Source organism: Sphingobacterium psychroaquaticum, from assembly GCF_900177625.1.
In the GTDB taxonomy this organism is placed as follows: domain Bacteria; phylum Bacteroidota; class Bacteroidia; order Sphingobacteriales; family Sphingobacteriaceae; genus Sphingobacterium; species Sphingobacterium psychroaquaticum.
The window spans coordinates 178072-235742 of record NZ_FXAU01000007.1 but is presented as its reverse complement, the minus strand read 5'-3'; the positions used below and the strand labels follow the sequence as shown (position 1 = coordinate 235742).

The window sequence follows — 57671 nt, the reverse complement described above, 5'->3', positions numbered from 1 at the left end:
AGTCAAATCAGCCACCCGTTTGTAATTTGTTGGCTTAATTTGATCCCATGGTAAAGCAGATGGTTCCGAACTCTCTCCAAATTTCTCCGCCGTATATTGCGTTGGGAAAGACACATCCGGGGATACCCCCTTATGTTGTGTACTACTTCCTGTAACACGGTAGAATTTACCCATCGTGATATTGATTTGTCCATATTCCGGAGCACCGTTCGGGGTATCTGGATCTTTATCTTCTCCTTTTGCTTTTAACAAAAGTTTATTCGTCGCACTAATAAAGCGCGACATTTCGATAGCCGACTGCACGGTACCCTTACCGTAAGACTGTGAACCCAAAACGATACCTCGACCATAATCCTGAATCGCGCCCGCGAAGATTTCAGAAGCCGAAGCCGAAAATCTGTTTATCATAACGCCAAACGGACCGTCCCATGCCACACCAGGTTCTTCATCGCTATCAACCTGTACTCGGTTACGCGTATCACGTACCTGCACAACAGGTCCTTTATCAATAAATAATCCAGTAAGCTCGATCGCCTCTTGCAAAGACCCTCCGCCATTTTGACGTAAGTCGAGTACCACCGCATCCACTTTCTCTTGCTTCAACGTATCTAAAATCAGACGCACATCTCGTGTCGTACTTTTGTAGTTAGGATCACGCGCGCGCAAGGCAGCAAAATCAATATAAAACTTAGGAAGTTTGATTAAACCAATTTTGTAGGTTTTCCCATCTTCTCCTTTGATCATTTTAATTTCTTTCAATGCAGACTCCTCTTCAACCACAATCTTTTCGCGGTTCAACGAAACAATTTTCGGTTGCGCAGTAAGCTCCTGCCCGGCCGGAATAATCTTTAATCGAACCACGGTTCCTTTTGGACCTTTGATTTTTGCCACAGCAGCATCCAAGCGCCATCCGATGATATCATCAAACTCGCCATCTCCTTGCGCTACTGCAATAATTCTGTCGTCCACATTTAAGCTCTTGTCCTTAAAGGCGGGACCTCCAGCGATAACTTCTTTTATCGTTACCATCTCGTTCTCCATCTGCAAACGCGCGCCGATACCTTCAAATGTATTCGACATTCCCTCATTAAATGCTTGCGCAAAGGAAGGGTTATAATATGTCGTATGTGGGTCTACCGCATCCGTTAACGCTGTCATAATCAACTGAAAAGCATCATTAGAATTTGTTTTCTTAGCTTGAGAAATCAAGTTTTTATATCGCTTACGTAACGTCTCTTTATGCTTCTCCATGTCCACCGAATCTTTATCAGTCGTTGTTAAACGAAGATTCAAAAGGTCATACTTCACGCGTTTACGCCACTGATCTTTCAGTTCCTTATCCGTTTTAAAATAAGGTAGCTTCTCCCGATATGCGACATAATTCTCATTAACCGTAAAATCATGCTTCACATCCACTTGTGTTAACGCATACTCCATACACTGCAAATAGCGATCGGAATATACATTGAACATAAAGAATGGCGCAGACAGATCACCTTTACGGAAATCTTGGCTCACGGTATTTTTATATTTTTGGAACTGGTCAACATCTGATTGCAGGAGATAGTTCCGCCCCTGATCCATCGATTTCAACAAATTATCAAAGACAATAGCCGAAAGTGAGTCCGTCATTGGAACCTTCTTATAGCTATGATTCTCCAGTAGGTTGGCAACTTCACTCGCAATCACTTCGTGTTGCGCCGATGGTTTAAGCCCCAAATTCTCCTCATCTAAACTGACCCGTGGTTTTGACCCACACGCAATAATCGAAATCAAAGCAAGGCCAAAGACAAAATTCTTAAACATATATGTTAATTTATTAAAATGCATTTATTATCCTTTTCTAAAAGCGCGTTCTTCTCCCACTTTGGAGACCCCAATATTTTCTACAAGTGGTTGATGGCGTTAAAAATACTGAAAAATGGAACATGAAAGTTATGTTGATAAAAATATTTGTAGGAAAAGATGCTTTTCGATTGAAATGTTACGTTGAGATAACTTTAGGAATTCGTCCGCCGCACTCTTCTTTTTGAATTTCTTTCGAAGAATTAGATATTTTTCATTGATCTGCACATCAACTATTTGAGCGAATTCACTATCTTTAGGCGATGATTAGATTTAACCCCTGGTTAATAGTTTTTCACCTACTATTAGCTCCCTCCTTACTTTTTGCACAGCAAGAAGACAGCGTCTCTCACAAAGGATTAGCCATTGAGCTTCAAGGTGGTTTTGCCGGCTCTAAGGCCGTTCCCTTTTGGATGCGTTCCAATCAATATGGATCTGTACCGGCCGAAGGTGGGTCTGGAAGTATGATCCTTCGCGGCTTTAGAAATTACAAACATCCTGGTGAGTGGCAAGGAAGGCGGGCAAATGGAAATTCAAACTGGGATTGGGGCTACGGGTTAGAGGGACGCGTAAACCTCGGCAAGGAAACTCAAGCGCAGGTCATTGATGCGCATGTACGGGTACGGTTTGCTATGTTTGAAGCCAAGCTTGGTCGTAGCAAGGATGTAATGGGATTGAATGGTGACACCTTGCTGACCTCCGGAAATTTTGCCGTTTCCGGGAATGCACTTGGGGTACCTAAGTTCGAAATTAGCATTCCAGAGTATTACCGTATACCGTGGTTCGGGGGCCTTTTCTCTATTAAAGGAAATTTCGCAAATGGATATATGGGCAAGCATCCGGTTGACCCTTCTCTTTTCAAGAAACGTCCGACAGATAATCAACTACACACCCTTTTACATCAAAAATCATTATACGGTAGAATAGGCAAGTCCACCTGGAAACTCGCACTATATGGAGGGCTCAATCATCAAGCTCAATGGGGAAGCGAAGAAAAAGTATACGGAAGTTTGTATGACCTAAATTTCTTACAAACGCTAACGTATGTCACTATTGGAAAGGCTTATGGTGGGCGAGGTTCGGGTATTCCTCGTTCTAAAATTGGGAATCATCAAGGATCTATTGACCTTGGGGCTTCATACAATTTAGGTAGCATTAGCTTGATGGCTTACAGACAAAATTTTTACGATGTAGGAGCCTTAGCTAACCTCGCAAACATCAAAGACGGCTTAAACGGCATCACGTTAACAAACAATAATTACCGAAAAACACAAAAAAATGTAGACTGGCACAAGTTCCTTGTTGAGTTCTTCTACTCGAAAGATCAAGCGGGTTATCCATGGTCTAAACCAACAAAATCTGGCGATGAAGATTATTATAATAATTACTACTATACGGAAGGTTGGTCCTATAAACAGGTCGGCTTGGGTAATCCACTGATTGTTCCCTCACATGCTGCTCGGGCAGGTCAGATTAGTTATCCCCGAGATTATTTCATTAGTAACCGGGTTGTTGCCGGACATATCGGGGCCTCATTTTTAGTGTACAATACGACCATAATTAGTAAGATAACATACGCCAAGCATTATGGCACTTTTAGCACGAGTGAATGGGGAGGATCATTGGGAGAAATTCATCGACCTCCTACCTCAGGTATTTTTACACCCGTAAATCAGATGTCATTCCTTTTACAAGGAGAGAAATTTCTCTATAAAAACACGAAGGTCGGGACAAAAATAGCTATTGATCACGGTAAACTTCTTGATAACGGAGCTGGCGCCTTAGTGTATATCCGCCGACAATTTTAAGAAGGGGATAATAGTTGATGCTGACCCATAATCAATTCAGCATCAACTATTTTATTTGTAATAATTCTTATACCAAGAAACAAACTCTCCTACACCTTTTCTAATATCTGTCGTTGATTGATAACCCAATCCACTTAATTTATCAACATTAGCCCACGTGCGAGGAACGTCGCCAGGCTGCATCGGCAACATCACTTTTTCTGCCTCTCTTTCTAGTGCTATTTCTAAGGTTTCAACAAATTCTAAAAGATTTACAGGCGAGCCATTTCCTATATTTAAAATCTGGTAGTAATCATTTTCCTTTTTTGGATTCTCTAAAGCGATCACGATACCCGCAACGATATCGTCAATATAGGTAAAATCGCGACTCATGTCTCCTTGATTAAAAACCTTAATAGGATCGCCCTCCAAAATCGCTCGGCTAAACAACATAGGCGCCATATCTGGTCTTCCCCAAGGCCCGTATACTGTAAAAAAACGTAAACCGGTCGTAGAAAACCTATATAAATGGCTGTAAGTATGTGCCATTAATTCATTTGCTTTCTTTGTCGCTGCATATAAACTAACTGGATTATCTACTCTATCCGACTCAGAAAAAGGAACAACCTCGTTCTCACCGTAGACGGAAGAACTCGATGCATATACTAAATTATCAACCTTATGATGACGACAACATTCCAGAATATTTACAAAACCCACAATGTTACTGTCAATATATGCCATTGGATTTTCCAAGCTATAACGAACCCCTGCTTGTGCAGCCAAATTAATAACCGCGTCAAACTGATGTTTTTCAAACAGTAAAGGTAGGTTCTCTCGGTCCTCTAGATTCATTCGGATAAATGAAAAATTAGGGTATTGCAACGATACGGAGGTTTGTTCCCATTGTTCACTCTTCATTCTTTCAATTCCTAATTCCTCTAAGCGGTCATATTTCAAACCTACTTCATAGTAATCATTGATATTATCCAAACCTACGACATTGATTCCTTGATCAATTAATCGTTTACAAAGGTGAAAACCAATAAAGCCCGCTGCACCAGTAACCAAAATTTTCCGTGTACTCATCATACTTGTTCTGAAATAATTAACTTCCTTCGTTTTATCTATTCACCAATTGCGTAATATGTAAAACCCAATGTTTGCAATGTAGCACCATGTAACAGTTTTCTACCATCAAAAACAAATGCTGGTCTTTTCATATTTTGCTTAATTAAGGACCAGTCATAGGTCTTGAACTCATCCCATTCTGTCAAAACCGCCACTGCGTGCACGCCACTTAATGCCTGGTAAGGGTCCGAAACCACAGTCAACAATGCTCGATTTTGCGCTGGTGGTCGTGAGCCCAAGCCATCCAGGTCTTTATAAATCTGTTCAGCGGTTACTTGTGGATCGTAAACAATAATATTTGCTTGTTCATCTAACAAATGATCAGCAACGTAAATAGCCGCCGATTCGCGTGTATCATTTGTATCTTTTTTAAATGCCCATCCTAAAAATGCGATCTGCTTGCCATTAACAGTATTATACATCGTATTTATAATTTTCTCCGCAAATCTAGTTTTCTGATGGTCGTTCAAAAGTACCACTTGTTCCCAATAATCAGCCACTTTATGCAGGTGATAAGAACGCGCTATATATACTAAATTCAAAATATCTTTTTGAAAACAAGAACCACCGAATCCAACGGATGCTTTCAAAAATTTAGACCCAATACGAGAGTCCTGACCAATGGCATGAGCAACCTCATCCACATTCGCCCCCGTCACTTCACATAATTCAGAAATCGCATTTATCGAAGATACACGCTGTGCTAAGAAAGCATTAGCTACAAGCTTAGACAATTCTGATGACCAAAGATTTGTTGTCAAGATCCGCTCTCTTGGTACCCAAGAAGCATATACTTGAACTAAGGCATTAATTGCTTCTGTATTTTCGCCTCCAATCAACACGCGATCTGGGGCGTGCAAATCTGCGATAGCGGTCCCCTCTGCTAAGAACTCGGGGTTAGACAGAATATGGAAATTCACGCCATTACCCGTATTATCCAGAATGCTCTTCAGTGTCTCTGCAGTACGAACAGGTAGCGTAGACTTCTCTACAACAATCTTGTCTGTCGTAGAAATCGCAGCAATCTGCCTTGCACAAAGTTCAATAAACTTTAAATCAGCGGCCTGTCCTTTTCCTTTTCCATACGTTTTCGTGGGTGTATTGACAGATATAAAAATCATATCAGCTTCCACAATAGCTCTTTCTACATCTGTAGAAAAGAAAAGGTTTCTTCCTCTTGCCTCCTCCACAACAGCTCCTAAACCGGGCTCATAAATAGGAAGTTTAGAAACATCCTGATTATTCCAAGCCGCTATACGCTCCGCATTGAGATCTACGACAGTTACCTGCAAATCGGGATTCTTTTGTGCAATAACTGACATCGTTGGCCCGCCAACGTAACCCGCTCCTATGCAGGCTATTTTTTTAACTTCCATTGGAATTTTCTTTTTGTGTGTTAATCCTGTTTCACATTTCTTCCCCCACATGCAACATTGTTAATTAATGTGCAGTACTTGTGGATCATATCTTCATATTTAAAATTTCGCTCAAATAGTTCTAAACTCATTTCACTTCGACGGAGGTACTCAGGTTCGAACCTAAAAGGCAAGTTGTTAACAACAGATAATAAGTCCTCCCAATTATTAGCCACAAAAGCATTTTCATCGGGTTTTCCTATCTCTAAATTACCCCCAACATCATTTATAATCAAAGGCTTACCATCTCGAACACCTTCCATAAGAGAAATTGGCAGTCCCTCCTTCTTCGAGAACAGCATGATGTAATCGCTGTCCGAAATAACAGGTTCCATATTTTTCACAAAGCCCAAGAAATGAAAGTTAGAATCACCGGTTATTAAACTTCGTAATTCGCATTCTTTGGGCCCTGCTCCCGCAAATGTGATACAAACATTTTTCTTTAATTTACCTTTTAGAAACTTAACAACCTCTACTTGGCGTTTGACGTCATTAATACGAGCAGGATAAAGAATCTGTATAAAAGAGCTATCTATTTTTACAGCTCGTTGCATACTTGCTTTATCTCTAATCCCATTGTGAATCTTTGTTATATTATCCTTTGGGATATTAAAATACTCTACTAAGTTTTTTGTGACTTTATCAGAAATTGAAACTATATTCTTAGGAAGAAAGGTAACACATTTTAAGTTCTCATATATGTTATGAGAGACATAGATTAACCTTAGATTCAAGAAGAATAATTTATTCAAAATATGATAATAGGTTGCAAGTTTACGAGCATGTATCAAAACCACCGCATTCTTCAAGGAAAGCGGATTCACCAATTTGTGATACTCTCCTCTTTTAATACCATAATTCTCATCTATCTCTTCAAAACTGCACCGTCCCAAAACTTTTGCTTGATACCGTTTCTTTATACCATTGTGCACGTCCACCATAACCTTCTGGGCTCCACCAAATCGTTGCAAATTATCCCCAGCAGAAAAAACTCTCACATCTTCCATAAACAAATTAAATCAAGCATTTTTTATTTTTTCCCATCTCTCATAAGTAATTAATTACGAGATATTATTTTCAATCACTTTGTCTGTTTATTTTGAACATAATATTTCATAAAAATGATTAAAGACTGGTAGTTCGTTACAAAATATCTTTTAAAGAGTCGCCTAGGCTCCAGAGAAAGACGAAAAGCCCACTCCATCCCAATTTTTTGCAATAGCATCGGAGCTCGTCGATTACTTCCTGCGAGAAAATCAAATAAACCACCACAAGTTTTAATCACACCAACTTTAGTATCTCTCTTCAGCAGAGCCGAAACGTTCTCTTGTTTAGGTCTCCCTAAACCTACCCATACAAAATGAGGAGAACACTCGTTTATTTCATCAACAACCTGCTTCAACTGATTTTCATCAAAATATCCGTTTCTATATCCAACAATATTCAGTAAAGGATAAGCACGCTGAACATTCTGAATCGTCTTTTCTATCGTCTCTTGACTACCTCCCAGAAAATAATGTGTTTCTCCTGTTTCTTCACACAACTTCGCTACATCATGAAACCAGTCCGTAGTTGCGATTCGCTCCGGAAGGCTCGGTTTACATAAAAGCTTTGAAGCTTTAACGATAGACATGCCATCTGCGTGGACATAATCTGCATGGAGAAACAAGGGAGGAAAACTTGCATCATTGTGATATTTAGCCAAGCTTTCTCCGTTCAACGAGTACGATATTATACTCTTATATTCGCGTGATTTCTCTATAGCAAATTTCGCAAACTCGTCCCTTGTAGCACAAACCAACTTTATGTCACAAAAATCAATCGTTGAAATATCATTACTTTTCATATAAACTATTTTATTCTATTTTTTTAGATAATTCTAAAGGCCTTTTACTGATTTCTTACACTCAAGCTCTATTATTCAACAATTGCAAATAATTATAAATCATATCCTTATACTGAAACCTTTCTAGATAATGACTTCTGCTATTATGTGATAGCCTCATGTATTCATCTTTAGAAACATGCACTAAACCATTCAATGTGAAGGCTAACAAATCAAGTCTATCGTTTAACAAGAAGGCATTAACCCCCGGTATACCGATTTCTAAATTCCCTCCAACGTCATTCATTAGAAGTGGTTTTCCATGCATTAAACCCTCAATCAAACTCAACGACAATCCCTCTTGTAAGGAATAAAGCATAACATAGTCGTACGACATGATTAACCTATCCATATCCTCAATAAACCCTAAACACTGAAATTGCTCGTCCCAACAGTTAGAGAGCAATGTTTCAAAATCCTCACCCACCCCAGCAAAGTGAATTTCAATTCGTTTATCTAAAGCTCCTCGTAGTGCATTTAATATTTGAACTTGTCTTTTACTATTATTTATACGCCCAGGATAGAGGATACGTATTTTATCTCCTTGATATGGTTCTTGAAATTCATTAGTCTCGAGACAATCCTTGATCCCATTATGAATAAGATTTATATCCATAATCGGAACCTTAAAATAGTTTTGAAGATTCTCTGTAACTTTATTCGAGATCGATACGATTTCTTTAGGGAAAAATGTCAGGTTCTTATGTGTCGTATAAACACTATGACTAACGTAAATAATTCTAGTATTTAAAAAAAACAGCTTCTTCATTGCTAGAAGGAAAGGCAACAAGTTTCTCGCATGCACTAAAACTGTTTTATTATTAAGTTGCAGAGGATTCCCAAAACGTATAAAGTCCGCTTCAGACAAAAAATATTGAGGATGTACAGTATCAAATGCCTGAAGGCTTAAAATTTTTGATGACAACTGTCCTTTAAGACCATGGTGAATATCCATCATGACTTTTTGAGCACCACCATAGCGACTAATATTTGTAACTATTGACAAAACTTCCATATAGCCTCTTATTTAAATATCTGTTCATATTTATCTGCACAAATACTCATCAAATACCTCTCCGTGTAACGACGCCTAACCTCTTCTCTATTTGTGTCTAATTTAAAACTCCTTTCTAATGCTTCAACATAGGAAGCCACTGTCAAATCTTTTGTTAAGATTCCCCACGCTTCATTAATAATAACATCTGGAATTCCGCCCACAGGTGTACAAATAGGGAAAGTGCCACATATACCAGCTTCTAGCAAGCTAATCGGTAAACCTTCCCATTTTGAGGAAAGACAAAAAAAGTCTGTCAGTAATAAGTAATCGCCAACATTATTTTTTGTTCCTAAGAAAAATACTGCATCTGTTGTAATTAGTTGATCCAGCTTTTCTTTCAGAATCATGTTATTTTCGTAATCGCCAATAATGAGTAATACAGCATCGTTTTCTTTAGCAAATTCATTAAACGACTGAATTAGAAGCTCATGATTCTTTTGCTCCATTAAGCGAGCAATATTGACATAAACTTTTGTTGCTGATGTTTTTTTATACCTCGCAATCTCACTAGCTGTTTCAGCAGCCAGATCACTTGCAGTTACATTTCTACACCCATTTTCTATTACCCCTTTACTTTTAAAGCCGAAAAGATTAATGAAAGATCTCTCACATAATTCGGATATCGTAACCGCCCCAACTTTTCTCTTGAAGAACCATTTTTTGAGGTACAGGTCTATAGAAGAATTAGTATCCCGATCAGCTACGTTATGAACCGTATAATAGAACTTGATATTGTTAAAGATGAGCACGGGAATAATGATATAGTTAAATGCAATCAGATGGGCATGCACAATATCCGGTCGTTCCTTTTTGATAATTCTTATGACCTCAAAAATTTGCTTCACTTTAGAAAATAGATCGAATTTGCCCGGGTAAGAAATTAATTTTACGCGAGACTCAACGTCTTTGTTATAAAAATCTGCATTCCGTTTATCTCTAAATTTTACTAGAGAAACCTGATTCCGTAAACTTAGTGCATTACTTAGATCAACGACAAATCTTTCCCCTCCTCCAGGTGCCAACGAATCAATTAGTTCCAGTATTTTCATATTTAGTCCTTACTTATTATAAAAATCTACATACTTCGCAGCAATATTACTCCACGACAGGTCACCCGCTGAAATAAGGTTTGTGATATTTGCTGACATCTGTTCATTTAAATTGGAATCTATCCCTAGTAGGCATATGGCCTCTGATAATTTTTGAACACTATTAGCTTCTACAACCAATCCTGTCTTACCATCTTCAACCATTTCTGCTAACCCACCTACATCCGTAACGATAACCGGTTTTCTTAATGTATATGAAGTCATTACCACGCCACTTTGGGTAGCCTCTATATAAGGACATACGACAAACTTTGCACCATTCAAAAGGCTATACAACTCAGACATAGTAACATATCTATTTAGGAACGTAATATATTCTAGCTTTTTATAATCCTCAATATCAAAATGAAAATCTCCGCCTCCAGCAATTACCAGCCTTAAGTGTGGTAAGCTTTCATGAACGATGGCCATGGCCTCCAGCAGTTTATCAATTCCTTTATATTTTGATATCCTACCAAAAAAAAGAACATACCCTTTGGAGAAGTCAAACTTGATATCTGATTCATACAACAATAGACAATCATAAGCTCCTAGTTTATTCGTAGATAATTGTTGATCAACCAATCCATACTTCCCCTGAAAATCATCCCTTTGTCTCTCATTTAGTAAAACAAATTTCTTGAGTGTACGAATACCAATGTTTCGAAAAAAATTCCTTCTAAAATCAGCTTCTCCAACATGAGGAAATGGATCATGAACAACTTGAACAATCTTATTCCTATAATAATAGAGCAGGCAATCATAACTATCTAGAAAATCTGTTAAATGAATAACCTCCGGTGATATCTTATTAATTTTTTGAAAAAATTTCCATCGCAGTTTCAGACTATTCCATCCATACACCTTACTAACACGATTCAAAATGGAAACTTTATCTAGATTAATAAAATCTTTAAACCGCCCAAGCTGGGGATAAATTGTATAATCAAAGATTCCATCTACAGGATGTATCTTATCAATATTAATCAAGGTAGAATTGAGCCGAGAACTTGTAATCTCGAGAAATAAATAGACATCGTACCCACGATCCTGTAAAGACTTAATTAAAGGTAAATCGCAATCTAAAAAATACACATGAGTGTAATAAACAATTCTCTTCATGATCAATATAGCATCATTTCACAATAATTTAGCTGTCAAAAGTTGACCGCATTTTAAACTCTTTTCTTATCCACTCTCTCCATAAACGCCAAACTTCCTACACACAACATCAGGAGCATAACTTCTTTAGAAAATGGCGCCCAACCAGAAAAGCCATAAATAAAGAATACAAATAAAAATCCTGAAAAAATCAAACGAACTAGCTGTCCACCTCTATGCTTAATATTCATTAATCGAGAAAGGACAAAGATGTTACCAAAGAAGAAAATGAGCCATAAAACAAGGCCAATAATCCCCATCTCGGCTAATACAATGACGTGGATATTATGAATCGGATTTGTTGTATAAAAATCCAAAATAGGCATATATGACAATGAACTTACATTGAGCACATTTGACATATAGTTTATATGCGAATTAATACCCACACCAATTAAGGGAGCCTTTTCAAAAATTAAAGTTCCAATAACAAAATGATTGAAACGATTATCAAATTGTTCATCTGTATCACTTGCGAAAAAGAGATCTCCTAAAGGCGTTGAATAGAGAATAATCATACCACAAGAGAGAATAACAGAAAAGAGGAGTACATTTTTAAAGGTCAGTAAACGTCCACCACTAACGAAAATACTGTATATTAAACTCAGTCCAATTAATGTCGCGACAAATGAAGTTCGGGAATATGTAAAAAACAAAGCAAAAGAAGCGCATAACAAGCCAAGTAAAGCTTCATTCCTCCGATACTTCATCAGGTAACATGAAAAAAAGAATATCATACACAAACTGGAGAAAAGACCTAAATGGCCTGGATGTGAAAAGGTACCTATTGCTGACGCATAGCCCTCTCTTCTATTGGCATAATCAATCACTTCCTCTCCTTTAAAAAGCGTAGTTACAAATTCTAATCCGAGGAGTGGATAGCCAATAGCCAAAACGAACTGAACAATCGTTGATAATAAAAGTCCGTAAAAGAGTCCGCGGAAAAAATCAGTCTTGGACATATTGGAAAGAAACAATTTTAGAAGGAGAAAAAACTGTAGAAAAATAGAAAAAGGAACTACAATTGCCCATTTGTTTGGGTTATTGGGATTCACAATCGAAATCACACAAATGACAAGAAATGCGACAATCCAGAAATTAGATGTTTTAAATATCTTTTTGTCAAATCTTCGATAACCTAAAATAAAACACAAAAAGAAAAATACCATAGCCGTCTCGATCGAGATTGCACTTCCAAATGCACCGAGAAACTGTTTTCTATAGTTTGCATCTTGATAGTTCACAAAATCGTAAAGATTACTGGTTATATTAAAAGGAATGGTCAGTACATACCCTGCAACCAAAATATAGTCATAGTTCTTGCCTTGGCTCAGCAGTTGCGTCCTTTTTATCAAGACACCGAGAATAATTATAAATAAAATTAGAATTTTAACCACAATATATTTATTAAGCCAAGAATAATTATCTACCTCAGACTAAACACCAAGTTTTTTCAAAAACAAATCAGAATTAATACGACTTTCCGCAATAACTTGATCAATTAAAGCCTCATTTACAACATAATCTATTTGGATATTTTGAAGGTCGTTGTGACCTTTGATAAGTCTATCACTCAATTGAAAACTAGACAATAACGAATCGAACCTCGTTAAACCTCTGCCTGAATTACCAATAACAACAAAAGGCTTCTTAAAAATCAAAGCAAACACACACCCGTGAAAAGAATCTGTCACTACATACTTACAGGTAGAAAAATATCTAACCCATTCACCTATTTCTATATACTTTTTCTTCCCTTCAGGACCAAACCCTGTGTAAACAGCATTTCCACGGTTACTCGCCACGACTTCGGATGTAATCTGAAATTTTTCTGCAGTAGGATCTAACAAGTAAACTAATACATCATTGTTACCTCCTTGTCGTTCGTAAGGCAAACTAAGATATTCTTCGACATCTATTAAAAAGGTCGGATCCAATATATGTTCAGCAGACACGTCGAACACCTCTTTACAAATTTCAACACCACTTGTTTCACGAACAGATATTCCAGAAAAAGTATCTAGCAATTTCTTTACATCCTCTTTAGAAGAATTAGCCTCCCACACATCCGTTCCAAAAGAAGCTGCATAAGATGCTTTTTTAATTCCTTTATCGAAGGCGAAATCAAAAAAATAATTCGTTAATCGATCACGTGTATAATTTGCCCTCCAAACCTGATCGCTCCCAACTAAAAGCAATTCTAAATTTTCCTTATCCAGTTTGTTAAATTCTTTATCCATACGGATGGAATCGGTAGCACACATAAATTGCTTCTCAAACATACTGAACTCTTTCACCTGCTTATTATCCTTGAGATCTCTCCAATAGCTATAGCCTAAGAACCATTTCAATTTGCTTATCAATGAATCGGTATATTTATTCGGCAATCTTTTAATAAACTTTACGTCATGCCCTCGTTTTTTTAGCACACTTTGTAGTGCGTAAGATTGCAGTATTCCTCCGTAGTTATTATTAAACGGCAATGTTAAAACACCTATTTTCATATTTTTTTTCAGCTATTACTTCTTCAATGATCCTGACTAACAGTTTCTACTTTAGTTTATGATGAATTTTTGTTAATACCTTTAAGACAAACAATGAAGGTTTCATTTTCTTATCAAAACGAATGATGCTTGGAGAATCTTCCCAAAACTTCAAACTATTTCTACGAACAACAAGTCGCTGCAATTGCACCATGGCGTAACTCAAGGAAATCTTTTTTGACTTCATTAATCGCAACTTAGGCAGCCGTTTTCCAAAACGTTTAAATACCTTAGCTCGAAAAGCAATACCATCTTGTCGGTGACGATAACTAGCCTGTTGTGATTTAACAATTAAGGTATGATCAACCTCGTCAAGATGAAGGAGTTCTTTTTGAAGACCTTCTCTAATTAAAGCCTCGGCGACAGCTGAGCGGGTTACAATCACACTGTTTCCAGCCCCATCCTCACGGTACCCGTCTAACCATGCGTCCCCTAAAGAAATATCTGCAAGTTCAGTCAAGACATCTGTACATAGATCACAAGCATGTGATTTAAATAAACCCGTCCCCCACATATCACCCACGGTCTTCATTTTTATAGTATGGTGCTTTCCCTGTTGATCAAAGGCTCCAAATGAATAATCAAGTGCCGTACTGGATAAATCCTTTATGCGATAATCCTGCCGACTATAGTCTCCATAGATTCCTGCTTTTTGAACTAGAAAATCAGTAAAGAATCGACTTTTCAATCCTCCACAAATTATTCCAACGAGGAAAGGAATTTTTTCTCGGAGATCTGGATTGTAATGTTGCTTTAATCGTATTGCTTTAATAAAACAAGCGACACCAGACACGGCTACCTTGCCATCTAAATCATTTATTTTCAAAAATAAGTCCGCCATAGTTACCGGAATGTATCTAGTTTTAGAAAAATTAGATACATCAACTTCATTGCTTATTAGCTGATACTGATACGTCCCCGCTACCTCTTGGACAACAAAAAGATGATCCACTATTTTTTGCTCCAATAGTTGTTGAAATATAAACGTCGCGAGTCCACCAGAAGAGGAAGTATTTCTAAAATTTTTGGCGTAACCGACAAAAGAGCTATAGAAGCGTCCAACTTTACCGTCATAATTTGGGGCTTCGCTAAGAAATATATCTGCAATCCTCTCTTCGTCTTCTATTTCTTCAGCAGGAGAAGAGTTAAATGGACAAACAAGTAGCATAGCTGCCTTATCCTTATCGGAAGGTTCTTGTTCAAAACTTGGCGTTAAAAAACCCGTATTACTCCAAGACATCTTCGCCTTAGCACTTTGACATTCAGACACACAGACACCACATCCGGTACAAAGTTCATTCTCAACTATAATGTTTAAAGGAATCATTTTATAGAAAATTGAAGTTTTGATCTAAAAAACTGAAATACAGTTTTGCGCTCCAAGGGATTTAGAACAACCAATATTATTATGAAAACAATAGCAATATCTAACAGCACGACATTGATCCCCCATATATAAATATTCTCAAAAGAAAGAAGAAAGTTCCCCAGAACTTTAACAAAACAAATCGTTGCAAGTACGCCAGCGGTCAATCGTGGTAAAATATCAAAAAAGAATCTTTCGACTTTTATACCCGTATTTCTCTTAAAAAAATACACTCTTAAGAAGAGAGCAATAAAAGAAATGCAAATACTTACATAAAATGTAATCTCAGGGAGTTCAAATAGTTTGAGTAAAATATACGAAACAGGTAAATTCAAAAGCATCAACAACCCCACACATATCTGGTAAGTTTTAATCTTATCAGAAGCCTGGATACCAATCATTAATGGCCCAGAAAGGGAGTCTAGAAGCATATTAATTAAACAAAGTCGAATAAACAAGGCTGCATAATGAGGCGGTGTTTTTAACCAAATAATTAGAATATCGTCGAGATAAAGTAAAATAGGAGCAACCAAACAGAGCATTACCGAGAATGAAATTTTAATTCCAATAAACACGAGCTGAGAGGTTCTACTTAAATCTTTTACAGCAAAGCTTTTCACAATCTGCGGGTTCAACGCCAATTGAAAATTATTAACAAATGAATTTATGGCATTCTGCACCTGCATCATAATAGCGTAAGACGCATTTACGGTAACACCGAAAACGAGATTGAGAAGAACGTTAATACCTTGCCCCTTTGCTGTTGAAGCTAGGTTTCCAAACAAGCTCCACCCAGAATATGACACCAATTTTCTAAATTGAAGTTTTTCGATAGGAAATTTTAACCTCACATCTCGTATTTTCAGTCGCGTGTACCCCCAATAAATCGCGGTAATTAGTACCGTGATTAGACAGATTGACAATGCATGCATTTTTAACTTATCTCCTTCTACTTTACTAATAATTAGAATAAACAGAAGTCGTAGTAGAGCCTCAAACACACTTAAAATTGCAAAAATATTCATTCGCTCATACGCAATTATTAATGCAGTAAAAGGCACCTGAAAGACTGTCAACATGCAGGAAATAATAGAAAACTGATAAACCCAATTAATTGTGTCTATCCTATTTGATGGTAGATTCAATTTATTGTTTACAAACCACAGACCAACGGTTTCAGCTAAAAGAAATACAATAAGTGCAATTCCAATATGGATCAATATTGAACAAGAAAAGACTTGATTTACCTGATTTTCGTCTCTTCGACCAATGTTAAATGAGAAGAATCGCTGTGTCGTTGCAGACATAGCAGCATTTAGAAAAGTAAACAATACTACGATACCACCTACAATATTAAAAATGCCAAAATCGACTACACCTAAAACCTCTAGCATGATACGAGAAGTATACAGTGAGATTCCCAATGTGACAAAAATACGAGAGGACAAAATCAATGTGTTTTTAACAATTTTGGCACTTCCGTCATTTCTTTGCTCGCTCATAACTATCAACTTTTCTTCCGACGCAGCTTTGTCAAGATGGAAAAACGCCCTTTATTGTTTTCTTGTCCATAATCCCCATAGCCATAACCGTACCCGTAGCCATAACCATAACCGCCATAATACCCACGATTTACTTTCACATCGTTTATGATAAGCTGTACATTTGAAATCTTATTTTTCATCTGTAGATCAGAAGGAATTCGCAACTGTTCTTTATAGGTAAAATCCTGACGTACGAGGTACAAACAAGTATCAGCATACCGTGCCAAAAGTTGAGCATCGGTAACCATTCCAACTGGAGGTGCATCCATTAAGATATAATCATATCGCTGCGCTAACTCCTTCATTAATTGTTCAGCACGCGGAGCAATTAAAAGCTCTGCTGGGTTCGGAGGGATTACACCCGCTTGAATTAAACTCACATTTTCATGAACACCGGAAGGCATCACAATTTCTTCAATGCGCATATCTTCTCGGATGATATAATGTGAAAAGCCCTTACCAGCAGGAAGTCCTAACTTACTTGTAATACTAGGTTTTCGTAAATCTAATTCCATCAGTAAAACCTTCTTGTCCAGCAAGGCTAATGAAACTGCTAGATTCAAGGCTACATAAGACTTCCCCTCACCAGACATGGATGAAGTAAACAAAATTGTTTTACCTCCATGCAAAACAAACTCAAGGTTTGTTCGCAGTGCTCGAAACTGTTCTGCTATGGGTGACCTCGATGTTTTACTTACTACAACATATTTATTTTCGTCAGAGTGAGCCACCATACCGAGAACTGGTAAATGACTTAAGCGATCCAAATCATCCTTTCCTCTAACGCGAAGATTGAAAAGATCCCTCACATAAATAAAGCATAAAGGAACTATTAGTCCTAGCAGCAAACCAATAAAATAAACAACTTTCCTCTTCGGAGAGACAGGTTTATCTCCAGCCTTCGGTGAATCTATAACTTTTGCATTGGACACATTAGCCGTCCGACTAATTGCGGTCTCTTCCCACTTTTCCTGTAGAAATATATATTGAGCCTGCTTTATTTGCTGTAGTCGGGCGAGATCAATATACCCTCGTTCAATTGTTGGAACTTGTTGAATTTGGGAAGTTAATGCTCCTGACATTTGAACATTTTTTTGCCTCGTTAAATCTAAGTTCCTTCGGGTGCTACCAACATTGTTGATCATATCTTGGCGTAAACCCGCAATTTGGCTTGTTACATTTTGCACCAATGGATTATCTTCAGTATTTGCTAGCAAAAGTCTCTCGCGATGTAACACCAACTCGTTATATTTCGTGACTAGCGCATTAAACGCCACATCTTGGGGAAGAACAGAGGAAGGAACCACTCGAGGATTTGCAGAACTTTGTAAATAAGAAGATAAGGCATCAAGCATCGCTAGTTGTGCTTCAACTTCAGCTAAACTTTTATTGTAACCCGCAGATTCCTGTAACAATATTTTACTCTGCTCAGTAATATCCGCCAACTTAGTAGACTGCTTATATCCGGATATTCGATCTTCAACACCTGCTAGTTCTTCTGTTATTTTTGATAGTCGCGTATTTATAAAGGCTAATGTAGAATCTGCAATAACATTCTTATCATGTAAATTACGCCCCATATATTTCTGAATAAACACGGCAAGTAGTTGCTCTCCTCGCCGGGGTAGCGAATGATCTAATGTTAGATCAATCGTCGAAACAAGTTTATTCGTAACCTCTACCGTCAAAGCTTTAATTAAACCGTCAGTTGCTTTACGAATCGGCATGATCGAAAAGCCGTACTCATCTGATTTATTGTTCGAAACAAGAGCGGATCGTTCTAACTTTAAAACCCCAACCCCATCAATAACAAATGGAGCACCAAGTTTTACCTGAAAGGTAGTATCTCGATCTGACACCTCCATAACGCTGTTGGGCATTGCTTTTAGGGTGTAGGATTTAGTTAAAGAAATACTATCTACGTCAGAGAGAAGATTAACTTTAAAAGGAATACTCGTCGTTGGAATACTATGAACAGTACCCGATTTAAAATATACTACATATTCCTCTTCTGCGATCACCATCTCTCGCATCAAATCAGCCGTTCTTAGCACTTCTACCTCGTTGTCTACGGAGTTTTTTGCTCCCATAAGACCCGATAAATCTCCTAAAGCTGATGCCGACAACATTCCCCCGCCCTTCTTATCATCTGAAACTAAAATCTTAGCTGTTACTTTATATGTGGGTATGGTGTATCTTAAATAGATGAAGGAACAGAGCAGGCCAAGTAATCCGCAAAGGACAAACCAATACCAATTACTAATTAACCTTCCGAAAAAACGAACTAAATCCTTATTATCGCTTTTTCTTGATGTTAACTCCATGTCATCATCCCAATCTGAATTTCTATTACTCATAACTATTAATTGACTAAACAACAATTATGTTGTCTTATATTGAACCTATAAACAAACATATTGTAGGGAAAAGATCTCATGTAAATATCTTCTAAAGCCTAGTAAAGGCTACAACCAACAAGGAAACTAAAGATCCTATGAGAGCAAAAGTTTGCGTCCGCGATGAATTATTAGCCGCCGCTTTAGCTTTTCCTGGCTCAACATACACCACGTCATTTTGCTTAAGGTAGTAGTAAGGTGATTGGAATAAATCGCTGGAATTTAGGTTTAGACGAACTAATTCTTTTTGATTATTATGCTCCCTCACCAAAAGTACATTTTCTCGCTTACCATAAATTGTAAGGTCTCCAGCTAAACCCAACGCATCGAGAATGGTCACCTTTTCATTGGGCACCGTATATGTCGCTGGTCGCGCAACTTCGCCAAGAACAGTAATTTTATAATTTGCAAAACGAACTTGCACCGTAGGATCCTTGTAAAATTTTTGCGCCATCTGGGTAATCCGTTCGCGAGCTTGATAAGTTGTAAGATCTTTCACTAAGACCTTTCCTAACAAGGCCATCTGAACATAACCTTCTTTATCAACCAAAAAACCAGAAATAACCTGGGTTCCCGTATTTGTCGCAGAGCTTGCCCCGACAGCCTGTGTTGCCATCGCTTGATTAGCCACGGCTGAGCTTACAGGATCAATCGTTTGGATCATGATACTCAGGATATCATCCGGCTGAATAATAGGTTCATTAAAACGAGCAGCTTCTTTTACGACACGAGCCGAATCGATCGGTAGATCATTGAAATAGACGATCTTCTTAACGGAGCAGCTCCCTAATAGAAGAATAAGAGGCAGAACATAGACAACAAGTGTTCTTACCTGTATTAATTTTTTTTTCATTATAATATTATACTTGTTCATTGTAATTGTGTTCCGTGCTGTAGGTTTGTTCTATGTCATTTGCTGAAATTTTATACGTTCAAAACTTTATGCTGTGCGAAAAGCACCTCATTTTTAATATCACACTTATCCAGTACTTTCCTAAGATCTTCATGACCTAGACCTACCTCAATAGCATTTACATGCCGTTCATGGTGCACATCCGTTCCCAAAAGATCTATCCACCCTTGATCCGCTAACCATTTGGCGGCGTGCTTTTCTCGTTTCCCATAATATCCTATCAGAGATAAGATGTTAACCTGAAAGAGTACACCAATTTCTTTAAATCGTTTGAGTCTTGATCTATCGCCATGGTAATAAACATACCGCTCAGGATGTGCCAAAATAGGTTTGTATCCTTGAACTTTCAGATTGAATAAAACATCCTCAATCGATAAGCTTTCCTGCATATATGACATCTCAATCAATATATGCTCATTGGGCAACAGCAGTAACTCCGAATCATTCTCAATTAAGTCCTTTTCAAAGACGGAATCTACCATATACTCCGCAGCATAAGCGCTATCAATTCCAGAAGGAATATGCTGTAAAAGTGCTCTATACGCATTTGAAACTGTCTCTTTGTTATTTGGATACATTTCTGCGAACACATGGGGGGTAAAATAAAATGAAGATAACCCCAATTCCTGCAATCGATCTAAGATCTGTATACTCTGATCTATCGAAACACATCCATCATCAATACCTGGCAGAATATGGGAGTGCATGTCAACCTTTAACCAGCCTAAATCTGTACTCTTTTTTTTACGCGCAAAAAAACTAAACATCTGTTCTCTATTCTATGTTAAAACTAAACCAAATGTCCTCCCCCAAGGTAATTAAGCATTTGTTTTATAGAGAGATCTTTTAAAATGGGTTACATGTTCGTGTAGTTACTTTTCGTAGAGAGATCACCGACCGGACCCACCGGTCGGCACATCCCCTACAATTACAAGTATAAACTTGATTTTCTTTATTAAACTTAAAGCTTGTTACACTCTTCTATCAAGATACCGAGATTTGTAGCTCCCGCCTTTTCTCCCAGGATATCTCCAGGTTTAATACCCACAGTTCCGCTATTATCAGCCTGTACACTTTTGGCATTCACCGTTTTGGTACGTTCCTTCCAAACAGCTCTAAAGTCATACTTCGTACCATCAGATTTCAATAATGAGGTACTAATGAAACCATTGTGTACCGCACCAAGATATTGGAATGCACCGGTGCCAGCCACTCTATAATAAAGTTGGAAGGTCGGCAGTAACGTAATAGGATCCGTTTTATCAGGACAACGCACATATAGCTGTAAGGTAACTTTCGGCTCCACGACTGGATTTGGATTTGGAATCGTGATATTCGTCGCACTTCCACATGCCGCTAAAGCAGTCTGTGCGATAATACTATTATTAACCGTGCTACGGACCACGATCTGTACACCAGACGCTGGTAAATAATCCATTCCAATTGATTTGGTATCACTACTAATAGAATACGTACGAGAAGCGATAACCAACCCATTCTGAACAGCCTCCACATTTACAGGATAAGTGAATCCTTGTTCGATCCAATCAGCAGAGAAATTAATTATACTAACAGGTGCACATGATTCCCTGAATTCTCCAGCAAGGAAGGTGGTTAAGTGGCTCACTTGAAAAGCCACTGAGTAACCGCTTCCTGAACTTTTTATGGGTGTATCTTGTTCATGCGTCCATGTAGGATCATACGCACTATTTGAAAAAGTCGACAATATTGTACCAGCTGTCAATGGAGCGCCATTACCTAATGTAAAACCTTCACTGATCTCCATCTCAATAGCTATAGGCTTACTGAATTGACGCACAGGAACACCGTCGATTACCATATTTATGGTCGTCGTGGCAGCTGGGTTAAACGTTCCACTAGCCGAACTACCGTTCGCTAAGGTCACCCCATCCGCTTGGTATCTTCCACCAGGGAAAAGTGCCAATGCATCTGGATCTTGTGGATCAAAACCAGTCGCACTTACGGTCAAAGCCTTACCGACAATAACCTTACCATCCGCGCCAATAAACTGTGTTCCCTGAGGAATAGTAATATCGATATTCACCCCTTCTTCACCAGCAACTTCAATCTTCGATTCAGTAGGCAAGGCTCCGCTAGCATCAATACCAAAAGTTTTGTTTACCACAACAGCTCCATCAGGTACAGTAACTGGTTTCGCCAAACGGATGTGCATAATTCCATTATTAGCATCCGAAATAGTGACATCCACAACCTGTGTAATATAACCGGTCGCGGCAATTTCCACTTGAAAGCGGATAGGTTCCACGGCTGTAGGTTCTCGTTTTGGATCAACACCAAAATTCACGAGGTTACTTACTAATTTAAAATCTTTGTAACCACTGATATTATATATATCTTGGGTATCGCCTCCAAGGAGCTTTATTGTTGCATTTACGGGTTGTCCGTTTGTATCTAATACTTCCAACGTAGTGGAATGCTTAATCACCTCCGTGCTGATAAGCAAATTAAAATCTTTTAACGGGTTATCACAAGAAACAATACCGCTTAGCAACGTCAAGGCTAATATATAGTGGACTATTCTCTTCATTTTCATAATATTCATATTAACTATTTCAACCTATAACTAACACCAAATTCTACGCGCGGTAAATAGCGGTAATTACGAATGTTATGCTCAACCTGTGGAGCATTCATAACATTCTCTTCTAGCAATCCAGAGGCCTCAATGGTAACCTTTGGTTTAGACAAATAATAGCAGCCTAGGTCTAGACTTGCAGAGAACCTGTCATCCAAACGTATGTTACTCCAACCAATTCCTGCATACGGATTTATTGTTTTTTTCCATTTTACATCCGTGTGTATAATACCAACCTGCACAGGATCAACGAGGATATCACCATATTTATATGGATCACTCAGGCGTGTATCAAATTCACCATCTAGCTTAAAGAAATAAGCTCCACCAAGCTGCAAGCCAAAAGAATTAAAGAAACCGCCTTTGCCTGCAAATGGCGTATATCCTAAAATAAGAGATGCATTATGCGCTTGTGCCTTTATATCACTATGCGTTTTTCGACCGGAATATGTCCCTTTAATATCTGTATTAAAAGGCATAAAACTAACGCCCAAACGTGCTCCAAATTTTGCACTAAATGGTTGGTAAAAGTGCGCTCCAATACCTGATGTCCCACCATGGATTCCAATCGCTTGCGGGTAACCGGTACGAATAACATCCTGTTGCGCAAGAACCTCTTGTGCGCCAAAAAAGATGGTCAACACAAAGGTCAAAAGGTAACTGATGTTGTTGTTTTTTATTCTTTTCATTGTTTTTGGTTTTATCTTGCTACTGATTAATAAGCGTTCTTCTCTCCCCGAATCATATTAATTGCTGTCAAGCAAATAATCTTAAAGTCCAACATTGCTGACCAGTTTTGCATATATTCTAAATCATGTTCTACTCTTTTTGCCATAAGCATCGGATCTTTTGTTTCGCCCCGATAACCGCTTACCTGCGCCCATCCTGTTATCCCCGGTTTAACGAAATGACGCACCATATACCGATTGATTAATGCACCATAGTGCTCCGTATGCGAAAGCATATGAGGACGTGGCCCAACAATTGACATCTGCCCTAGGAACACATTAATAAATTGTGGGAACTCATCCAGGTTACTCTTACGCAAAAACTTACCAATCGGTGTGATTCGGGAATCATTCTTAGTGGCCTGTTTATCATTGGAGCTCTTATTTACCACCATACTGCGAAACTTATAACAGTAAAAAGGCGTATTATTTCGTCCAGAACGCAACTGCTTAAAAAATATAGGCCCCGGGCTTTGAATTTTTATAATCAACCCGATAATAGGAATCAACCAACTCAGGACAAACACAATCACGAAACCACTAATAACCGTGTCCATAAAACGCTTCTTGAGTCTATTTTCTATATTCGACATAGACTCTCCTCGAGACTTTAACACAGGTAAATTAATTTCAGCCGGAGCACCTTCTTTGTACGTGATGTTTGCTACCATGGAAGGCACAAAATTCAAATGAACACATTGATGATCCGCCGCGGAAACCAAATCTTCACTATACTTATACATTTCGGGAGAAGTAACCAAGAAAACATCATGAATTCCATCTTTCGAAACCGCTTCAAAATATTGCTTGAATTTGCGTAAGGTCTCTTCCTTGGTCATTGCAGCATCTTCGTCTTTATACTGAATAGTATCCACCTGATAAAAAAGCTGTTGTTGATCAAAGAACGAAGCAACAGGTGCAATCTGATTGCCCGCACCAATAACCGCCACTTTCTTAACCCAATTAAAACGTCTAGGCAATGTTGTATAAACGTAAGTCATAAACATACGAGACACAAGGAGATAGATGCTTAGAAACAACACCAAAACCCCGAATGCCTTCACAGAAGCCAAAAGAGGACCATTGAAAATAGCGAAAATAAGCACAGCACCTAAGGTAATTAAGGCTGTACGTAGTGTTGCTCGAAACATCGACTCTAAACGTCCCACAACATCTTCACGGTATAAGTGAAAAAACTGTGCTGCAACAAACCAAATTAAACTAAATAGCGTGGACACCACCGGTAGACTAATAGGGATACCATTCCACAATGAAATCCAACCATTATATGTGGAAACGGAAAGCGCAAACTGCAAGGCAATATTAATGCAGAGCAAATCCATACTAAAAAGTATTATGACCAAACACACTATAATCCGATTAGGAACATACCTATACATAACACATATATTTTACTTTAAAACAAATATTTTATGACAAAAGAAATGTCAGCTGCATCAAAAATCTATTGAGCTCGGCGTTACCCTCCTTCAAAATTCAATTTTTAATACCAAAAAGATCAAGCTTCTATCGATTCTGTACCACTAAAAAGCAACCTCTTTTACTTATCACATAGAGTAAGCAAATAGGCTTAGCACATCTAATACTACAATAAATCACGAATAATGTTTTTATAAGTCTGTCTTTTTTTAATTGCGACACTTCGTATCAAATCTTATTCGCTACTTTTCTTTTCATAAGTAAACGCTAATTATAAAAACTAATCACCGTTTATGCTGTACAAATAAATATTAACCAAATGTAATATTTTTAAAATGTAAAGCAATGTTATTTTTTAATTAACTTTTTAAGAATTACAACGATAAAACGTTTAGGTTATGAAAAATTAATCAACGACGCAAAAAGAAGAAAAATTTCACAAAATCAAAGGGGACATCGAGGTACAAATAGGGGACAAAGGAGGCTCATTTAAGGGGACAAAAAAGGGACAATATTCTAAATCAATGTTTTACAAAAAACTCGATAAAAAGGAAGGGAGGAAACCTCCTAAAATCTCCTCCCTTCCTTTTGTTCAAAATAACGGGTAAATAACTCCCTTAAAACGCTCGTTTTTGAAGATATTCATTTTCTTTGGCCGTCATCAAATCCTTCTCCTCTCCCTTCTTATCATGATAACCACATAGATGAAGAACACCATGAATAATCACCCGATGCAATTCATCAGTCTCGGAAACATTGAATTTCGCCGCATTCTCTGCGGTACGTTCTACAGAGATAAAAATATCACCACTAATTTCTTCCTCTTTCTCGGAACTATCGAACGTTACAATATCTGTATAGGTATCGTGATTTAAATACTCTTTGTTAATTTCTAATAAATAAGCATCAGAACAAAACACAAAATTCAATTCGCCGATTCGCTGAAAACCTTCGGCCTTGATGGTCGCAAAAATCCATTCGCGAACCTTCTGCTTATTTTTCAACACATACGTGATATCCTCACTAAAAAATAAAATATCTCTTAAAGCCATTACATCATTGATTTAGATTCCATATACGTTTGTAAAATCAGGGTCGCAGAAATAGTATCAACCAAACCCTTCTCCTGCCTTTTTTTCTTTGTTTTACCACTTTGCGCAATAACAGAAGATGCCATTTTAGACGTAAAACGTTCATCAACCTCCGCGACGCGAATTGCTGGGTATGTTTTTTTCAGTTTCCGGACAAAGCCTACGACATGTTGCGCCGATTCTGATGCAGTGCCATCCATCTGTAGGGGCTTCCCCACCACGAAGGTTTCTACCGCCTCCACTTCTAGATAATCAGCTAAAAAACGCCAGATATCATCCGGGTGAACCGTTGTGAGCGCACTAGAAATAAGTTGAAGCGGATCTGTAACCGCAACACCTATTCGCTTAACGCCATAATCAAAAGCCATAATACGCATAGTACTCCTTTAAAACGTTACAAAAATACACATTTATATGCGTTCATTCAATGAGCCCTGTATTTAATCAAACGCCATACACAGTGGCTTCTTTGGATGAAACACGCAGTCTTCTACAGACTTCATACCTCGTACTTAGGACTAATTTCTTATTTTTGCACAAACAATACATTTTACGTGGGTATTCAAGACGTCTTAACGAAATATGCTCAAAGCGAGCAGGTTAAATTATTGGTTAAAGCCATTCAGGGGAAAAATCCTAAAATACAACTAAAAGGACTGATTGGCGCATCGGATGCCATAGTTGCCGCAGCCGCATATACCGTCCAGGAACGTCCCTTTATCTTCATTCTACCTACACATGAAGAAGCATCCTATTTTTTGAGTGATCTAGAAAGCATCCTCGATAAGCAGATACTTTTCTTTCCAGCATCTTTTCGTAAGGCTTACGAATTTACGCAAACAGATGCCTCTCATGTTCTACAACGTGCGGAAACCTTAAGCGCATTAAACCACATCTCAGAGTTACCTAAAATCGTAGTTACTTATCCAGAAGCAATTGCTGAAAAAGTAATAAACCGGGAGGATCTAGAGAAAAACACCTTAGCAATTACTCAAAATACAAAGCTCAGCATCGATTTCATCAATGAATTTTTATATGAGTATGATTTCGAGCGGGTAGATTTCGTTTATGAACCGGGGCAATTTGCAATAAGAGGCGGTATTGTCGATATTTTTTCCTTTTCAAATGATCTACCCTACCGCGTTGAGTTTTTTGGTGACGAGATTGAGAGCATTCGCACATTTGACATGGAGACACAGCTCTCCGTTAATAAAATCCATACGGTAACCATCGTACCAAATGTACAAGCAAAGTTCCTAAGCAATAATCATATCTCGCTCTTAGAATACGTAGATCGGGATGCCGTAATATGGATTAAAGATGTTCAATTTACGCTCGACATCATGAAGGATGGTTACAAAAAAGCATCTGAATTCTGGAAAGCACTGCCGGAGAAAGATATTCTAGTCCATGCAGACTGGGTGGATCCTCGGGTCACTTTCACCACAGATCGTGGTTTTGGCGAGCTCATGTTTGATTTTCCAAATGTAGAATTTGGAAAACACTTCTACTATAAAGCGGAAGAAACACTCAAATTTGATATTCATCCGCAACCATCTTTCAATAAGGATTTCACCCTTTTGATCCACAATTTCAAAGAGAATGTAAAGCATGGGATTGAAAACCTCATCTTTTCCGACTCGACCAAACAGGTTGAGCGAATTTATAGTATTTTAGAGGATATTGATAAATCTGTAACCTTCACGCCCATTCATAAAGGACTACGGGAAGGGTTTAGAGACGACGAGACAAAACTCGCTTGTTATACAGACCACCAAATTTTTGATCGCTACTACAAATACAAGCGTAAAAAAGGATATGAGCGCTCTCAGGCTATTACACTAAAGGAACTGCGGGACCTTAAACCCGGCGACTATATCACGCATATCGACCATGGTGTCGGTAAGTATGCAGGACTGGAGAAAGTTGAAGTAAATGGCAAGACACAGGAAATGATCCGGTTAGTCTATGCAGATAATGACCTGCTTTATGTCAATATCAACTCCCTAAACAGAATATCAAAATACTCAGGAAAAGAAGGAACTGTTCCAAAAATGAACAAGCTTGGAACCGACGCCTGGGAAAAACTAAAGAAAACGACCAAAAGGAAAGTTAAAGATATTGCACGTGATCTGATTAAGCTCTATGCAAAGCGGAAATCGCAAACAGGTAACGCCTTTAGTCCAGATACCTACTTACAAAATGAGCTTGAGGCATCCTTCTTGTATGAGGATACACCAGATCAAGAAAAGGCAACAGCTGATGTAAAACGTGATATGGAATCCCCTCATCCAATGGATAGGCTCGTATGTGGCGATGTTGGTTTCGGAAAAACAGAAGTTGCTATCCGTGCGGCATTTAAAGCCGCAACAGACAACAAACAAGTAGCAGTCCTTGTCCCTACGACCATTCTAGCCTTGCAACATTTCCGAACCTTTAGTGAGCGGCTGAAGGAATTTCCTGTAACGATAGATTATATAAATCGATTTAAATCTACCAAACAGATCAAAGACACCTTGGCTCGTCTTGCCGAAGGCAAGATCGATATTATCATTGGCACACACCGACTCGTAAGCAAGGATGTGAAGTTCAAAGATTTGGGCTTAATGATTATCGATGAAGAACAGAAATTTGGGGTTGCCGTCAAAGAAAAGCTAAAGGTGATGCGTGCAAATGTCGATTCCCTAACCTTGACAGCAACGCCAATCCCACGCACCCTCCACTTTTCATTAATGGGCGCCCGTGACTTAAGCATCATATCCACACCTCCACCTAATAGACAGCCGGTACAAACGGAACTCCACGTTTTCAATGAGACGTTGATACAAGAAGCCGTCGCTTTTGAGTTAGACCGTAACGGACAGGTGTTCTTTATTCACAACAGAGTAGCCGATCTAAAACAATTGGGCGGCATGATTCAAAAGCTCGTTCCCGGAGCACGTGTCGGTATTGCACACGGTCAGCTAGAGGGCGATGCCCTGGAAGATGTTATGCTGAAATTTATCAACCATGAGTTTGATGTACTCGTAGCCACTACCATTATTGAAGCAGGGCTCGATATCCCCAACGCAAATACAATTATCATTAACCATGCACATATGTTTGGATTAAGCGACCTTCACCAGATGCGTGGTCGGGTTGGACGTTCCAATAAAAAAGCTTTCTGTTACCTCTTAAGTCCACCACTTTCGACTTTGACAAACGAAGCCTATAAACGTCTATCCGCACTGGAGGAGTTTTCTGAACTAGGATCAGGTTTCAATGTGGCAATGCGAGACTTAGATATCCGAGGCTCCGGAAACCTCCTGGGTGCCGAACAGTCGGGTTTTATTGCTGAGATTGGTTTTGAAATGTACAATAAAATATTGGACGAAGCTGTTCAAGAGCTTAAGGATGACGAATTTAGTGAGCTATTCGCCGAGGACAAAAACCGAAAGTACGTGACTTTTACACAAATAGACACAGACCTCGAGGTTATGATTCCAGACGCCTATGTTACCAATATCGGCGAACGATACAATCTGTATAACGAAATTGCAAAACTAGAAAACGAAACGCAACTAATTGCCTTTCAAAAAGAACTCGAAGACCGTTTTGGTCCCGTACCACAACCCGTATTTGAGTTATTTAATACCCTCCGCCTGCAATGGTATGGTAAAGAGATTGGATTTGAAAAAATATCCTTCAAGAAAAATACACTTAAAGGCTATTTTGTGAGCAATCCAAAATCAAGCTATTATGAATCTGATCAGTTTGGAAAAGTACTAGCTTTTGTGCAAGCACATCCTGCGATAAGCAACATGAAAGAAGTGAAGGGACAATTACGGTTAGCAATAAGTAATGTAAATAATATTACGTATGCCTTACATTTACTCAAGGAGATGAGTAATTAACTGATTAAAATCTGTAAGTTTGGTAGACTAAAATAAAGATATGAAAACGACTTATCTCTTCTTGGTCTTTGTATTATTTGGTTTAGCAATACAGGCACAAGGATACGATCAAGAAATCCAAGTCTACCGAGAACAACAGGCGCAGCATTTAAAAAAATCTGCCAAAGGTCCCATCGCGGACGAGTACGTCGTATCGCATGTCCATTACTTCAAGCCGACACCTCTCTTTCGAGTAGAGGCCAGTGTGGAGTATCTAGACCATGAACCGACCTTTCGCATGCCTACACTTGATGGAACAAGTAAGGAATTTCGACGGTATGCGCATTTACATTTTCGAATAGATGGAAAGGATCATACCTTGACCGCCTATGAAAATGCAACATCTTTTCCGAGTGAATCTGCCGCCACCTATTTATTTCTTCCTTTCTTAGATTTAAGCACAGGAGAAACGACATACGAAAGCGGGCGTTATCTTGATCTTAAAAAACAAGATATCCAACATGAAAAAGTTATGCTAGACTTCAATAAAGCATATAACCCATATTGTGCATACAGCAGTGGATACCGATGTCCACAACCACCAGCGGAGAATTTCCTTCAAGTAAATATTGAAGCGGGGGAGAAAAAATATACAGGTCCTAAAAATCAAAAAGAACAAGATAACAGTATGGCCAAAAACTTTACAGAGCGAGAGAAAAAGATCATTTCCAATGCAGCCCCTTCTGATAAGATGTATGTCCTACAGACGAATGTGGAGCCTGACTCCATTATCTTACGTACAACATCTGAAGACGTTAAATATGATGACCCTCTATTAGCAACATTGACGGCGCGCATGTATGCTACCGTACAAGACCCTGAACATGCTGGCGTAGGGATTGCTGCTCCACAAGTTGGCATCAATAAAAATATTATCTGGGTACAGCGCTTCGATAAGGCGGAGCAACCTTTTGAGGTTTATTTAAACCCAAAAATTATCTGGCGCTCAAAACTCTTGCGAAAAGGAATGGAAGGATGTCTTTCTATACCGGATCTACGTCAAGATGTCGTGCGCAGCTATAGCATCAAGATTCAATACACCAACAAAGAAGGAAAATCGGTGGAAGAGATCGTAGAGGGTTTTACAGCGGTTATTTTTCAACATGAAGTGGATCACCTGTATGGGATCCTATTTCCCGATCGTATCGTCGAACAAGAACAACGACAGGAAACTTCTTTAGCAGACAAGATTGAGTTCTCGATAGAGAAGGGAACGATTGTTCCGTAGCTGAAATCAAGATACCATCAAGGCATCTTAGTGCTTTAATACACCTACCTAGGGGGCTGGGCTTGTCCCCGCCCACAATAAGGCAAACATCTACGAACCTTCAGCAACGAACTGTTTTCTAAAGAAGCATTTATAGATTTCTCCTCGTATCTCGTTCGAAATGACACTATTATGTCGTCTTTACGGCATAGCTTATAGCTCCCCTAAACAACAGGATGCCCACTGAGGAATATTTGCGGTCGGTAGAAACTTGCCCCTGCACGAACCATCCCTAGCAAAAATTCATAGCGACAAGGCTTGGTAAAACTTCTAGCTCTAGCTCCCCTTAACCCCCAGATGTCGCCTGAGCAATATTTGCGGTCGGTAGAAACTTGCCCATGCACGTACCATCCCTAGCAAAATTCATAGCGACAAGGTTTGGTTACTTTTCCGATAAAAAGTAACATGCCTCTCCGGCAGAGAGGAGAAAATTATCGTTCAGCAATTTTCACCTCAAACAATTTATCCCATTGTTTTCCGGTCACGAATAATCTTTTGCCTACACGATCGTACGCAATACCATTCATTTCTTGATCGTTAGGTTTGCGAGCGGGATTGGTATACAGGCCAACAAAATTAATCTGCCCTTCCACGGCACCAGTCTTCGGATCGATAATAATGACCACATCCTTACCATAAACATTCGCATAGACCTTACCGTCGATATATTCCAATTCATTAATACTATCCACAGCACCTTCACTATCATAAACAGACAAGGTCTTCACTTCCTTAAAAGTCGTTGGATCTAAAAAATATAACTTTGACGACCCATCAGATTTAATAAGCAATTCCCCATCATAACAAATTCCCCATCCCTGCTTACTATTCTCATAGGTAAATGTAGATACCTGATCAAAAGTTTTTTTATTAAAAACATAACCGATATTGTTCAACCAGGTCAACATGATAATCCGATCCCCCACAATAGTCATCCCTTCTCCAAAATAAGGCTCTCCCTTACTATCCGCTCCCGTTATCTCTTTCTTCTGGATAACTTTCCCAGTTTCCAATTCGACTTTACGTATCGAAGAAATCAGACCATCTCCTGCGCCAGTAGATTCGTAAAGAAAACCACCATCAAATTCTAAACCTTGCGTAAAGGCCTTCGTGTCGTGCGGGTATTCTTTCACCTTCTCAAAAGCATACTGTTTGGCCGATTCCGGCACGATAGTAATATTGCTGTATGCCACCTCTTCCTTTCCAGCCTTATACACTTTCGCCACCAAGTTACGTGCTCCTAGGCCAATCTGCTCGGTATCAAGCACCATCGAAGAAGTATCTTGCTTGCGCCCAATAACCTGCCCATCAACCGAATACACAACGGAATCAATCGTTGTATCAGGAAACTGCATCCGCAACGCTAACTTTTGTCCGAGCGTCACATTATCTCCTGCAGCTGGAGTTAAAAAGGCAAATTTACCCTGTTGTGATTTACAACCAAACAGAACCAAAGCACTGACCGCCAAATAGCCGGCAATATTGCGTATTTTCATAATTATCTAATCTATTATTTTCAATCCTTACCAATCTCTGAAACTCAGCTGCTCCAAAAAGCATCTTTAATTAAATCGACCTTTCCACTACCATCCATATAAACAGAAACGATATCAAAGCGGATTTCACCCGAATAATTCGTTTTTCCCAGATAGGCATTAGCCAATTTAATTAGATTCCTCTGCTTCTTCCGATCCACAAAAGAGGCCGGTTCGCCATAATCCATATTACTCCGGGTTTTTACTTCGACAAACACCAGTGTATCAGCATCCCACGCGATAACATCAACCTCCCAATGCTTAAAACGCCAATTTACAGCAATAATTTCATAATCCAAACCCACCAGAAACAACTGTGCCTTTTCCTCCCCTTCTCGTCCGCGTTTCAAGTGCTCTGCCATAGGGCTTCTTTACTTGACTACCGTATTCCCAAGGTATGCCCCCAGCATCTTCTCTGCTTCTTTAAGCTTTTGATACTTCGACAATAGAATCTCCAGATCCTCCGCAGATTGATCGAGCTTTAATTCCTCTCGAATTTTGGTCATCTCACTTTCCACCTTCCGTTTTTTTATGCGATAAATAGCTTGTGTCGTTAAAGCCTTTAAATGCTCATGCTCACGAGTCACATAGATCTTACGCTTATCGTCATTCCAGTTCGGGCTCAGTTCGTAGGGACTTGACACACACGATATAGCCAAATCCTGCACCGTTGAATCTTCGTGCGAAAAGAAAAATTTCGCTTCTGGGATCTCAAAATCCTCTGCCTTTTTCCGAAAAACCTCCACGATAAACGCACTGGCTTTATCCTCAAAAGTAATATCGTCGATCGCATTTAAAAGATACGGAGCAATAGGCACATCGCCATCGCCTTCCCAAACGGCCAGCTCCGCACCATAGTTCAACAGAATACGTACGATTTCACGCTCTTGCAAAATTTCTGACGTGGCAACTTGCGTTCCAGTTGCTGGTTCAATACCAATTTGTGCTCGCTCTTCATCGGTCAAGAAAAAATCTAGAGGCGGCCCATCCATTTCCGGATGCATCGGGGCCGGTCTACTTGCGGCAGCTTCCTTTTTATCCTGGGCCTTCGCTTTATTCAAACGCATCTTATTGAGCTCTGTCAATAACACCCGCTCTTCCATATCCAACAATGCCGAACATTGCTTAATAAACACCGACACCTTGATCTCATCAGGAATCAGTGCTATACTCTGTACGACCTCGCGAATAACCTCTGCTCTTTTAATTGGATCCGCACCCGCATCCTTCAATAAGATATTTGTCTTATAAAAGATGAAATCCTGTTGATTCGTATCTATGTACTCCTTAAAAGCAGTTGAACCAAAAGACTGTACGTAAGAGTCGGGGTCATTTCCATCAGGAAAAAGAAGAACCTTTACATTTAACCCCTCTTCCAATAGCATGTCAGTCCCCCGCAAAGAAGCCTTGATCCCGGCGGCATCACCATCATACAGAATAACCACATTCTGCGTGAATCGACCAATCAACTTAATCTGCCCAGTAGTTAAAGAGGTTCCTGAAGAAGAGACCACATTCTCAACTCCCGCCTGATGCATCGAGATTACATCAGCATAACCTTCAACCAAGTAGCAGCTATCCTTATCCATGATGGCCTTCTTCGCGAAATTCAATCCGTAAAGTACATCAGATTTATGGTAGATATCACTTTCAGGAGAGTTTACATACTTCGGAACAGATTTTTCTGTTTTCAGCGTTCGTCCTCCAAAGCCAATAACTCGACCGGTGAGGTTATGAATAGGAAAGATTACACGTCCTCGAAAACGGTCGTACAAACTACCGTCTTCCCTTTCGATAGACAGTCCGATAAGGCTTAAATAATCTTTATGGAAACCTGCCGCAGCAGCAGCATCCGAAAGGGCGGTCCATTGATCGGGCGAGTAACCGAGTTCAAACTTCTTAACGATATCTTCGCGATACCCCCTCTCCTTAAAGTATGACAAACCGATGGATTGCCCCACCTCCGTTGTCCACATCTGTTCCTTAAAGAATTTCCCGGCCCAGCTGCTAAGCACATACAAGCTTTCACGCTTATCCTGCGCAGCAAGTTGCGCTGGAGAACGCTCGACTTCTTCAATCGCAATATTATACTTATCCGCGAGATAGCGTATAGCTTCGGGATAAGAATACTTTTCGAGCTCCATCACAAATTTCAACGAATCACCACCAACCCCACACCCAAAACACTTATAAATTCCTTTTGCCATGGAAACATGGAAGGAAGGCGTCTTTTCATTATGGAACGGACAATTCCCAATAAGCGAGGTTCCTCTTTTTTTTAAATCTACAAAATCTCCGACAACCTCCTCTATCCGAGCCGCATCCAATACCTTCTCTATCGTTTCTTTTGTGATCATAAAAACTAACGTCTAACTATTGTGTATTCATTGCAAGTTACATAGATGGGGCAAAAAAGCAAAGTGAAATCTGCACTAAATAAACCCTTGTAAAAAGAAGTAAAAATAATTATGTTTGGATATGGGTCTTGTTTATCTAAGAGAATTAAATACGGAAACGAAATTTGCGCTGTGGCGTATCGAGGAAACGGCAGAAGAGTTACTCGGAAAGCTGCAACTTGATGAACGTGAAAAAGCAAAACTGGAAAGCTTAACCAAAGGCAAACGTAGATTGCACTGGCTCGCTACACGTGTGTTACTCCGCTTCCTCTTGAAAACAGAAGAATATATTAACTGTCCCTCCGATGAACATGGAAAGCCATATTTACCAGACTATCCATATAATATTTCCCTCACCCATTCCTACGATTTTGCAGGGGTCTTGATGTCTACACAAGGACCATGCGGGATCGATCTAGAAATTATTAAAGAGAAAATCGTTCGGATAAAGGAAAAATTTATGAAACCTCGCGAACTGGCTTTCATCCAAAATGAAAACATCGACCAAATGTATGCCTGTTGGTGCGCAAAAGAAGCGGTGTATAAGCTTCAAGGTAACAAAGGAGTCTCTTTCCTAGAGGATATGACGATCCTACCCTTTCAATATAGACCACAAGGAGTCATGACGCTCCTCTTACGCAAAGACAAGAAAACGCATTCTTTTCAGGTATATTACGAACAGTTTCAGGAGTATATGCTCGCATACGTGGTTAGCGATTAAAAACAGACAATACAGGGACTAAAAAGAAAATTGCGCTTTACCCTTCCAGCGTCCTTAAACTGGCGCAGAATGACAGCTAGAAGGAGCCTTTTTACGCAATCTCTTACAAGTTTCCGGTAAAGTTAGGCGTTCTTTTTTCCAAAAATGCCGAAACGCCTTCTTTAAAATCTGCTGTTCCAAAGGCCTTCCCAAACGCGTCAATTTCGACATCAAACCCTTTAACACCAGTTTGACTTGCATTAATTGCTTCAATGGCCGCCGCCACCGCTGTTCCTGAACGTGTATAAATCTTGTTCAGTAAACTCTCGCATGTATGTAGCAAATCTGTAGCAGGCACAACATAATTAACCACCCCCCATGTCAGAGCCTCTTTTGCGCCAATCATATCCCCCGTCAAAATCATCTCCATCGCTTTTCCTCGCCCGACCAATGCCGGCAACCGTTGTGTGCCTCCGTATCCCGGAATCACACCTAGCGACACCTCCGGCAATCCCATCTTAGCGGTTTCCACGGCGACACGAATATGGCATGACAAAGCGATTTCCAAACCACCACCTAGTGCAAAACCATTAATCGCTCCAATAACCGGTTTGGGGAAATTATGTATCACATTCATCACATGCTCCTGCCCCCAAGCAGCTATCGCTCGGCCTTCCTCTTCACTATGCCCAACAAACTCAGCGATATCAGCACCTGCGACAAAAGCCTTCTCACCAGCCCCAGTCAAGATAATACCCGATACCTCTCGATTCGTTTTCAAGGCTCCCAACAAATCCGCCAATTCTCCCAATGTTGCACGATTCAATGCATTCAACTTGGTTGGTCTATTAATTGTAATGATGGCAGTCTGCCCTGATAATGTTAACAAAAGATTTTCGTACTGTCCCATAACATCAAAAATTTAAATGAACACTGACGCGATACGTATCCTTATTCACATTTGGTAAATCCAGATAATTCAATCGCCTGATATACTCCACCCGAAATACCCTTAGGATATTATCGATTCCTACTTTTCCTTCCCAATACGGTTGATTACCCATAACGTGCGTGAGCTTATTCCCCTCATTGTCCGTGTCAAAGTGCACCACGCCTGAACTAAGATAAGGATTATTACCATCAGTTAATCGCCCGCGGAACATCTTAACCCCCCAAAGCTCCCTTAGTTTCAATCGCTTCACCAGAGGGATCTTATTCAAAATAAATCCTTCCAGCTGATGATCAATGGAGAGTTTTACAAACTCATCCGCAACAAACTCCATATTACGCATTAACGAATAATCGATCACATGCCGATCATCATTTTTAAAAACATCAGGAATCTCCAAAAGTGGATACGGAAGGGTACCCCAAATTTTCCCTCCAGATAACGTAACATCAACAAATCCTAGCTGACGCATAAAGAAGCGCTTGGTCACCGCAGCGCGCAATGCATCATAGTTATAATCCGCTCCCCAAAACCCACGTAGACCTTTGTTATATTGTACATTAAAAATAGGATGCTTTTCAATAATTGTACGACGCACTAAATTTCTATAATAGAATTTTTCATTAGGAGCCCAACGCAGTACGAACTCCAATTCATTGGTATTGACATCTTCAATGTTTACGCTAGGATCACCAGAAGAAATAAAGTTAAGATCACCAATAGCGTGACGGCGATGATGTACAAAACCAGACTGTATACTCAGGTGGTTACCAAATTCAATGAGATGCTTCGCTTCGTATGCATAAGTATCTAGCCATTTGGTGGGTTTATTACTCCGGATGGACTGAAAAAAACTATCCCCTTTCTTAAAACCTAAATTACGACCGGGATCAAAAATATCATGCTGCACCCCAAACTGAAGGTAATGAGCCGGGAAAGTAGTAACAGCCTTTCCATTCAGTGCAATTGTTGGCTTAACAAAATACTTAAAAGACTGATCACGCAGTCCATATGCTAAGTACCCTTCAATATAAAGCTTCTCAGAAAACAGTCCTGTCGTCCGTCCACCAATCCGAATCCTGTTGCCTTCAATATTATTTGAAGAATATAGATACTCCACAGGCCCTAGTTCAAACGGTCCAAGATTATAAAAACCTTGCCCCACCAAATAGCCCAGAGTAACCAACGTTTTGAACGTCCTATTATCATTGAGTGAATCAACATCGGTATACACTCGGCTCTCACTACTATTCAACGGGATAGGCCTTCTTTCTTCCAAAATAGCAATACTGCTATCAGCCTGAGGCAAAATTTCTATTGGCGCACCCGAAAAAACAGCATCACTGAATGTCGCCTTGAAATCAAAGTCATAATTCATCGTGATCTTCTGCCCAAAAAGGGCCTCTTTCTTTTCCGTACCAAACAAAATCTGGACATCGCTTCGCTCGAGGAACATCTGCTGCTCCTCATTGACCGTAAAGTCTTGCTCTATATCTACTCGGTTGACCCAATTTAGGTTAGCCTCCTTATTCGTATTAAGCCTTGCTTTACCTACAGCATAACGCCCATCTAGGCTCACCCAAAGCCTACCACTAAGTAACAGATCCGTTTTATTCCGCGGTTCAAACCGAAGCTCAACAAATGGCTTCATATTCACATCTACGGTGTCTACAATATAATACTTGTAGAAAACTGGCGCATTATTCGCTATTGGACTTAAGAAAAGCTTGTTGATTAAGAATATATTTTCGGCATAAATATCGACATCTTGAAAAAGGTAAGTAAGATACGATTGTATATTGTGGTTATTTATATGTCGCTCATCATACTTTGTCTGCTTCACAGACTTCACTACCTTTTTACTCGATACAGGATCATTGGTCTGGTAGACATCACTGATTTGTTCTTTCATAAAAAGGGCCAAAAGCTTACTTCCAGGGATAGAAACAGTATCTATATTTTCGAAGAAAAACCGCATACTTCCTAACCCTTTCAGGTACTTGGAAGAGGGATCAACCATACCAAAACGTATTTTGTCATACTGCTCAAAGCGGTGCTTTGGTTGACGTACCATTCGATTAATTCGCTTATGCTTGATCACTTCTTCGATCAACTCAACCGCAGGATTCTTATTATTGTATTTTCGTTTACTAGATATTTCTATCGCATCAATGACACGTTCATCCGGATGAAGCTTGATAATCACCTCAGTCTCCGATGCTACGTAACCTCCTTTATAGGTCCGATAACCCATAGCGGATACCTCAATATGATTTGTTTTATCGGAATTTACAGCAACTACAAAATTTCCGAGCGAGTCGCAAGATGTCCCTATAGAAGTCCCCACAACTTTTATACTGGCTTGTGGGATACCCTTACCGGTCAACTCATCTACAACGCGCCCCAATATACGTCCCTGACCAATAGCCATCGGCATATTGACACAGAAGCAGTATATAAATAGCAAGACGCCTAACTCCGTCGCTCCAAATTTCCTCATAATCAACGCAGGTACGCTATAAAGATACAATTTGTGCCCACAGATAAAAATGAAAAGAAGAAAAAAGTAGAAAGCGCTTAATGGACCTTAATAAAGTTCTCTTCGCACTCGGCTTAAGCTTTCTGGAGTGATTCCAAGATAAGAGGCAATCATCCACTGAGGGACACGCATAAGCAAGCCTGGGTACATCTCCATAAAGGAAAGATAGCGCTCTTTGGCGGACATCGCCAATAATGAATTTATTCGCTTCTGCTGAATATAAATATTCCGCTGTAACGAATTTTCTAAAAAACACGAAAAAGTAGTACTCAATGCAGCTGCCTTTTCCATAAATGTAGCTTGTACATAAACAACAACAGAGTGCTCTATCGCTTTAATATAATAGTCTGATAGCTTGTTGAAATACTGACTCGCCCGATCCGATAAAATCCAGTTTTCGGGCGCAAATTGCAAAATATGCTCCCCACCCTTTTCGTCCAATGAAAATGATTGCAACAAGCCAGACTCAACAAAAAAGGCGTAACTGCTCAACTCACCCGCACGTAAAAGGTAGGTATTATGCGCCACGGTTTTAAACGAGAAATAGGGTTGCAGCGCTAAAAAATCGTCTGCGGTTAAACCACCCTTTTCCGTATAATACTTATAAAAATTACTTTGCTTTAAATCGATATCGCTCATTAATACAATATAGTAAATTTAAAATCAAGAGGGCTAAAATGCTTCTCCAATTCGCTAATCAACTCTTCGCCCTGCTTCAAATACAAAGGCGCAAAATTTTCACTACGTTCCTGCAATCCTCCTCCTGGAAACAGGATATCCTTTACCCTATCGATCTGAATCAATGCTTCTTCATGATTTTTCTTATCTGCCCGCAACAGTTTTTTTTCTAAGCTGTTGATTGCCTTCTTTAGACGAGCTTTAACAGCTTCCGTACTTGGCCCTAGACTCGGATCAATTTTATGTGCGCGTAATTTAATTTTTCCGAAAATTGCATTTAGCTCCATCCACTCATCACGTAGGTTTAATCGATGCTTCGTATGTCGACGGACGTATTCGTTCTTCAATATTTCAGCCGGCTTGAACACACTCTTAAAAGTTAGATCCAAACGGAATATTTTTCCCGCTACGGTATCGTCCGTTATCATCGCTGAATTTCGAGGAATTAGGATTGGAAACGGAACGTTATATTGATCGAAATTAGCCTTTAATTGTAACCAATACACAATCTCAGCCCCTCCCCCGATATAGGCCAAATTAGGTAAAATAACTTCCTGATACATCGGTCGCATCACCACATTCGGACTAAATCTCTCCGGATGTTCAGCAATTTCTTGTTTCAATGACTCTTCGGTAAAAAACATATTTTGATGCAGAACCTCGAAACGACCATCTTCAGCCCTTACAATACGCTCCCTAAATTCATCTGTTAAATAAAAAAAGTTGATCTCACGCCCATGAACCTGTGGTTTATAACCCAAATTTTCTAACGCTTCCGAAGAAGCCGATATGGCATGAAAGCTACGTTCCGCCATAATATCCTGTTCTATGATTGGTGCAAAAACAGCTTTCAAAATAGGGCTATCTGCATCAACGATTACTAAACCATATTCTTTAAACAACGCATGCACCATAGAGCGCGTCGCATCCGCCAGCGTATCATGCGATAAGTAAGCCTCTTCCACAATAGCAGTTAGAAGATCCGCATTGCCAGAGAGACCAAACGTATTGCAATATTCCCGCACCGTACCGGCAATATCGCCGGTGGACATCCGTCCGGTCGCAGCAATCTTAGGCGTATCCCACATAATTTTCTTACCAAAAACCCGGGTATGGTTAATCTCTTCAAAATCGTGATCTTCGGTTGCCATCCAATAAACAGGCACGAAATCATAATCGGGGTATGCCTCTTTCAAGTCTTTTGCAAGACGAATAGCCGTCACAATCTTAAAAATAAAATAGAGAGGTCCAGTAAAAATATTCAATTGATGACCCGTGGTAACAGTAAAGGTATTCGGGTCCTTAAGGCGTACAATATTCTGCGCTACCGTTGGAGAAGAGGCAAGCAAATCACCATATTGCCCCTGTAGCTGATCGACCAGTAACTTCCGGTGAGGAAATTTCTTCTTCTTATCCAGCTGCGCTTTAAAGCCAGCTAAATTAGGTTGTTCGCCGTAAAATGGTTGTAATGATTCTTCATTGGCCAGATAGGCCAATAGTGTTTTGGAGAAACTACCGGTATCGCTATAATCGATGTATGTTGCTTTCATCTACCTCTTCTATAAAAATGGCTGAACAACATGACGAAAGCAGTGTGAATGCCCTCCCATTTTGTTCAGCCTACAAATTACATATTTTTACGAAAAGGTAGCGCCACAGATTAAAATTTAGCGTGGCTATGACAAGCTACTACTTTACAATGGAACCGTACAGGTCAAAATCTTCAGCGCGGTCTACTTTTACCTCCACAAAGTCTCCGATACGTGCATAGTCAGTTTTCGCATTAAGCACGACCTCGTTATCCACCTCTGGAGAATCATACTCTGTACGTCCGATAAAATAATCACCATCGACGCGGTCCACCAATACTTTAAACTGTTGGCCAACTTTGGTTTGATTGATTTCGTACGAAATACCTTGTTGCACTTCCATGATCGCTTCCACACGCGCTTCTTTCACTTCCGCCGGAACATCATCTTCTAAACTGTGTGCATGTGTCTTTTCCTCGTGAGAATAAGTAAAACAGCCTAGGCGATCGAAACGAGTCTCTTCCACCCAGTCCAGCATCTCTTGGAAATCTTGCTCCGTCTCGCCCGGATACCCACAGATCAACGTCGTACGCAAAGCGATATCGGGCACTTTATCCCTGATTTTATTCACTAAGTCTACTTGCTTTTGCTTCGTTGTGCCACGACGCATCGACTTTAACATATTGTCGCTAATATGCTGCAAAGGCATATCCAGGTAATTACAGATATTGGAACGCTCGTTCATCACATCTAGAATATCCATAGGAAAACCCGATGGATAGGCATATTGTAGACGAATCCATTCGACTCCATCCACATCAGATAAATGACGCAACAAGTCCGACAAATTACGTTTCCCATAAATATCTAAACCGTAATACGTCAAATCCTGCGCAATGAGAATCAGTTCTTTTGTACCATTAGATGCCAAAAACTTGGCTTCTTTCACAAGATCATCTATAGATTTAGACACATGTGTACCCCGCATCAAAGGAATCGCACAAAAAGAACAAGGCCTATTACACCCCTCCGCAATTTTAAAATAAGAAAAATGTGATGGTGTTGTCAAAAGACGTTCTCCCAACAACTCGTGTCTATAATCAGCCCCTATCGTAGACAATAGATCCGGTAAATCGTTCGTGCCAAAATAAGCATCCACATTGGGAATCTCACTTTGCAGCTCCGGCTTATAACGTTCCGATAAACAACCCGTTACAATCACCTTATTAACTTTCCCTTGGTCCTTTAATTCAGAAAACTGTAGGATGGTATCAATAGATTCCTGCTTAGCATTATCAATAAATCCGCAGGTATTAATTACGACAATATCATTGGATTGAATATTGTTTGACTCATGAACAACCTCAATTTGGTTGCCTTTAAGCTGTCCCATAAGGACTTCGCTATCATGTATGTTTTTGGAACACCCTAGTGTTACGACATTCACTCTTGGCTTACTCAATACCGGAGCAGCCGTTGACTTTTTTGTTCTCATTGTATATATTTAGGACGCACCAGTTTCACAGTAGAAAATATGACAGGCATCCTGTTTTAACTTTTCTGGGAATTCTCAATCAGATTACCCTTTGAATAAGCTATCCACAAAATCTTTTTTATTAAACAACTGCAAGTCGCCAATTTTCTCACCGACACCAATATATTTAACAGGAATTTTAAACTGATCCGAAATACCAATCACTACTCCCCCTTTAGCCGTACCATCCAGTTTCGTTAAAGCAAGAGCATTAACATCGGTAGCCTGTGTAAACTGTGTAGCTTGCTCAATCGCATTTTGACCTGTCGAGGCATCGAGCACCAGTAAAATTTCATGTGGTGCACCAGGAACAACCTTTTGCATTACATTCTTAATCTTTGTCAGCTCATTCATCAGCCCCACCTTGTTATGAAGTCGTCCTGCCGTATCAATAATAGCAACATCATCACCATTAGCGACAGCTGACTTGACCGTATCAAAAGCAACAGACGCGGGGTCAGAGCCCATAGGTTGTGCCACAACACGTACCCCAACACGATCGCCCCACAGCTTAATCTGATCGACAGCAGCCGCACGAAATGTATCAGCAGCACCCAAAACCACTTTATTTCCAGCCTCCTTAAGCTGGTGCGCAAGTTTTCCGATTGTTGTCGTCTTACCAACACCATTAACACCCACAACCATAATCACATAAGGTTTATGGCTACCGTATTCAAAGTGTTCGAAATCGTTGCTATTGTTTTCAGCTAATAAATCCTGGATCTCCTCTTTCAGCAAACGATTTAAATCATCCGTACCGACATACTTATCCCGTGCTACACGTTGTTGTATACGATCGACAATCTTCAACGTCGTTGTAACGCCTACATCCGACATAACCAGCACTTCCTCTAAATTATCCAAGACCTCATCATCGATCGTAGATTTGCCGACGACAGCTTTTGTAATTTTAGAAAAAAAACCTTCTTTCGTTTTCTCCAAACCTTTATCCAGCGCTTCTTGAGCCTCTGGTGTTTCTTGCTTCTTTTTGAAAAAATCGAATAATCCCATACTATTTCGTGTGAAATGGATATTTGTTATACTCTGTTTAAAAACCTACTCAAACTTAGATAAATTTACCTGTATATACAATACAAGAGCATAGGCGGTACAAAAAAAGCCCTTTCGGCATGTTACCAAAACGGCTTCTTTATTTTTAAAGAAAAACTTTAAAATCTTCTCAACGATGTATGACTTTATGAAAGCTCCTTTCGGGCCATCTGCCAAAACTTTCGTTAAGAAAAAAGGAATATTTCCTACGTTGCTTATTTGGAAGCTGCTGCTACAACTTCTTTTACTTTATCATTGTGAACCATACTCTCTTTGAAAGTATAAGCTCCAGTTTTCGCAGATTTAGTAGTAAGAACAACTTTTGTAAACTCTTTACCACCCCCTTTTTGCAACGATGCAACTGCTTTCTTTGCCATTGTATTATATTTTTAGTTGAGCTTTAAGGCTCGGAGTTAATTATTTAATCTCTTTATGAACAGTAACTTTACGCAATACTGGATTGAATTTCTTCATCTCCAAACGCTCTGTTGTATTCTTTTTGTTCTTTGTAGTGATATAACGAGACATGCCCGGAAGACCACTTTCTTTGTGCTCAGTACACTCTAAAATTACTTGTACTCTATTTCCTTTTTTAGCCATGGTTTTACTTTATTGCAACCTCAACGGAGGTTAGATTTCGCGAATATTATAGATAACAGACGGTAATTATTAAATAGATCCTTTTTGGATAAATTTACTGATTACTGCTGTAATACCGTTTTTATTGATAGTCTTAATTGCAGAAGTAGATACTTTTAGTGTAATCCAACGATCTTCTTCTGGAATATAGAAACGCTTAGTTTGTAAATTTGGATAAAATTTACGTTTAGTCTTTACGTTTGAGTGCGAAACGTTATTTCCTTTTAATGCCGCCTTGCCTGTTAAATCACAAATTCTTGACATGATATTTGATTTTTAATGTTGTCTGTTCTCTTTCTGCTCTTTTCACAAAGAGTTTGCAAATATCTATATTTATATCCGTAAATACAAGAGAGAAAACAGAATAATTAAAAAAACAGTCCTTTACAACGCTTACTTTAAGCACTAATCCCCTTCTAATACCGCATTAAGCAATCCATTAGACGGTTTAAAAAAATCCTTTCTCCTTTAGTACCTTTGTAAAAAAAAGACAACGATCAATAAAATGCTCCATAAAACAAAAGGAATTGCCCTAAAGACAACAAGCTATTCAGAAAACAGCATTATAGTACATATATATACAGAGCAATTCGGTATGCAATCATACATTATTAATGGAGCAAAGAAACCGAAAGCCAAGATCCATGCAAACCTGTTTCAACCCCTACACCCGCTCGAGATGGTGGTCTATCACAAAGATAATGGCGGGTTACAACATATCAAAGAAGCGCAACACGCCCCTATCCTAAAACAGATACCATTGGACATTATAAAAAGTTCGCTGGCCTTGTTTCTCAATGAAGTATTATATAAAGCTTTAAAATCACAATCTCCTGACCCATTTCTTTTTCATTATATACAACAATCGATCCACTGGCTTGATCAAACGGAAGACAACCTCGCAAACTTCCACCTCGTATTTCTTATCAAGCTCAGTCGTTTCTTGGGTTTCCTACCGCTGCAAACCTCCGGAAAACAACTCCCATACTTTGACCTTATGGACGGCATATTCACGACAAACCTACCAGCCCATACGCATGTTTTACAAGCACCGCACACGGAGATCCTATACCGTCTCTTACAAATGACTTTCGAACAATCTTCTTCCTTAAAAATGGAGAAAGAAGACCGTAAGTTCCTGCTGGAAAAGTTGCTTGAATTTTACAAGCTACATACCGAGAACTTCGGAACAGTGCATGCATTATATATCCTGGAGGAGATATTTCAGTAAGCCACAAAACACTTCCTCACTAAAATTGTTAATCTATTGGTCTTTTTTAAGAACACCAACAGATTATCCACGTAAAACCAAATAACTATGGAATGGTTCCTCAAAGTCGTAAGAGACAATTACACAAATTTTAATGGGCGTGCACGTCGAAAAGAATATTGGATGTTTGTACTATTTAACATCATTATTAGCGGAGCGCTGAGCCTCGTAGATCGCATATTCGGGCTTACCTATGGAGACACATCTCCCTACCAATCGGGCGTACTATCCTCCATTTATGCACTAGCCGTCCTACTGCCCTCTATTGCTGTTGCAGTTCGTCGGCTACACGACACCAACAAATCTGGGTGGTTCCTTTTAGTCGCGTTTATCCCTTTTGTAGGTTGGATATATTTAATTTATCTTTTCATTAAAGAGGGAGATCGAGGACAAAATCAATACGGTCCAGACCCAAAAGGCAATGAAAGCAACCCTTTTGGTAACTTCCCTCCAATCCCAGGAAGTCGATAGAGGCAGCATTATATTAAATCTCGTTCCATGCGGAAACAAAAAAGCCAGACATATTAATATGTCTGGCTTTTTCACAATAAATATATTATAAATCTATTCTTAGATAAGTTTTACATTTACCGCATTAAGACCTTTACGGCCTTGTTCTACTTCGTAAGAAACCTGGTCGTTCTCACGAACTTTGTCAACCAATCCTGAAACGTGAACAAAAATCTCGCTCTCGCCAGAGTTAGGAATGATGAAACCGAAACCTTTGGTCTCATTAAAGAATTTTACTACGCCTTCTTGCATTTTAAATAATATTGTTTTTTGTAATATTCTAAAGGTATAAATTATTTTTCCCATTGACTAGATTTATTTTAAAAAAAATTAAACGTTCCATATACAGACGAGTCCTAGCTTTGAAAACGATTGCATTAAGCTATAACAATGAGCTATAGTAATGCAGAAAAAAATAACAGCCGTTTTAAAAAGAGCTGTAACATGACTGTCCATTTTATCGTTTGATAGCAAAAAATGGATGAATTTTTGTAGTATACACTTATATTTAAAAACAAACATGAAAAGAGTACTTATTTTAATCGCAGCAATTTTTACAATGACAATGGCGAACGCACAAACTGCAAACCCTGAATTCAGCCGTAAAGTTTCCACTAGAGGCTATGCTGAACGTGAAGTAACTCCAGATATCATTTATCTGTCTATTTCCTTAAAAGAATATTTCGTTGATGGCAACACCAAGAAAAAAATGCCGATCGAAACACTTGAGAAACAATTGTATGATGCAGCGCTAGCAATTGGAGTGAAGAAAGAAGATTTTACAATCCAGAACATCTACAGCTATAACTACGACAACAACACGAAGAAGAAAAACACGGAGCTTTTACAAGCGAAACAATTTCGCCTGAAAATAAGCAACTTAAATGGCATCAACAGCATGCTAGACAAAGTCGATGCTAAAGGACTGGAAAGCACTTCAATCAACGGGTACGATCACAGCCAAAAACGTCAAATCGAAAAAGAGCTTAAAGTGGCTGCTGTGCAAGACGCACGTGCGAATGCTGAAATTATTGCTTCAGCTACAGGAGATAAAATCGGCAAAGTCTTAATGATCAACGACAATAGCTCTTTTGGTTGGAACGATGTGCAACCTCGCATGTATGCGATGGCAAAATCAGAAATGGCAATGGCGGCAGACGGCGGCAATGCACAAGATTTAGATATCAGCATCCGTCCGATCAAGCTCACATGCAACATCGACGGGGTTTACGAACTTCTATAACATAATGCGAAGAGAACGGACCAGCACACCCACAAAGGTCTCCGAAGATTTTTACTGGGTACGAAAAGTAACCGTACTCTTGGATAGTAAGTTTAGAATTGGTCAATTCAGATTTGGGATTGACCCAATTCTAAACTTTATTCCTATTGCAGGACAAATTATTACCTTCACTATCTCCGTTCTACTTGTACTAATCATGTTCCGGAACGGCGTCAGTTCAAAAGCAGCGACAAAAATGTTGTTAAATACAATGACCGATGCAACAGTAGGCGCTATCCCCTTTATAGGCAATATTTACGATTTTTATAGTAAAGCCAATCAAAAGAACATTCGTATTCTTGAAGAATACTACTATGAAAACAAACACCAAGGGAGCGCGAAAGGCATCCTCTTTAGTATTTTCGCTATTCTCCTCCTCCTCTGCACACTTATTATAATACTTCTCTGGTCATTAGGTAAATGGCTAATCGCATTATTTTAAACAGAACCACATTCCGTTAAAAACCTTTACTATTTTTGCATGTATGAGCAAGACAAGAATTTTTGCATTAACACTCATTGCGTTAATGTTGGTTGCTGTTTTCACCAATCCGACCACCGAACAAATGGAAGCGGAAGTTAAGGCCAAAGCAACGCAGCTACTAAAGCAAAAAGCCGGAAAAAAGAACGACGAAGTCATCGATTTCGGCATGAAGTTATTTGGCAATACGCTTATTGACCAATTTCTAGAAAACCATATCAAAGTAGAAAACTACTATCTCTTCTCACTAACCAAGATTCAGTGGGACAATCAAGAACAAGTTATTGGCGGAGGTGCGTTTAAACAGATTTGGTTAAGCCCAAAGATTGATGAAAAAGCAAAGCAGATTGTAGCAGCCATCAAAGGATCATAATGCTTGATATTCTATATAAAGACCTAGAGATTATCGCAATCAACAAGCCCCATGGGCTACTGGTGCACCGATCGTCAATTGCTGCCGACACCTCCGAATTTGCATTACAGTTGCTGCGCGATCAAATTGGACAAGCCGTTTACCCGGCCCATCGACTGGACCGAAAGACGGCTGGTGCGTTACTCTTTTCCCTTACAAAAGAGATGGATTCACAACTCCAAAACCTCTTTGCAACACGTCAAACAAATAAAACCTATTGGGCTATTGTACGCGGATATACGGAAGATACTTTCTCAGTCGATTATCCATTAAAAAAAGAAAATGGAACGTTACAAGATGCACTCACACATTTCCGGACGTTGCATCGCGCCGAGCTGCCGATACCACAAGGAAAACATACCACTTCTCGCTATTCGTTGGTTGAAGCGCTACCGATAACGGGCCGCATTCACCAGATCCGTCGTCATCTGGCACATGTTTTCCATCCTATCATTGCTGATCGTCCACACGGTTGCAACAAGCAAAACAAGTTCTGGAAAGAGACCTTCAAGATGGATAGCATGATGCTACATGCCAAGGAGCTCAGCTTCGTGCACCCTTCGAACCAATCGACGATAACCATTGAGGCACCTTTGCATTCCGAATTCGAACGTGTCCTTCAATTGTTAAATATAGAACCATGAAAGATCTCATCCTCGAAATACTCCTCACCATCAAAGGAATAGGTGCGGCCTCGGGTTTACTATACACGAACAACACGGTCCATATTATCTCCGACAACAGCAACTACCTGTACAGTTACACACTAACAGACCATGCTTTACAGAAGAGGCCGCTTCTAGAGGCTCCTGTAATGGAGAATATTGCAAAAAAAGACAAAGCGGATTTCGAAGCAATTAGCCAGAAAGAGAATCGATTCTATATATTTGGATCCGGATCCACGCTGAAACGAACGTCCCTTGCCACAACAGACCTCTCTTCAGAGAAAGCCATTGTTCTCAACGTAACCCCATTATACCAACAGTTGCAAAAGGATTTCCAGGTTGAGCAGGCTGATTTCAATATTGAGGGAGCCCTCCCCTATGCCGGATCTTGGTGGCTCTTCAACCGAGGTAACGGCCCACAGCAACAAAACGGAGTCTTTATTGTGAACACAGACTTCACCGAAGGCACAGCGTTCTATCCAATCACTTTGCCGAAAATCAATAATGTGGCAACAGGGTTTACAGATGCAATTTTACACGAAGGGCTTATCTATTTTATGGCCGCGGCAGAAGATGTCGCCTCCAATTACCTGGACGGCGAAGTAAAAGGTACACTAGTAGGCTGTCTGGACCCACAAGACAAATCGGTCGTATGGACAAAAACAATAAGTAATCATCATAAGTTTGAAGGTCTAACCTATTACGAAAGTACGCCTAACCACATCAGTTTCCTGCTCTGTGAAGACAGTGATGACGATACTGGCGAGACAAAAGTGTATAAGCTTAGCATACAACGGTAAATCGATTGCGTGAATTAAAGATTTGATAATAATTGAGGCTTGAAATGGTCTTTTTTTGACTATTTTTGAAAAAATAAGATTTATATAATTGACATGAGTAAAAACACTGCACTAACCGAGCACCATATCAAGCTTGGTGCGAAAATGGTACCTTTTGCTGGCTTCAACATGCCTGTTCAGTATTCTGGAATCAATGACGAACACGAAACCGTCCGTCAAGGTGTTGGCGTTTTCGATGTGAGCCACATGGGAGAATTCATCCTTAAAGGAGAGAAAGCATTAGATCTAATCCAAAAAATCTCTTCGAACGATGCGTCTAAGCTCTACGATGGAAAAGTGCAATATGCCTATATCCCAAATGAGACAGGTGGTGTAATCGACGATTTTTTAATTTACCGTATCGACGAACAAACATATTTCTTGGTGGTCAATGCTTCCAACATTGAAAAAGACTGGAACTGGATCAGCAAATTCAACACATTTGGTGTTGATATGAAAAACATTTCGGACAACACTTCCCTATTTGCTGTTCAAGGCCCTAAGGCAGCAGATGCATTACAGTCGTTGACCGAACTGGAGCTTGCTCCAATGGAATACTACACCTTCCAAAAAGGAACATTTGCAGGTGTAGACAATGTATTGATTTCTGCAACAGGGTATACGGGAGCTGGTGGATTCGAAATCTATGTAGCGAACGAAGATGCACAAAAAGTATGGGACGCTATTTTCGAAGCAGGCGCGCCATATGGTATCAAACCAATCGGTTTAGGAGCGCGTGATACACTGCGTTTAGAAATGGGCTTCTGCTTGTACGGTAACGATATTGATGACAACACGTCTCCTTTAGCAGCGGGCTTAGGTTGGGTTACTAAATTCACAAAAGATTTTGTAAACAGCGAAGCGCTAAAAGCAGAAAAAGAGAAAGGCGTATCACAAAAGCTCGTAGGCTTCGAAATGATAGACCGCGGTATACCACGTCATGACTACGAAATTGTGGATGCAGAAGGCAATAAAATTGGCCGTGTTACTTCAGGTACACAGTCGCCAACACTGAAAAAATCTATCGGTTTGGGTTACGTTGACAACGCTTTCACCAAAGAGGGAACAGAAATTTTTATTTCTATTCGTAACCAATCGGTAAAAGCGGTAGTTAAAAAACCACCTTTCGTAAAATAAAACATTAAAAAAGGGAGCTTTAAGCTCCCTTTTTATTTTTTCTTAACGGGTTTGCTTCCCGTGGAACTTGCTTTTTCTTTTGCATTCTTTTTAACAATCTTAAGCAAAACCACCTTCAAATAAACTAACACAACCAATAAGGCTACAGCAGCAAATAATACGAGTTGATTTCCCGATTGAAAAGATACGACCGCACTATAAACTAAAAAGGCAATAGCAAAGTTCAATACAACGTTTAAAATAAAATACTTAGTCATCTCTCTTGTTCTACTTTTTTCCCAATACGCGTTCTCGGATAAAAAAGAAATAGGCAACCCCAGCCAACACATTACCAAACACGATAAAGATGCATAAGAGCATGCGCTCGGTTGTGGATAGTTGTGTTGACATCATGATCTCTCGTAAAACTAAAACCACCCATAACAACGATAGTAGCAAAGCAATGCTTATCAACACATCTGCCAGGGAGAAATACAGCACCTTGAGAACAATAGCCAATATGTAAAAACCAAGACTAAAATAAAAAGCTTGTCTTGTTTGATGCACCAAATCTTTCATTTGATAAAGTTACACATTTTCTTTTCAGGGATTAGAAACGCACTTTTAGGTGACTAATTTATCCTAATAAACATCCATTTCTGGATCGATCTCTTCCTTCCATGCCAATATTCCGCCTTTTAGATTCGCTAAGTTATCAAACCCTTGCTGCTCTAACAACATCACCGCCTGCGCACTTCTTTTCCCAGAACGACACTGAATAATAACAGGTTTATCTTTTGCAATCTTATCCGCCTCAATAACAATACCTGCTAATGGGATATTTAATCCGTTAATGTGTGATACTTCGTATTCAAAAGGTTCACGAACGTCGATTAATTGAAAATCTTCGTTGCTATCGATCATGCCTTTTAACTCTTGAACTGTAACTTCTTTCATAGTTGTTTTTATTATCTCTAGGGCTACCAAACGCCACATAAAGTCTACCAAACTTACCTATTTTTATATTTATATGCAATGCCACAACGCGAACATCTCCGCTATATAAGTGATGTTTTTTGTAACTTGTCCCACCATTTAACAAGATTGTAACCCGCTCAAATAATACAGTATAGATCATGAATAAAAAACAAGTACTATCATTTCTCTCCTGCTTAGCCACAGCATATGCCTGTATGGCGCAAGTAAGTGTTGCACAAAGTGTAGACCCCACGGATGTAAAACGTATTATTGAAACACTTGCTTCTGATGATATGCGCGGGCGCGCATCATTCACGAAAGACATTGATAAAGCAGCCGATTTTATTGCCAATGAGTTTCGCCAAGCAGGCCTAAAACCATATACAGAAGACAATTACCGTCAAACTTTTCACGTCACCCGAATAACGCCCGGAGAACAGGTCCTACAGGTCAACCATAATAATATCCAAGCACAAGAATTTGTTGTCATTAGTGCATCACCCCAAATTCAATGGACAGAAAAAAGCAATATTGAACAGCTGGAAATAAAAAAAGGAGAAGATTTTTCTATGCGATTCCGAGAAATCGTACGCAATAACCCGAACAATAACATCGTCTGGGTAGATCCGTCTTTTGCCGATATGCTGGCACGATTCAAAACGATCTTTTCACGCGAAAATGTAACAACGAAGCAAGACCAAGACATAGCGGCAGGTCCAAGCAAAGTGTTTATCCTGAAACAAACGGCCATCAATTCCTTTAACATTCAAGCTAGTACAAAAAGACAAGATTTGCCTTTATTTAATGTCGCAGCTGTAATTCCAGGAAAATCTAAGGCCGACGAATTTGTTGTATTCTCCGGACATTACGACCATCTGGGCATCGTAACACCTGTCGGTCAAGATTCGATTGCCAACGGAGCTGATGATGATGCCTCAGGTACGACAGCTATGATTAGCTTGGCCAAACATTTCCAGAAGCTAGATCAAAACGAACGAACCTTAATTTTCGTTGCGTTCACCGCCGAAGAAATAGGAATGTTTGGTTCAAAATACTTCTCCAACAATATTGACCCCGACAAAGTTGTCGCCATGATAAACATTGAAATGATCGGTAAAGATTCAAAGTTTGGTCCGAACTCACTCTATGTTACAGGATACAAAAGCTCCAATCTGGCGCAACTTATGCAAGAGCAAGTAAAAGGTACCGCCTTCACCTTTCACCCAGACCCTTACCCGCAGCAGAATCTATTCTACCGCAGCGACAACGCCGTATTAGCAGCTCTGGGGGTACCCGCACATACCTTTTCTACCTCGCAAATTGACAAAGACGAATATTATCATACCGTAAAAGACGAAGTCTCTACGCTCAACATGAACAATATAAACGCCACCATTGAAGCTATTGCCACTGGTGTAATGGGCATCATCAAGGGAGAGCAAACGCCGTCACGCGTCGAGAAACTTAGAGACTAGCTTATTTAACCTCTATCTCTATCGTCTTGCGACCAATTCTTCCCATAAAATCTATTCCCTCGACCGTAATCAGGTACTTACCTGGGCGGTCGGCGGTATAGAAATCAAACTTCCCGTTCCCCGCTTGATCCGTAATAATATTTGGTTCCCAATGGATTGTACTACGTAAATCCTGGTTTAGCTTTTTATCTGAATCCACCTCATATACAGGTTTGTAAAATGTCTTGTTCAAGTGAAGACCTTTAGGTTGAACTGTCAAAATACCTTTAGGCACATAGTTACGCATCGCATCCTTACCCGTCTTGGAGGTGATGATTATCAAACCGTTCCCTCCATGCATTCCGTAAATAGCCGTATAGCTTGCATTCCGCAGAACTTCTACACTTTGCACATCCACGGGGTTAATCATCGATAACTGATCCCCCTCAATATACATTCCATCGAGCACGACTTGCATTTCGCCTCCACCCCGAGTGGTATGTGGTACTCCATTTTGAAACATCACGCCCATCAACCGACCTTGCAAACACATCTCTAGCGTTGCGCAAGTCTCCAACTCCTCCGCGGTGATCACCTGATCAGCATTACCTGGGCCATTCAGATTAGATGAGTTTTCAGAAGCTTTTTTTCGTGGCGCACGTGCAGTCACCGTCACAGACTCGATCGCAATGCTTTTCTCCATCAATCCTTGTGATTCTAAACCCGCAAAATATTGCTTGGATCGTGTAAGGTCCGCTGCCAACAATTGGTTAACATTATTTAATTCATCGGGGCTATTACGATTAGCTCCCACGATTGGCGCCGTTTCTCCTGGCACAACGATATCAATATTATTCTTGCCTTTGGTATCTTTAGCTGTAACCAAAAACTTCACACTATCCGGAAAGAAGAGTTCATCGAAAACAAAATCACCATTCTCGTTTGAGGTTGTATCAATAAAATCCATAAAATTCTTTGTCGACACCAACGTTACCTTCGCGTTTGGAAAAGGAGCCTTACGTCCTAGTTTACGGGTTTGTCCCGCAATTGTAATTCCCTTCTCAGGTGCAAAGGCTGGTGCTGCAGTATCCAAAGAGCCTTGTATATCGATTTTTCGCCATCCCTGCGTCAATAAGAGATAATCTATATCTTTAACCTTAACTTCCCCATCGAAATAGAAACCAGGCTTTTCGATATACCCTTTAATATCAGCCTGTAGAAATAAGCTGCTATATATATTACCCATCAAATTTGGCATTCCACCAACCGTACTTAGATCAACGACAGATGCCGATAACGCAGCATTCCGCACGGTATCCGTTGCTTTCCCCGTTTCCAGCTGCACCGTTACTTTTTTACGTGCGCCGTATACACTACCCTCTGTCTGTCCGGATAAAGGTAAGCGACTCTCCTCTTTATATAAAAATACTGGCCGCTCCACCACAGGGACCATATTATGATCTAAAATAGTAATCGTTAATATGCCTGAAGGTAAATCAGCCTTTTGTGCGACAAACGCTATCTCCCTCTTACTTGCCTTCTGCTTTGAAACATAGTAGACACGCCCTAAATACTGCACCAAGAAATAAATATCTTGATTGGTCCGTTTATCTTCCGTTAAGTTGACCTGCGCAAACAATTTAGTTGCACCAGCATTATTTACCACCATATTATATCCAGAGGCAACCACTTTTGGCAGTTCACTCTCCACGATGGTTCCATCGTCAAAAGTGGTTTTTGTCCGCAATGGCCCTTCATGATCGATGTATAGCATAGACGCCCCCATCCCGAGCTCATTCGTTTCCACCATGGCAGCCGTATCGCTCTTCTCTGTCAGGATCAATGTCTTGGATTTTATCCCCTTACCATCTGGTCGCAGCGATTTAATCGCTAAATTATTCAACCCGCCCAACAAGAAATTTCCTCCCTCAGCAAAAAACTGAACACTGTTTTTTTGTGCAATACCCGCCGGAAGCTTAAAAATTTTCTCTACACTATTCTTGTTCGCATTGTCAAAGGAAATCGACAGTCGTGCTCCAAATTGCTCTTCTTGGAAAGGAAGTATAATTTCTCCGTTCTCATCACTAGTTACTTTCCCCCGTTTTACGACCTTCCCGTTCTTCTCCATCGAGTAACGAACCGTAACTTTCTCTAGTGCTTTTTTATTCAAGTCTTCCAGCCGAATGATATATTGATTGCCCTCCACAGTAGAACTTGTAATCACATTATCCGAACGTCCATTACTAATATTTACTGGCTGATCAAAAAAATACATACTACTATCATTCCGCATCCAGTTGGTATACCCGCGGACGCGGTACGTCCCTTCAATCAGGGTGTCCCGAAGGCTGATATCACCGATACCCAAACCACTGGTAACAGGAATTTTGACACTTTGTATCTTATCCCCCTTCGGGTCAATCAAGTCTACATAAGCTATATTGCTCAGATTAGAAAGTAAGTTTTCCACCCCGACAACATCATATAGTTTAAACCAAATAGTTTCACCTGCCGTGTAAGTATGCTTATCCAAATGCACATACAACTTCTCTATCGGCCTATGGTCATGATAGCTGTTAATCTTAGCAAGAAGCGATTGAACATCCTGTGCAAAAATGGTAAATGGTAAACAAAGCAAGCAAAGGAGCTGTAGTTTCTTTAAGTTCATTATAGCAGGTTAATTTTTATTTAAACTTAGATAAAAATATTATCAAATACAATCGTTAAAGTATTACCTAATTATTATTTTTTCAGATCCCCCTCGCGTGCTATACAGCCTTTAATCACAATCAAATAGAGAAAATAACATCATATAACTTAATTTCTATAGATTATTAATTTACATCGGTATCTTTGCTGCCATGAACATCCTAATCATCGGTTCGGGCGGACGTGAATCTGCCTTTGCTTACAAACTATCGAAAAGTCCTAAATCGCCGAAACTATTTATTGCCCCAGGCAACGCTGGCACGCATCAATACGGACAGAATGTAGACCTGAAAGTAACAGACTTTACAGGCATCGCACAATTTGTATTGGACAACAACATTAATATGGTGGTCGTTGGTCCTGAAGAGCCTTTAGTAAAAGGTATTCATGATTTCTTCCTAGAACGTGACGACTTAAAACATATCCCTGTTATTGGACCAGAGCGCTTAGGTGCCCAGTTGGAGGGATCAAAAGACTTCTCTAAAGAGTTTATGATACGTCATAATATCCCAACGGCTGCCTATAAGTCGTTTGACAAATCAAACCTCGCAGATGGATTGGCATATTTGGAAACGCAAAAGCTACCTATCGTTCTTAAAGCAGATGGATTGGCGGCGGGAAAAGGTGTTTTGATTTGTGAAACCTTGGAAGATGCCAAAGCGGAGCTTAAAGCAATGATTGATGATGCAAAATTTGGTGAAGCAAGTTCTGTCGTTGTTATCGAAGAGTTCTTGAAAGGCATTGAACTTTCAGTATTTGTATTGACCGACGGAAATTCCTACAAGGTATTGCCTTCTGCGAAGGATTATAAACGCATCGGTGAGGGCGATACAGGACTGAATACGGGTGGAATGGGTTCTATCTCTCCTGTTCCTTTTGCAGATGAAACCTTTTTAAGCAAAGTAGAGGAACGCGTTATTAAACCGACTGTCGATGGCTTAAAAAAGGATAATATCCCATATAAAGGCTTTATTTTTATCGGTTTGATGAATGTGGATGGAGACCCTTTTGTCATTGAATATAATGTCCGCATGGGTGACCCTGAAACAGAATCAGTATTGCCTCGTATCGAATCTGACCTATTGGATCTATTTGAAGGGGTCGCGCAAGGAGATTTGCATACACGTTCTTTCACTGTGAGCACAAAAACGGCTGTAACCGTAATGTTGGTTGCTGGTGGATACCCGGGCGCCTACGAAT

The 57671-nt window shown here is 39.6% G+C and carries 51 protein-coding genes (2 of these 51 only partly in view); 14 read left to right on the top strand and 37 right to left on the bottom strand.

Features of this window, described 5'->3' with window-relative positions; translation table 11 throughout:
- On the bottom strand, positions 1-1806 hold the 5' portion of the coding sequence (locus tag B9Y69_RS16805; RefSeq protein ID WP_234991292.1) for a carboxy terminal-processing peptidase. Its footprint begins 312 nt before the window's first position; the window shows 1806 of its 2118 coding nt (coding positions 1-1806); it begins with the start codon at positions 1804-1806; the stop codon falls past the left edge of the window.
- Positions 1807-2108: 302 nt separating this feature from the next.
- Between B9Y69_RS16805 and B9Y69_RS16800 the strand changes: the two genes are divergently transcribed.
- The gene (locus B9Y69_RS16800) at positions 2109-3653 is read left to right on the top strand and encodes a capsule assembly Wzi family protein (RefSeq protein WP_085474136.1); all 1545 of its coding nucleotides are present in this window, start codon (positions 2109-2111) and stop codon (positions 3651-3653) included.
- Positions 3654-3704: 51 nt separating this feature from the next.
- Here B9Y69_RS16800 and B9Y69_RS16795 read toward each other — a convergent pair whose 3' ends face one another.
- The 19 genes from B9Y69_RS16795 to ruvX form a co-directional block, all read right to left on the bottom strand.
- The gene (locus tag B9Y69_RS16795) at positions 3705-4724 is read right to left on the bottom strand and encodes an NAD-dependent epimerase (RefSeq protein WP_085474135.1); all 1020 of its coding nucleotides are present in this window, start codon (positions 4722-4724) and stop codon (positions 3705-3707) included.
- Between the two features lie 35 nt (positions 4725-4759).
- Positions 4760-6139, bottom strand: a complete 1380-nt coding sequence (locus tag B9Y69_RS16790) for a nucleotide sugar dehydrogenase (protein WP_085474213.1) — start codon at positions 6137-6139, stop codon at positions 4760-4762.
- 20 nt (positions 6140-6159) lie between these two features.
- Positions 6160-7185, bottom strand: coding sequence for a glycosyltransferase family 4 protein (locus B9Y69_RS16785; RefSeq protein WP_085474134.1), 1026 nt, complete (start codon positions 7183-7185; stop codon positions 6160-6162).
- 74 nt (positions 7186-7259) lie between these two features.
- The gene (locus B9Y69_RS16780; RefSeq protein ID WP_085474133.1) at positions 7260-8024 is read right to left on the bottom strand and encodes a WecB/TagA/CpsF family glycosyltransferase; all 765 of its coding nucleotides are present in this window, start codon (positions 8022-8024) and stop codon (positions 7260-7262) included.
- A 61-nt stretch (positions 8025-8085) separates the two neighbouring features.
- Positions 8086-9078, bottom strand: a complete 993-nt coding sequence (locus B9Y69_RS16775; protein ID WP_085474132.1) for a glycosyltransferase family 4 protein — start codon at positions 9076-9078, stop codon at positions 8086-8088.
- Positions 9079-9086: 8 nt separating this feature from the next.
- Positions 9087-10169: a glycosyltransferase gene (locus B9Y69_RS16770; RefSeq protein ID WP_085474131.1), complete on the bottom strand. Its 1083-nt coding sequence runs from the start codon at positions 10167-10169 to the stop codon at positions 9087-9089.
- Between the two features lie 9 nt (positions 10170-10178).
- A complete protein-coding gene (locus B9Y69_RS16765; protein WP_085474130.1) occupies positions 10179-11330 on the bottom strand; it encodes a glycosyltransferase family 4 protein in 1152 nt (383 codons plus the stop codon).
- A gap of 53 nt (positions 11331-11383) precedes the next feature.
- Complete coding sequence (locus B9Y69_RS16760) at positions 11384-12766, bottom strand: O-antigen ligase family protein (protein ID WP_134430207.1); 1383 nt, start codon at positions 12764-12766, stop codon at positions 11384-11386.
- Positions 12767-12805: 39 nt separating this feature from the next.
- Entirely contained in the window at positions 12806-13873 is a 1068-nt protein-coding gene (locus B9Y69_RS16755; RefSeq protein WP_085474128.1) for a polysaccharide pyruvyl transferase family protein, read from the bottom strand.
- 46 nt (positions 13874-13919) lie between these two features.
- Positions 13920-15239: a Coenzyme F420 hydrogenase/dehydrogenase, beta subunit C-terminal domain gene (locus B9Y69_RS16750; RefSeq protein ID WP_134430204.1), complete on the bottom strand. Its 1320-nt coding sequence runs from the start codon at positions 15237-15239 to the stop codon at positions 13920-13922.
- Complete coding sequence (locus B9Y69_RS16745) at positions 15236-16780, bottom strand: lipopolysaccharide biosynthesis protein (protein WP_134430201.1); 1545 nt, start codon at positions 16778-16780, stop codon at positions 15236-15238. Before B9Y69_RS16745 ends, B9Y69_RS16750 begins: the two co-directional genes overlap by 4 nt.
- 5 nt (positions 16781-16785) lie before the next feature.
- A complete protein-coding gene (locus B9Y69_RS16740; protein ID WP_085474126.1) occupies positions 16786-19179 on the bottom strand; it encodes a GumC family protein in 2394 nt (797 codons plus the stop codon).
- 91 nt (positions 19180-19270) lie between these two features.
- Positions 19271-20071 carry a polysaccharide biosynthesis/export family protein gene (locus B9Y69_RS16735; RefSeq protein ID WP_085474125.1) on the bottom strand — a complete coding sequence of 267 codons (801 nt, stop codon included), beginning with the start codon at positions 20069-20071 and terminating at the stop codon, positions 19271-19273.
- 71 nt (positions 20072-20142) lie between these two features.
- Positions 20143-20898 carry a tyrosine-protein phosphatase gene (locus B9Y69_RS16730; RefSeq protein ID WP_085474124.1) on the bottom strand — a complete coding sequence of 252 codons (756 nt, stop codon included), beginning with the start codon at positions 20896-20898 and terminating at the stop codon, positions 20143-20145.
- 194 nt (positions 20899-21092) lie between these two features.
- Positions 21093-22700 (bottom strand): hypothetical protein, encoded by a 1608-nt coding sequence (locus B9Y69_RS16725; RefSeq protein ID WP_144036611.1) that lies wholly within the window; start codon positions 22698-22700, stop codon positions 21093-21095.
- A gap of 20 nt (positions 22701-22720) precedes the next feature.
- Positions 22721-23437, bottom strand: coding sequence for a hypothetical protein (locus B9Y69_RS16720; RefSeq protein WP_085474122.1), 717 nt, complete (start codon positions 23435-23437; stop codon positions 22721-22723).
- Positions 23438-23463: 26 nt separating this feature from the next.
- Entirely contained in the window at positions 23464-24819 is a 1356-nt protein-coding gene (locus B9Y69_RS16715; RefSeq protein WP_159451876.1) for an exopolysaccharide biosynthesis polyprenyl glycosylphosphotransferase, read from the bottom strand.
- Positions 24820-25533: 714 nt separating this feature from the next.
- On the bottom strand, positions 25534-25968 hold the full coding sequence (gene ybeY / locus B9Y69_RS16710; protein ID WP_085474120.1) for an rRNA maturation RNase YbeY: 435 nt from the start codon (positions 25966-25968) through the stop codon (positions 25534-25536).
- Entirely contained in the window at positions 25968-26384 is a 417-nt protein-coding gene (gene ruvX / locus B9Y69_RS16705; RefSeq protein WP_085474119.1) for a Holliday junction resolvase RuvX, read from the bottom strand. The genes ybeY and ruvX overlap by 1 nt, the downstream gene beginning before the upstream one ends.
- 177 nt (positions 26385-26561) lie before the next feature.
- Between ruvX and mfd the strand changes: the two genes are divergently transcribed.
- On the top strand, positions 26562-29900 hold the full coding sequence (mfd, locus tag B9Y69_RS16700; RefSeq protein WP_085474118.1) for a transcription-repair coupling factor: 3339 nt from the start codon (positions 26562-26564) through the stop codon (positions 29898-29900).
- A gap of 40 nt (positions 29901-29940) precedes the next feature.
- The gene (def, locus tag B9Y69_RS16695; RefSeq protein WP_085474117.1) at positions 29941-31167 is read left to right on the top strand and encodes a peptide deformylase; all 1227 of its coding nucleotides are present in this window, start codon (positions 29941-29943) and stop codon (positions 31165-31167) included.
- A 470-nt stretch (positions 31168-31637) separates the two neighbouring features.
- Here the strand turns inward: def and B9Y69_RS16690 are convergent, their stop codons facing one another.
- Genes B9Y69_RS16690 through dnaG form a run of 3 tightly spaced genes read right to left on the bottom strand, consistent with a single transcriptional unit; the run spans position 31638 to position 35098 of the window.
- Positions 31638-32702, bottom strand: a complete 1065-nt coding sequence (locus tag B9Y69_RS16690; RefSeq protein WP_234991291.1) for a glutaminyl-peptide cyclotransferase — start codon at positions 32700-32702, stop codon at positions 31638-31640.
- Positions 32703-32746: 44 nt separating this feature from the next.
- Positions 32747-33103, bottom strand: a complete 357-nt coding sequence (locus B9Y69_RS16685; RefSeq protein ID WP_085474116.1) for a YraN family protein — start codon at positions 33101-33103, stop codon at positions 32747-32749.
- Positions 33104-33112: 9 nt separating this feature from the next.
- A complete protein-coding gene (gene dnaG / locus B9Y69_RS16680) occupies positions 33113-35098 on the bottom strand; it encodes a DNA primase (RefSeq protein ID WP_085474115.1) in 1986 nt (661 codons plus the stop codon).
- A gap of 121 nt (positions 35099-35219) precedes the next feature.
- On the opposite strand from dnaG, the gene B9Y69_RS16675 reads away from it, so the two are divergent.
- Positions 35220-35858 carry a 4'-phosphopantetheinyl transferase family protein gene (locus B9Y69_RS16675; protein ID WP_085474114.1) on the top strand — a complete coding sequence of 213 codons (639 nt, stop codon included), beginning with the start codon at positions 35220-35222 and terminating at the stop codon, positions 35856-35858.
- Positions 35859-35961: 103 nt separating this feature from the next.
- Here the strand turns inward: B9Y69_RS16675 and B9Y69_RS16670 are convergent, their stop codons facing one another.
- The 9 genes from B9Y69_RS16670 to rpmB form a co-directional block, all read right to left on the bottom strand.
- On the bottom strand, positions 35962-36747 hold the full coding sequence (locus B9Y69_RS16670) for an enoyl-CoA hydratase/isomerase family protein (RefSeq protein ID WP_085474113.1): 786 nt from the start codon (positions 36745-36747) through the stop codon (positions 35962-35964).
- 4 nt (positions 36748-36751) lie between these two features.
- Positions 36752-39286, bottom strand: coding sequence for a DUF5686 family protein (locus B9Y69_RS16665; RefSeq protein ID WP_085474112.1), 2535 nt, complete (start codon positions 39284-39286; stop codon positions 36752-36754).
- Positions 39287-39373: 87 nt separating this feature from the next.
- Positions 39374-39964 (bottom strand): Crp/Fnr family transcriptional regulator, encoded by a 591-nt coding sequence (locus B9Y69_RS16660; protein WP_085474111.1) that lies wholly within the window; start codon positions 39962-39964, stop codon positions 39374-39376.
- The gene (bshC, locus tag B9Y69_RS16655) at positions 39964-41553 is read right to left on the bottom strand and encodes a bacillithiol biosynthesis cysteine-adding enzyme BshC (RefSeq protein ID WP_085474110.1); all 1590 of its coding nucleotides are present in this window, start codon (positions 41551-41553) and stop codon (positions 39964-39966) included. Before bshC ends, B9Y69_RS16660 begins: the two co-directional genes overlap by 1 nt.
- 139 nt (positions 41554-41692) lie before the next feature.
- Positions 41693-43027 carry a 30S ribosomal protein S12 methylthiotransferase RimO gene (gene rimO / locus B9Y69_RS16650; protein WP_085474109.1) on the bottom strand — a complete coding sequence of 445 codons (1335 nt, stop codon included), beginning with the start codon at positions 43025-43027 and terminating at the stop codon, positions 41693-41695.
- Between the two features lie 84 nt (positions 43028-43111).
- On the bottom strand, positions 43112-44077 hold the full coding sequence (ftsY, locus tag B9Y69_RS16645) for a signal recognition particle-docking protein FtsY (RefSeq protein WP_085474108.1): 966 nt from the start codon (positions 44075-44077) through the stop codon (positions 43112-43114).
- A 254-nt stretch (positions 44078-44331) separates the two neighbouring features.
- Positions 44332-44493, bottom strand: coding sequence for a DUF4295 domain-containing protein (locus B9Y69_RS16640; RefSeq protein ID WP_085474107.1), 162 nt, complete (start codon positions 44491-44493; stop codon positions 44332-44334).
- Positions 44494-44533: 40 nt separating this feature from the next.
- The gene (rpmG, locus tag B9Y69_RS16635; protein WP_085474106.1) at positions 44534-44716 is read right to left on the bottom strand and encodes a 50S ribosomal protein L33; all 183 of its coding nucleotides are present in this window, start codon (positions 44714-44716) and stop codon (positions 44534-44536) included.
- Between the two features lie 69 nt (positions 44717-44785).
- Positions 44786-45019, bottom strand: a complete 234-nt coding sequence (gene rpmB / locus B9Y69_RS16630) for a 50S ribosomal protein L28 (RefSeq protein ID WP_085474105.1) — start codon at positions 45017-45019, stop codon at positions 44786-44788.
- Positions 45020-45260: 241 nt separating this feature from the next.
- Between rpmB and recO the strand changes: the two genes are divergently transcribed.
- Positions 45261-45986, top strand: a complete 726-nt coding sequence (gene recO / locus B9Y69_RS16625; protein ID WP_085474104.1) for a DNA repair protein RecO — start codon at positions 45261-45263, stop codon at positions 45984-45986.
- 87 nt (positions 45987-46073) lie between these two features.
- Complete coding sequence (locus B9Y69_RS16620) at positions 46074-46496, top strand: DUF805 domain-containing protein (protein WP_085474103.1); 423 nt, start codon at positions 46074-46076, stop codon at positions 46494-46496.
- Between the two features lie 99 nt (positions 46497-46595).
- Here the strand turns inward: B9Y69_RS16620 and B9Y69_RS16615 are convergent, their stop codons facing one another.
- Positions 46596-46787 (bottom strand): cold-shock protein, encoded by a 192-nt coding sequence (locus B9Y69_RS16615; protein ID WP_085474210.1) that lies wholly within the window; start codon positions 46785-46787, stop codon positions 46596-46598.
- A 268-nt stretch (positions 46788-47055) separates the two neighbouring features.
- On the opposite strand from B9Y69_RS16615, the gene B9Y69_RS16610 reads away from it, so the two are divergent.
- The 6 genes from B9Y69_RS16610 (at position 47056) to gcvT (ending at position 51351) form a co-directional block, all read left to right on the top strand.
- Entirely contained in the window at positions 47056-47778 is a 723-nt protein-coding gene (locus tag B9Y69_RS16610; RefSeq protein ID WP_234991290.1) for an SIMPL domain-containing protein, read from the top strand.
- Between the two features lie 4 nt (positions 47779-47782).
- Positions 47783-48259 carry a DUF4112 domain-containing protein gene (locus B9Y69_RS16605; RefSeq protein ID WP_085474101.1) on the top strand — a complete coding sequence of 159 codons (477 nt, stop codon included), beginning with the start codon at positions 47783-47785 and terminating at the stop codon, positions 48257-48259.
- Between the two features lie 43 nt (positions 48260-48302).
- The gene (locus B9Y69_RS16600; RefSeq protein WP_085474100.1) at positions 48303-48671 is read left to right on the top strand and encodes a DUF4359 domain-containing protein; all 369 of its coding nucleotides are present in this window, start codon (positions 48303-48305) and stop codon (positions 48669-48671) included.
- Positions 48671-49354 carry a pseudouridine synthase gene (locus B9Y69_RS16595; protein ID WP_085474099.1) on the top strand — a complete coding sequence of 228 codons (684 nt, stop codon included), beginning with the start codon at positions 48671-48673 and terminating at the stop codon, positions 49352-49354. Before B9Y69_RS16600 ends, B9Y69_RS16595 begins: the two co-directional genes overlap by 1 nt.
- Complete coding sequence (locus B9Y69_RS16590) at positions 49351-50175, top strand: DUF6929 family protein (RefSeq protein WP_085474098.1); 825 nt, start codon at positions 49351-49353, stop codon at positions 50173-50175. The genes B9Y69_RS16595 and B9Y69_RS16590 overlap by 4 nt, the downstream gene beginning before the upstream one ends.
- 93 nt (positions 50176-50268) lie before the next feature.
- Complete coding sequence (gene gcvT / locus B9Y69_RS16585) at positions 50269-51351, top strand: glycine cleavage system aminomethyltransferase GcvT (RefSeq protein WP_085474097.1); 1083 nt, start codon at positions 50269-50271, stop codon at positions 51349-51351.
- Between the two features lie 32 nt (positions 51352-51383).
- Here gcvT and B9Y69_RS16580 read toward each other — a convergent pair whose 3' ends face one another.
- The 3 genes from B9Y69_RS16580 to B9Y69_RS16570 all read right to left on the bottom strand — a co-directional run bounded on the left by B9Y69_RS16580 (position 51384) and on the right by B9Y69_RS16570 (position 52287).
- Positions 51384-51608, bottom strand: a complete 225-nt coding sequence (locus B9Y69_RS16580) for a DUF6358 family protein (RefSeq protein WP_085474096.1) — start codon at positions 51606-51608, stop codon at positions 51384-51386.
- A 10-nt stretch (positions 51609-51618) separates the two neighbouring features.
- A complete protein-coding gene (locus tag B9Y69_RS16575) occupies positions 51619-51909 on the bottom strand; it encodes a hypothetical protein (protein ID WP_085474095.1) in 291 nt (96 codons plus the stop codon).
- A gap of 63 nt (positions 51910-51972) precedes the next feature.
- Complete coding sequence (locus B9Y69_RS16570) at positions 51973-52287, bottom strand: rhodanese-like domain-containing protein (protein WP_085474094.1); 315 nt, start codon at positions 52285-52287, stop codon at positions 51973-51975.
- A gap of 179 nt (positions 52288-52466) precedes the next feature.
- Between B9Y69_RS16570 and B9Y69_RS16565 the strand changes: the two genes are divergently transcribed.
- Positions 52467-53783 carry a M20/M25/M40 family metallo-hydrolase gene (locus B9Y69_RS16565; RefSeq protein WP_085474093.1) on the top strand — a complete coding sequence of 439 codons (1317 nt, stop codon included), beginning with the start codon at positions 52467-52469 and terminating at the stop codon, positions 53781-53783.
- Between the two features lies 1 nt (position 53784).
- Here B9Y69_RS16565 and B9Y69_RS16560 read toward each other — a convergent pair whose 3' ends face one another.
- Positions 53785-56430, bottom strand: a complete 2646-nt coding sequence (locus B9Y69_RS16560; RefSeq protein ID WP_085474092.1) for a TonB-dependent receptor plug domain-containing protein — start codon at positions 56428-56430, stop codon at positions 53785-53787.
- Between the two features lie 193 nt (positions 56431-56623).
- Between B9Y69_RS16560 and purD the strand changes: the two genes are divergently transcribed.
- Positions 56624-57671: the 5' portion of a phosphoribosylamine--glycine ligase gene (gene purD / locus B9Y69_RS16555; RefSeq protein ID WP_085474091.1), read on the top strand. 227 nt of this gene lie beyond the right edge of the window; the window shows 1048 of its 1275 coding nt (coding positions 1-1048); the start codon lies at positions 56624-56626; the stop codon falls past the right edge of the window.

What these genes read in the sequence shown, in the direction of transcription:
- B9Y69_RS16800 (WP_085474136.1), top strand. Translation starts at nt 2,109, where the DNA reads ATGATTAGATTTAACCCCTGGTTAATAGTTTTTCACCTACTATTAGCT.
- B9Y69_RS16795 (WP_085474135.1), bottom strand. Translation starts at nt 4,724, where the DNA reads ATGATGAGTACACGGAAAATTTTGGTTACTGGTGCAGCGGGCTTTATT.
- B9Y69_RS16790 (WP_085474213.1), bottom strand. Translation starts at nt 6,139, where the DNA reads ATGGAAGTTAAAAAAATAGCCTGCATAGGAGCGGGTTACGTTGGCGGG.
- B9Y69_RS16785 (WP_085474134.1), bottom strand. Translation starts at nt 7,185, where the DNA reads ATGGAAGATGTGAGAGTTTTTTCTGCTGGGGATAATTTGCAACGATTT.
- B9Y69_RS16780 (WP_085474133.1), bottom strand. Translation starts at nt 8,024, where the DNA reads ATGAAAAGTAATGATATTTCAACGATTGATTTTTGTGACATAAAGTTG.
- B9Y69_RS16775 (WP_085474132.1), bottom strand. Translation starts at nt 9,078, where the DNA reads ATGGAAGTTTTGTCAATAGTTACAAATATTAGTCGCTATGGTGGTGCT.
- B9Y69_RS16770 (WP_085474131.1), bottom strand. Translation starts at nt 10,169, where the DNA reads ATGAAAATACTGGAACTAATTGATTCGTTGGCACCTGGAGGAGGGGAA.
- B9Y69_RS16765 (WP_085474130.1), bottom strand. Translation starts at nt 11,330, where the DNA reads ATGAAGAGAATTGTTTATTACACTCATGTGTATTTTTTAGATTGCGAT.
- B9Y69_RS16755 (WP_085474128.1), bottom strand. Translation starts at nt 13,873, where the DNA reads ATGAAAATAGGTGTTTTAACATTGCCGTTTAATAATAACTACGGAGGA.
- B9Y69_RS16750 (WP_134430204.1), bottom strand. Translation starts at nt 15,239, where the DNA reads ATGATTCCTTTAAACATTATAGTTGAGAATGAACTTTGTACCGGATGT.
- B9Y69_RS16745 (WP_134430201.1), bottom strand. Translation starts at nt 16,780, where the DNA reads ATGAGCGAGCAAAGAAATGACGGAAGTGCCAAAATTGTTAAAAACACA.
- B9Y69_RS16740 (WP_085474126.1), bottom strand. Translation starts at nt 19,179, where the DNA reads ATGAGTAATAGAAATTCAGATTGGGATGATGACATGGAGTTAACATCA.
- B9Y69_RS16735 (WP_085474125.1), bottom strand. Translation starts at nt 20,071, where the DNA reads ATGAAAAAAAAATTAATACAGGTAAGAACACTTGTTGTCTATGTTCTG.
- B9Y69_RS16730 (WP_085474124.1), bottom strand. Translation starts at nt 20,898, where the DNA reads ATGTTTAGTTTTTTTGCGCGTAAAAAAAAGAGTACAGATTTAGGCTGG.
- B9Y69_RS16725 (WP_144036611.1), bottom strand. Translation starts at nt 22,700, where the DNA reads ATGAAGAGAATAGTCCACTATATATTAGCCTTGACGTTGCTAAGCGGT.
- B9Y69_RS16720 (WP_085474122.1), bottom strand. Translation starts at nt 23,437, where the DNA reads ATGAAAAGAATAAAAAACAACAACATCAGTTACCTTTTGACCTTTGTG.
- B9Y69_RS16715 (WP_159451876.1), bottom strand. Translation starts at nt 24,819, where the DNA reads ATGGATTTGCTCTGCATTAATATTGCCTTGCAGTTTGCGCTTTCCGTT.
- ybeY (WP_085474120.1), bottom strand. Translation starts at nt 25,968, where the DNA reads ATGGCTTTAAGAGATATTTTATTTTTTAGTGAGGATATCACGTATGTG.
- ruvX (WP_085474119.1), bottom strand. Translation starts at nt 26,384, where the DNA reads ATGCGTATTATGGCTTTTGATTATGGCGTTAAGCGAATAGGTGTTGCG.
- def (WP_085474117.1), top strand. Translation starts at nt 29,941, where the DNA reads ATGAAAACGACTTATCTCTTCTTGGTCTTTGTATTATTTGGTTTAGCA.
- B9Y69_RS16690 (WP_234991291.1), bottom strand. Translation starts at nt 32,702, where the DNA reads ATGAAAATACGCAATATTGCCGGCTATTTGGCGGTCAGTGCTTTGGTT.
- B9Y69_RS16685 (WP_085474116.1), bottom strand. Translation starts at nt 33,103, where the DNA reads ATGGCAGAGCACTTGAAACGCGGACGAGAAGGGGAGGAAAAGGCACAG.
- dnaG (WP_085474115.1), bottom strand. Translation starts at nt 35,098, where the DNA reads ATGATCACAAAAGAAACGATAGAGAAGGTATTGGATGCGGCTCGGATA.
- B9Y69_RS16675 (WP_085474114.1), top strand. Translation starts at nt 35,220, where the DNA reads ATGGGTCTTGTTTATCTAAGAGAATTAAATACGGAAACGAAATTTGCG.
- B9Y69_RS16670 (WP_085474113.1), bottom strand. Translation starts at nt 36,747, where the DNA reads ATGGGACAGTACGAAAATCTTTTGTTAACATTATCAGGGCAGACTGCC.
- B9Y69_RS16665 (WP_085474112.1), bottom strand. Translation starts at nt 39,286, where the DNA reads ATGAGGAAATTTGGAGCGACGGAGTTAGGCGTCTTGCTATTTATATAC.
- B9Y69_RS16660 (WP_085474111.1), bottom strand. Translation starts at nt 39,964, where the DNA reads ATGAGCGATATCGATTTAAAGCAAAGTAATTTTTATAAGTATTATACG.
- bshC (WP_085474110.1), bottom strand. Translation starts at nt 41,553, where the DNA reads ATGAAAGCAACATACATCGATTATAGCGATACCGGTAGTTTCTCCAAA.
- rimO (WP_085474109.1), bottom strand. Translation starts at nt 43,027, where the DNA reads ATGAGAACAAAAAAGTCAACGGCTGCTCCGGTATTGAGTAAGCCAAGA.
- ftsY (WP_085474108.1), bottom strand. Translation starts at nt 44,077, where the DNA reads ATGGGATTATTCGATTTTTTCAAAAAGAAGCAAGAAACACCAGAGGCT.
- B9Y69_RS16640 (WP_085474107.1), bottom strand. Translation starts at nt 44,493, where the DNA reads ATGGCAAAGAAAGCAGTTGCATCGTTGCAAAAAGGGGGTGGTAAAGAG.
- rpmG (WP_085474106.1), bottom strand. Translation starts at nt 44,716, where the DNA reads ATGGCTAAAAAAGGAAATAGAGTACAAGTAATTTTAGAGTGTACTGAG.
- rpmB (WP_085474105.1), bottom strand. Translation starts at nt 45,019, where the DNA reads ATGTCAAGAATTTGTGATTTAACAGGCAAGGCGGCATTAAAAGGAAAT.
- recO (WP_085474104.1), top strand. Translation starts at nt 45,261, where the DNA reads ATGCTCCATAAAACAAAAGGAATTGCCCTAAAGACAACAAGCTATTCA.
- B9Y69_RS16620 (WP_085474103.1), top strand. Translation starts at nt 46,074, where the DNA reads ATGGAATGGTTCCTCAAAGTCGTAAGAGACAATTACACAAATTTTAAT.
- B9Y69_RS16615 (WP_085474210.1), bottom strand. Translation starts at nt 46,787, where the DNA reads ATGCAAGAAGGCGTAGTAAAATTCTTTAATGAGACCAAAGGTTTCGGT.
- B9Y69_RS16610 (WP_234991290.1), top strand. Translation starts at nt 47,056, where the DNA reads ATGAAAAGAGTACTTATTTTAATCGCAGCAATTTTTACAATGACAATG.
- B9Y69_RS16605 (WP_085474101.1), top strand. Translation starts at nt 47,783, where the DNA reads ATGCGAAGAGAACGGACCAGCACACCCACAAAGGTCTCCGAAGATTTT.
- B9Y69_RS16600 (WP_085474100.1), top strand. Translation starts at nt 48,303, where the DNA reads ATGAGCAAGACAAGAATTTTTGCATTAACACTCATTGCGTTAATGTTG.
- B9Y69_RS16595 (WP_085474099.1), top strand. Translation starts at nt 48,671, where the DNA reads ATGCTTGATATTCTATATAAAGACCTAGAGATTATCGCAATCAACAAG.
- B9Y69_RS16590 (WP_085474098.1), top strand. Translation starts at nt 49,351, where the DNA reads ATGAAAGATCTCATCCTCGAAATACTCCTCACCATCAAAGGAATAGGT.
- gcvT (WP_085474097.1), top strand. Translation starts at nt 50,269, where the DNA reads ATGAGTAAAAACACTGCACTAACCGAGCACCATATCAAGCTTGGTGCG.
- B9Y69_RS16580 (WP_085474096.1), bottom strand. Translation starts at nt 51,608, where the DNA reads ATGACTAAGTATTTTATTTTAAACGTTGTATTGAACTTTGCTATTGCC.
- B9Y69_RS16575 (WP_085474095.1), bottom strand. Translation starts at nt 51,909, where the DNA reads ATGAAAGATTTGGTGCATCAAACAAGACAAGCTTTTTATTTTAGTCTT.
- B9Y69_RS16570 (WP_085474094.1), bottom strand. Translation starts at nt 52,287, where the DNA reads ATGAAAGAAGTTACAGTTCAAGAGTTAAAAGGCATGATCGATAGCAAC.
- B9Y69_RS16565 (WP_085474093.1), top strand. Translation starts at nt 52,467, where the DNA reads ATGAATAAAAAACAAGTACTATCATTTCTCTCCTGCTTAGCCACAGCA.
- B9Y69_RS16560 (WP_085474092.1), bottom strand. Translation starts at nt 56,430, where the DNA reads ATGAACTTAAAGAAACTACAGCTCCTTTGCTTGCTTTGTTTACCATTT.